Here is a 57,671-nt window from a genome sequence, read left to right as displayed (position 1 = left end):
GGCTCATCTGATCAGGGAAACAGCCAGAAGAGCGAATAACGCGCTCGAAGGCGGGCACGCTGATGAGAAGTAGCCAGCCCATTTTAACCGCTGCTGGCGCGAAGGAGCCGCTGACGAAGAGCAAGTCCTGACCCTCGCTGTTTGAAAATGCGCGAGTCAGCCATGATTCCCGCATCGTCTGATGCGGGATCTGACGGGACGTTTCGTTGAAGGTGCGGATCGGTCCCAGCTGGCGCTCTTGCCAGATGCCTGGAGGATTGGGTCGGCGGTAAACAAGCGAACGTCTTGACCAAGCAGCCTCGCCGGTGAGACAAAAATCCTCGGCCAGCGAGCCTCGCCACCCGGGTGGCATCATTCCGCTGCGGTGTGCGGCAGTGCCAGAGAATCTTGGCGAGATCACCGCGGCGACCTCGGAAAATATAAAGATCACCGACATGGGGATCGCGCTTCAAACTCTCTGAACCTGAAGCGCCAGACCCTGCATCCGCGCCGCATGTCATTATGCCCACTCAATCCAGACCCTGACGCCGTTCGGAATCGGAATCATCGCCGCGACAGCGCCTTCAAGACGCGCGACAATGCTGCTGTCTCGACATCAGCCCAGACGATGATCCGGTCGCTAAGCCCGCTTCCCACAGGGTGCCGAGTGCGGCTCAGGGAGGACGACATGGCAAACAGAAAAGCCGATGAGATAACGAGACTGAGCGATTTGAAGCGGCCGGCGGCAACATTTTCCTTGGAGAAAGCACACTGAAATCTATTGAGGGGTCAAAGGGCGGCGACAAGATTACCGTTGTGCTCAAGACAAAGAAACAGAAGAAAACGATAGCGGGGCCTTAATCCTGCGCCGCAACTATTTGGGGAGCGCCGGCGCCTTGATGCAGGATGCGTGCATCGGCCCGCGTCGGAATGGCTGCTTGAAAGGCCGCCCTTGCAATAGAAACATTCGCCGCCGCCAACACCTCTGCCTGGTCACCGCTATCGAAGGCCGATACCATGAACGGAAAAAGCCCCGCCTCGTGAGCAGGGCCTTTCGTTGAGGCGCGCCTCTCAGTTACGCGACACCCAAGCATCAACTTCTCTCTTTGCTTCCTCCGGCGTGTATCCATATTTCTGCTGAAGCATCCCTTCCAAACTTTCACGTTTGCCGTTGATCTCCGCAAGCTCGTCATCCGTGAGACGGCCCCACTGCTCCTTGACCTTACCGGAAAACTGTTTCCAGCCGCCGGAGATGACACTCCAACTGGTAATCGATTGGCGCACGGCCGGCACTCGGCCTTGGGGAGCGTGACCCGGCTCTTGGGCTTGGGGAGTGTAGCCCGGCATACCCACGACATTGGGCGGCGCCCATTTCTGCGTATCGGCGGCGAAACACGCCGTGCTGAGGGCAAAGGCGGCGACGATGGTGAAAAGCGCGCCGCGTGTAAGATAAATTAGCGACATAACGGATCTCCCTAGCTGACCGACGGTAGAACAACTGCAGTTTAAGATTGTTCCAAAGGGGTAGGGAACGTGCGGCGACACGCCTGTTCCCGAGCCGATCGTCTTCTCTAATCGACCGACGCGCAACCCCTCTTGCCTAGCTGCGTGTTCGCTGGGACCATGCGACGGCGGGACATGAGAACATTAAAGAGAATAATGTCGCGAGGTCGTCAAGTCGCAAATGCGGATTCTCCGCCCCCGGACCACGTTACGTTAAGCTTGCGCCATTTGTGGACGCTTCACGCAATGTCTGTCCTGGGATGAAATCCACAGGCTCGCCGATCTAATCGGCCAGCCGCGCAACCTGCGCCCGCGCTACAACATCGCCCCAACCACACAGATTGAGGTCGTCCGCCGCCACGATGGCGGACGCGAGCTTGTCCCCATGCGTTTGGGGCCTTGTGCCGATGGGTGGAAAAAGCCGCGAGCCGAGCTTCCCGCAACATCAATGCGCGCGCGGAGACGGTCGCCGAGAAGCCCATGTTCCGCTCAGCGTTCAAGTCGCGCCGCTGCATCATTCCCGCGTCAGGTTTCTATGAGGGGACAGGCGCCAAAAGTGCGAAGACGCCGCACTATTTCGTCGCCGAGCAGTGAGCCGTTGGCGTTGGCGGGGCTATGGGAGAGCAACGCCAATCAGGAAACAAAGGAAATGGAAAATTCGGCGACGATCATTGTTGGCCCGGCTAACGAATGGATGTCGCGCCACACGAAAAAGGGTTGACCTTGGAATACTGAGTTGCGTACGCGCGACGCTCACGACTTCGCCGGTCACTTTCCAATTGGATCGACGAAGCAGCTGACGGAGAAAGTTCTCTCGTGCTTCTGGGTCTTCCTGTCGCGCGTCATGTGGATCGATGCGGTCTGGATTCATCCCCCAACGCTGCGGTCGATCGACCGCATCCCATTTTGAGTGCCAAATATTCCGGCGGCAGTCTCAATTGAGATATCCCGTGGGGCAGTTCAGTCCCAGCCACCTCATTGAAATCATTCAATGGGCGAGTCTCACCTTGAAATGCAAATCGACAACAGTCGCTGAATCTAAGTGTGAATAGGCGTGCGGGCGTTGATACGTTACCTTTTGCGTCATTCATAACGCAACGCTTGAATCGGATCGAGGTGAGCCGCCTTCCGCGCTGGATAATAGCCGAAGAAAATCCCGACCGCAGCGGAAAAAAGAAAGCCGATTGCCACGGCGGAAAGAGAAATTGGCGAGGACCATTCCGAGAAGAGCGAGATTATTTCGGAGATGCTGACGCCGGCCACAATGCCCGCAATGCCGCCGGTCACGCTGATCAGCACCGCCTCCGCCAGAAACTGCATCAGCACATGTAGGCGCCGCGCCCCGACCGCCATGCGCAGGCCGATTTCGCGCGTGCGCTCGGTCACGGACACAAGCAGAATATTCATGATCCCGATGCCGCCGACGACAAGCGAGATGGAGGCGACGACGGCCAGAAGCACCGCCATGATCTTGCTGCTGCTCTCGGCGGTCTCGGCGATCTGGTTGAGATTGCGGATGCTGAAATCCTTCACGCCGGTGGGTTTGATGCGGTGGCGGCGCATGAGGATCTGGTTGATTTCGTCGATCGCGGCTTGAATTGTTTCCGGCGTCGGCGCCTGCACATAGATCTGATTGACGTAGCCGGTGAGGCGCGGTTGCAGGTTGAATGGATTGGGCGGCGGCGGATAGGCGGTCGTCAGATTCGTTTGCTGCGTGGGCAAGGCGACGCCGAGAACCTTCTGTTCTGCCGTCTTGAAGGGGATCATCACCAGATCGTCCTGGTCTTGTCCCCACATGCTCTGGCCCTTCGCGGCAAGCACGCCGATCACCCGCAGTGGCGCGCCTCTCACCAGAATCGTCGCGCCGAGCGGATTTTCATCGCGCGAGAAAAGCTCCCGGTAGACGGTACGTCCGAGCACAACGACAAGGGCGACGCTTCTGTCGTCGTCTTCGCTGACGCCGCGGCCGACTTCGATGCGCCAATTGGTGATGGGCGGATAGTTGGGCGAGACGCCCTGGACGTTCGTCGTCCAGTTCTTGTTGGCGTATTGCACTTGGCTCAACTGACGCGTCAGATAGGAGACAAAACGGACCGCGATCGCCTCGCGGCGAATTGCGTGCGCGTCGGCCACGGTCAACGTCGAGGCGCTGCCAAAGCCGGCCCTTGCGCCGCCCGAGGTGACGGCGCCGGGGACGACCACCACAAGATTTGTTCCCAGGCTCTGGATCTGCCTGCGCACCGCTTCATTGGCGCCCTTGCCGACCGCGACCATGGCGATGAGAGCCGCGACACCGATGAAGACGCCAAGCATGGTGAGCGCCGAGCGCAGCTTGTTGCGGCTGATCGCCTGGATTGCGGCGGAGAGGATCATCGAGCTGAAGGCGAAGGCGGAAACCCGCGTCGATTCCCATGGCGCCGCACGATCGCTTGGATGAATCGTCGGTCTCGACGAGCTCTTATCGACCGCGTTCGGAGCCAAAGGCATCGTCGGTTCGTGGGGTTTGGATGTCGTCCGCGGCTCGTCTGATACGATCTCGCCATCGCGCATCGTGACGACCCGGTCTGCATAAGCGGCGATATCTGATTCATGGGTGACGACAATGATCGTCACATTCTGGTCGCGATTGAGCGCGGTCAAAGTCCCCATGATTTCATGCGACGTCTTGCTGTCGAGATTGCCGGTCGGCTCATCAGCGAACAGGACGCTCGGCGCGTTGATTAGCGCGCGCGCGATCGCCACACGCTGCTGCTGGCCGCCAGAGAGCTGCGCTGGCGTGTTGTTTTCCTGATTGGCCAACCCCATCAGCCTAAGGGCCGTTCGCGCCTTTTCCCTCCTTTGGAGGGCGCTTGCCGCGGCGCCGGAATAGAACAGCGGCAGCGCGACATTCTCGATGGCGCTGGTGCGCGCTAAAAGATTGAAGCTTTGAAAGACAAAGCCCAGCCGTTCGCTACGAACCCGCGCCAGCTCCGGCTCGGTGAGCCGCGCGACGTCGACTCCCTCAAGAAAATATTGCCCGCTGCTCGACTGATCGAGGCAACCCAGAATCGCCATCAGAGTGGATTTGCCCGATCCCGACGCGCCCATGATCGCGACGAATTCGCCGCGAGCGATTGTCAGGGAAACTCCGCGTAACGCATGAACCTCCACATCGCCGAGCGTGAATGTCCGCGTGACATTTCTCACGTCGATGACGACGTCGCCCATGATGTCGATCAGTCCTTTCGCTCCCGCGAGCGGCGGGACGACGCGAAGCCGGGCTTCTGCGAAGCGGCTGCGCTCTCCGCCTCGCTGAGAATGACGTCATCTCCGACTTGAAGATCGCCTTTGACGATCTCAGTGTAAGTGTCGTCGTCGAGCCCCGGGAAAATGACGACTGGCTGCGGGCTACCATCCCGCAAGACCCACAGCCGCACACTCCCGTCAGGAACGGCGGGCGAATCGTCAGGCGATCCTGAAAGCGCCGCGAGGCCCCCCGGGGTATAGCGAAACGCCTGGTCAGGCGCGCGCAAGGCGTCGTCGCGTTCGTCGACGACGATGCGCACGGTCGCCGTCATTCCCGGCTTCAACAGCGCGTCCGCATTCGGCGCGCTGACGACGGCGTCGTAGGTGACGACGTTCTGGATCGTCTGTGGGGATTGCCGAACCTGCGTCACCTCGCCCCGGAACGGAAGATTGGGGAAGGATTCGACCGTAAAGGACGCCTTATTGTCTAGCTTGATTGCGCCGATGTCGCTCTCGGAGACATTCGTATCGACTTGCATGATCGTCAAATCCGTCGCGACCAAAAAGAGGGTTGGCGTCTGAAAGCTTGCGGCGACCGTCTGACCCATTTCCACGCTGCGCGACACGACCGTTCCATCGACCGGCGAAATAATATCGGTGTAGCCGAGGTTGATTTCGGCCGCACGCAGCTCCGCTGCGCGCAAGTCGATCGTGGCCTCGTCCAGTCCGATCTGCGCCTGCGCCTGATCATAGGCGTTTTTTGCATTATCCAGGGCGTCTCGAGAAATCACCTTGCTCGGGGCGAGTCTCTGGTGGCGCTCGTAACTCGCCTTCGCATAAGCGAGGTTAGCCTTGTCTTTGATGAGTTGGGCCCGCGCGACGGCAAGATTGGCTTTGTCTTGATCGACGACGATCTGGTAGGGACGCGGGTCGATCTTAGCGCAGAGCTGTCCCTGCTTCACTTGTGTATTGTAGTCGCAATAGCGCGATTGAATGACGCCCGAAACATATGAGCCAACTTGCACGGTGATGACAGGATTGATCGTGCCGCTCGCCGTCACAGTGCGCACGATCGGCCCGCGAGTGACCTTCTGGGTCACATAACGCAGCGAGCTCTCTCTGCTCATCGTCCAGAAAAGCGCCACGCTGCCAAACGCGACCGCGATGATGACAAGGGTTGCCGGAACGAACCATCCAAATCGACGTGGCGTCGCGTGCGCCGATGAGACAGGCGGTTGCCCCTTTGAGATCGTTTCTTGATCGAGCGCTCGGGTCTCAGTCATGACATCGAACTCTCGGGCGATTGGGGTTCGCGACATAGCTCAGCTCGCATACAGTATCCCGCTGCGATCGTCTTAGCGAGAAAATTATCTTTGTCGTGTGCACTTCGAAAAGCTGATGGGCGTGAAGAAGCTCGACGAAGCAATTCAGTTGCAGTCGGATTTCGCCAAAACCGCCTATGAAGATTTCGTTGCCGAAACCACCATGATCGGAGAAATGTATTCGAACCTCGCCAAGGAAGCCTTCAAGCCATTCAAAGCCGCATCGCCTGCACGGCAGCGGGCTTCCGCTCCCCCGTCGAATGCGCCGGTCGCGGCGAAGCAGATCTGAACTTGGGTAGGTTTCTTTATCTGTCTTGAAGAGAGTGAAATCGACAGCACCCGCGCTATCAGGTATTGCGGGCGGTGGTCGCCAAGGCTCGTGAGTTCCTCGCAGGGCCGCCAAAAAAGTCGAAAAGCTCGACGTATTGGAGTCAACCGCCATTCCCGCGATGAAAAGCAGAGCTGCCCGCGGTGCATTGGCGCTCGGGTCGCCGACAGGCCGCAACGAAGCCGAAGCAGCGAGCGCAGGATTAGTGGGGCTTCAAGGCCGCTGGCAGCATACGTCTCAGAGTGCGATCGCGAAAAACGAAGTGGTGGACCAACGCCGCTCCAGCATGGAGCGTGGCGAGGATGATAAGTCCGTTCGCTATAGTTTCATGGATTTCCTTCATGTCATGCGCAAACATTTTGTTCTTCGCCCACGGCGATGCGATATCGAAAATGCCAAGCACGGAAAGCGCGTCGCCATCAGCAAATTGCGTCGCGACGCCAACGGCGACAACCGCCGCAAGCAGCGCGTAGAGCGCAAGGTGGACGATTTTGGCGGCCAAATCGCCCAATCTCCCCAGCGGCGTCGGTTCTGGAGACGGCGGCGCGTTGATTAGACGCCAGCCGACGCGAACGATCAAAAGGATGGCGATCAGCTCTCCCGCGGAAACATGGATTAGCTCTCCGAGATTACGAGCGCTTCCATTTGGCAGGTCTTCGCCCACGGTCCCGAGCACCCATGCGACGCCAACAAGAAGCACGGAAAACCAATGAACGATTTGGACGGCTGCACCGTAGGCTCGTGGAGAATTGCGCCATTGCATTGAGGGCCTCACTGTATTTTCCGCAGACATTTGTCAAAACGACATAATTGTTCACTTCGGCGAATTTCCGTCGAACGCAGAGAAGCGATGCGGCAAATTGTATCGGTGGAACGTTATGAATCCACATTGGACGCTTCCCACGCCGCAGTTGGTGCGCGCAATGAGGCAGCCAGCTCCGCCACGCACAACAAGCCCACGACGATCAACATGACGGCCACACAATCGAAATCAGGTTGCGACAATCCACGGCTGTAATGCCGCGTAGGGTCACATGCTCAAGGCGCTGATTTTACTGTCGGGAATGTTTCGAAAGGGGTCACAATTGAAATCTGATTTACACCGAGGCGTTCCAAGCCCCGCGAAGTTGATCGTGATCGAGGAACCTCCTCGACAACTTCACATTTAGGCCTAGTTGATCCTCTTGCGACGCAGAAGCAGCGCGCGGCGCGCCCGCGTTGGGGCGGACTCGACTCTGTGTTTCTGAAAATCTGTGTTTCTGAAAGGGAGGTCGAAATGTGTAAGAGTGTGAAATCTGTCCTGGCCGCGTTATGCGGGATGACCGCGCTGGCGGCTCTACCGGCGGAAGTTTTGGCTGGCCCCATGAGCGCCGCGAGTCCAACGAGCGTTGGAGTAACGACGTCGTTCGAACAAGCTTACTATCGGGGTTATCGCCGCGGTTATTATCGCCGAGGCTACGGCATTCCCGGCGCCGCGGTTGGCGCAGCGGCTGGCGTCGCGGGCGCCGCGGCCGGCGTTTTGGGCGCGGGAATCGCGGGCGCATCAGGCTACGGCTATCCCGGCTACGGGTATGGCGGCGGGTATGGCGGCAGTTCGTGCTGGCAGTGGGACCCCGTCGCTGGTTGGGTGTGGGCCTGCTAATAAAGTGCGCGCCTTGTCCTGCGCCGCAATTGGACGCGAGGCCGCAACAGCTACCGGCCTCGCGGTAAACCGAGCGGGGGCGACTTCGGTGGGATAAGGACGCTGACTACTTCTTTCGATTGCGGTTGCCTAGACAAACTGAAACGTTCGCACAAGTTGGGGGATGTAGTCATGGATAAGATCGGATCGCGGGCGCGGCAAAAACACTTGACCATGCGAAGAGCCCTCATTGCGTGCGCAATAATGACGGTTTGCGCCGTAGTAATCCTTCCTTCCAGCTCCGTCGCGTACGATCGACGCGATCGAGACGAGATGTGCGGACGAACCGCCAATCAGATTATGGACGTTGCCGACGCGCGAATCGCTCGTTTCAAGGCGGTTCTTCGGTTGACGCCGGATCAGGGCAAGAATTGGGGCGCCGTTCAGACTGCATTGCACGACATGGCGCAACGCCGTGCCGATAGGATGCTCAAGCTGCGGGAGCAGAGAGCGGCTGCGATGCGGGAAGCGCAACGCCCCGATGCCAAGGAAGGCAAAGCCCAAGACGACAAGGTCCCCGACGATCAAGATTGGACAACCATCGACGATATGCGCATGCAAGCCGACACCTTGAGCGCGCGCGCCGACGATCTGCGCAAAATCGCCGACGCAACGGCGCCACTGTACGACAGTCTGAACTCTTCGCAGCGGCGCAGGTTCGGCGACTTCGTTAGTCACTATTTCGGCGATGAACGGGAAAATGGCTGCCATCGCTGATGGGCCTTGTTGAAAATGACTGGCGCACCTATTACCGCGTGACGCGCTTAAATGGGTCAGCCCATAGCGCCGCTACATTCGATCCTCGATGCTTTGAACTTTTTTCGAGCATTTCGGGCGGACGGCCGTTTACGATGAACCGATCGAATTCGCTCTTGGTATGGCCCCGCCGCCTTCATCAACGCTGGCCACATCCTTGGTTCGGCCAGTATTTATTCTGCAGCTCATAGAAGAGTTGCAAACGGCCAGGATGAAAAGCCGAAGCCCCTCGTCTGGAAGCTGACCTCGTCCGCGCCGCTATCGAACGTGGCAGGCAGCGCTAGAGTCGCTCCACTGGGTGTCGAGAGGTCATCCGTCATCAGTCACGAATCAAGTCGATTGCTTTGTAAGTCATGGATCAGATGACTGAGAGACGGCTCGTCGAGGTCGTGCAGAACATCTGCCAATCTTTCATCGCCAGACCGCCCCAGAGCGAATCCGGCCCCATAGGTCTGACGCAATGTGGATATGAGCGTATTGCCATGCTTCTTGCTGATTCTGCCGTTCTGGTCTCGATGGCGGCCGTCGAGTCCCGGTTGCTTTGTCATGACCGTTTCCTCGGGTCGATGGGAAAAAGCGCCACCATGATTCATCTGGGAATTGATTTTGGAGACTGCCGCTGCGGCCGTGGGCTCTGCGACGGCCGCCGCGCCCCCCGCGGCTTCGGTCTCGGCCTCCGCTTCCGCCTTTGCCTCGGCGTAGATATCCTCGGCGGCTTCGGCGATTTCGCCGCCCCTTGTCCGCGCCTCGTGCATGGCCGCCAGCGCTGCTTTCAGCGCGGCTTTCGCGGCCGGACGTGCGCGTCGCGCTATGTGCGGGCCAAATAGCGCGACGCCCGCCGCGCCTACTACAGCTCCGAGCGCCATGCGCGCCAACGGTGACGACATGATCGTTTCTCCTCTCGAACCCCCACGGATAATGCAGGTTTAGTGTATTTTGGCGCAACCGCACTAAAGTTTAACCCATCTTGGCTCGCTTGCGCGCGCGGGAAATGTCGGCGGCGGCGTGAAGTTCTTTCCGCTGGAAAGCGCGTCATCGACGCGATCCGCGTCCATGCTCAAGTCAATGACGTGGCAAGGGCGTTGATGACGAGACGATCCGGAAATGCGGCGCCCTGAAGAATCTCCTCATGCCTATCAGATGGTCGATTCGTCGCAGCGCCTTCCGGAGGGTGCGCCCTAACCCCTGGACCAGGCGGGTTGGGGAGACTTGTGAGCCTGCATCTCGAGCGGTTTTAGCTGCGCGGGTCCATGCAGTTTGAACAAATCGCTCAGGCGCGAATAATCGCGTGTATTGATTTCGCTTCGCCAAACTTCGGCCATGGCACTTTAATGCCGGCTGCCTCCAGGAACATCTGCGCCACATAAAGAACAATGAACGCCCCAACCAAAACGACGAGCACGTGAACAACTGTTCGAAATGGCTCCGCGAGAGGAATGACACGGAGCAAGGTCGTTGCGGCCCACCAAAACACCCCGATGATGATGACGAGAAAGATGAGTCCTATCAATGTTTCGATCATTGTCATGTCTCCACCAAGCCGACACTGCCCAAAATGGCGGCCGACCTTGAAAATATGGGCCTATCTGGCGTTTCAGACAAGGCCGAGCTTTGCAATGATCCGTTGGCGGGGGTTTGCGGTCAGCCGGTTTGTCATCGCCACCTCCGGACCGCTCTGCTCGATCAGGCGCGCTCTGAGCTGCTCCCACACATTCGTCCGCTTGGCTAGCGCAGGCGTCATCGTCGTTTTCTGGCGGCGACTTCTCGAACAGATGGCGAAATGCTCGAGGCGACCCGCGCCGATCCTATTCTGGATCGGCGCGGGCTATGTAGCCCGAGGGCTAAATGTCGCATGCGCGATCGACACAACGAGTCCGCGGGCACTGCTTGCCATTTCAATTTGCGCCTTGATCTGTTGCGCCAGCGCCTTCACAAGCGTGCTGCCCAAGCCGTCAGAAGGGGCGGCCGTATTGTATCCTTCCGGCCTGCCCACGCCATTATCGGACACCGTGAGCCGCCAGTTGGAGCCGGAGGTTTCGTATTTGACGAGGATTTCCGCGTCCGGCCGGCTTTGAGGAAATGCATATTTCACGGAGTTGATAACCAGCTCCGTCACGATCAGGCCTAGACTCACTGCTTCCGTCGAGGGAATGAGGGCGCTGTCGAAGGCGTATTTCAGGGATATTTGTTTCTCCTCACCGATCATCGAGGCCGCGAGGCCCTCGCATAGCGTGGTCAAATAGGGAGCGACTTCGACGAGTTCGGTACGGCCTGCCGTGTCGATGTGCCGCTGCAATGTCGCCACCGACATGACGCGGGAGTAAGTGTCCTACAGGTGTCGGCGCGCCTCTTCCGAGGTCGTCACCCGAGTCTTCATCATGATGATGTTCGCGATGATTTGCAAACTATTGAAAATGCGATGCTGCATTTCTAGGAGCAGTACTTCTTTCTCCCGAAGCAGTTTTCTCGTTTCACTGAGAAGAGAATCCTTCTCCTTTTCTATGGAACGTCGACGGGTCACATCTGTGAAGGAAAGCAAAATAGCTTTGTGAGCGTTGCTGGTGAAGAAGACTTCTCGCGCGGTCACAATCACGACGCGGCGTCCGATGCGAGGAAACTCGGCATCTATCTCAAAATCTTCCGCGACGGCGTGTTCGGGCAGGATTTTATCCAAGAGCGAAGCCAGGCGCGCTATGTTGAAGCGGCCGTCTAAAATCTCATAAACCGAACGTCCGATGACCTCTTCGGGGGTGACTGCAAAATTATGGAAAAAGGACCGGCTAGCTACGGCTACTCTGAGATGACAATTAAGCACGAGTAGAGGATCGCGGACCGTGTCGACGACCGCCTGGGCGAGCACCGGAGCGTATTGCGGATCTAAAGGTTCGACTGTGATTTCGAAATATCCTTCCTGCCCTTTTTTACTACGCGCCATTGATGCGATCAAACCCTGTCGCCGATTTGACTTAAGGCGCCTCGGTGTAAGGCCGGCGCGAGATTCCGACTACGGAGGTCGTGACCGTCATGGCCGCATGATTACAGGCGTGCCGACGCTTACGCGATCGAACAGATCAATCACATCCTCATTCAACATGCGGATGCAGCCGTAGGAGGCGGCGGAGCCGATCGACGCGCGCATCCTTTTGGTCGTCCCGTGAATCGCCACCTGGAAGCGGCTGAGGGTAAGAGCGCGAGCGCCCATGGGATTGTTCGGCGCACCGCCGCGAATAAGGTCCGGCAATTCCGGATGGTCTCGTTTTACAATCCATGGCGGAGCCCAGTCCGGATTGACGTATTTACCGATAATCGTGGCGGAGCCGGACCATTCCTCGCTGCTCTTTGGAACGGCGATCGGATAGCGAATTGCGACGCCTTCGTCCTCAACGAAAAAAAGTTTGCGGCGCCGCGCGTCGATGACAATCGTGCCCGGCTCGACGGACGATGAAAAGGCCACCATATCCCGAGCGGCGCTGATCGACGGCAAGGCGGCGGCGCCAATGACGAGCGCCACGCCGACAAGGAGAATGCGCAACAAGCGAGCGAGACGTTCCGTAAGAGCCGGAGCGCGTATTTGAGACGATAAGCTACTCATGGCGTCTTTTTCTGAAGGTTAAAGGCAGCCGGGCGATTGCGTCGCCGCAAATATGGCGATGGCGGCGGTCGCTTTCCGGTCGACTACGTTATTTGCTTGGCCAGAAGACCGACTTTAACGCTTCATGCGGCTGAAGGCTCAATTGGACAAGCGTTCCTATCAAGATGAGCGTTCCCGTTAAGACGAGGGCTCCCCCCACGACCAACGCCGTAGCGACGAGCGCGCTCATGAAAGGCCCAAGAGGATGCGGTCTGGGCCCAGACGCCTTGGTCTTTCGAGTTCTGATGGGATTCGAAAGACCTGCAGTGTTGATGGACCAGAAGAACCATATCTTGCCCACTTCCGTCGCCACAATATAGCCGAGGACGATAGCGACGACGGCGCTTATCTCAATCGCCGAGAGCGGCACGAAGCCGAACATCGAGCTCAGCGCCCCGAGGAAGGGGATGGCGAAGGTCGCGGCCGCGACCGCAAGCGTTGACCACAACAGCAACTGACTCGGGGTGCTTCGAAAAGCCGGCTTGTGGGTTCGCAGGACGAGGACGACCGCGAGTTCGGTCAGCAGCGAAATCATAAACCAGGCGGTCTGGAACGTCGCCTCGCCGGCGTGGAAAACCAGGAGCAGCACCGCGAAGGTCAACATATCGAAGGCCGAACTGATCAGGCCGAAGACAATCATAAACTTCTGGATCTCATTGATGCTCCATCGCTGCGGATGTGAGACCCGGTCCGCATCGACATTGTCGCTGGATATTGCGATCGACGGCACGTCGGAGAGAAAGTTGTTCAGTAGGATCTGCTTGGCGGCAAGCGGCAGGAACGGCAGCAGCGGCGCCGCCAGCGCCATGCTGACCATGTTCCCGAAATTAGCGCTGGTGGTGATCGAGATGTATTTCAGCGTGTTGGCGAAGGTCCGCCGACCATCCTCCACACCAGAGCGCAACACGTCCAGGTCGCGGTCGAGCAGGATGATGTCGGCGCTTTCGCGGGCGACGTCCACCGCCGTCTCGACCGAGATGCCAACATCGGCCGCATGCAGGGCCGGCGCATCATTGACGCCGTCGCCGAGATATCCGACCGAATGACCTGTCCGCTGCAGGGCGCGGACGATCCGCTCCTTCTGCTGGGGATCGATCTCGACAAAGAGGTCTGTCCGTGGCGCGAGATGCCACAAAGCCTCGTCTTTGAGTTTTACGAGCTTTTCGCCCGTGAGCATCGACGTTGCATCGAGTCCCACAGCCTTCGCCAGATGCGCCGTCACATAGCGGTTGTCGCCGCTGATCACCTTGATGCGGATGCCTAGCCGATTGAGATCGTCGATCGTGCGCCGCGCGTCCGCCTTGGGCGGGTCGTAGAAAACAAGAAAGCCACGAAAGGTCATCTCCCGTTCGTCGTCGCGGTCGTAGTCCGCCTTCACTGGAACCTTGCGAGTTGCAACGGCCAGAACACGGAAGCCTTCAGCGCTCTTGGCCTTGAAGACATTCTCGAGTTCCGCGCGCCGCTCGGCGTTCGCCGGAACCTCGACGCCATCGCGGTCCAACGATGTGCATATGTCGAGCACGTTCGAAAACGCCCCCTTGGTGATGAACAGGCGCTGTGACGGCGCTCCATCCTCCGCCACGACGATGGTGAGTCGGCGACGCATGAAGTCGTAGGGGATTTCGTCGATCTTGGCGGCGCCGCGGGTCGTTAGCCCAATGTCCTTGCCCGCAGTCACGATCGCTTCATCGAGCGGGTTTTCGATGCCGGTCTCGAAGGCGGCGTTGAGAAAGGCGAGCCGTCGCACCTCATCCGAAGGCTGGCTTCCGGCGTCGAGAACGTCGCGCAGAACTATGGCGCCTTCAGTCAATGTGCCCGTCTTGTCGGTGCATAGGATATCCATGCTGCCGAGGTTCTCGATGGCGTCGAGCCGGCGGACGATGACGCCGCGCTTGCTCATGGCCCGCGCGCCGGCCGAAAGGGTCACGCTGATGATCGCCGGCAAGAGCTCAGGCGACAGACCGACCGCGAGCGCCACGGCGAACAGCAGGGACTCGATCACCGGGCGGTGGAGCAACAAGTTCACAGTCAGCACGAAGAGAACGATGACAATCATCACGCGAACGAGGAGATAACCGAACTGCCGCACGCCGCGGGCGAAGTCGGTCTCGGGTTGGCGCGCCCCCAGCCGCGCCGCAATAGCGCCGAACTCGGTCCGGCGGCCGGTGCTCACGGCAAGGACCTTCGCCGTGCCGCTGCGCACCGAAGCGCCGAGAAAGACGGCATTGGTCCGTTCAGTGATAGGCGCGTCGGGACGAACTATCCCGGCCCGCTTTTCGACCGGAAACGACTCGCCGGTCATGCTCGCTTCGCTGACGAGGAAGTCCTGCGCCTCGATCACGAGCCCATCCGCCGGGATTAGATTGCCCGCGGAGAGGAGGATTTGGTCGCCGGGCACGATCGCGCTGACCGGCGCTGTCTGCTCCACCCCATCCCGCACCACACGGCACGTCAGCGCCAGGCGCTTCTTCAATTCTTCGACCGCCGTGGACGCCCGGTATTCCTGAAAAAAGCTGAGGAGCGAACTGCCCAGCACGATCGCCAGGATGATGGCGGCGTCCACCCATTGCTGGAGCACGAGCGAGATTGCGGCGGCGAACGCCAGGATGAGGACGAGCGGGCTTTGGAACTGGCGTAGAAGGAGGCGAAGCGCGCTCAGGCGCGGCGCATCCTCCACGCTGTTGGGACCGACGCTTAAGAGCCGCGCAGCGGCGCGATCGGACGACAGCCCGTCTGGACCCGACTCCAAAGCTGCGGCCAGCTCAGACGAATCCTGGCTCCAGTAGGGAATTTCGTTCGCGTCCGAGGTCACTCACGGTCCTATCTGCGATCGTGTGTCGGTGAACGTCGCTAGTCTGCTCCTCGGCCTCGCTTCACGCGAAGCCAGACGGCGTCCATCAAAATGACACGAGAAAAACGATCACATAAGAGTTCGCAGCCAGACAGCGATAGTCTCACATGAAGGCGCCGATCGCGCCAAGATGCAGGGCCATCTATGCCGCCTTGCCGGTCATCCCAAGTTGAGCTTAAGAACGAATATGACTAACGGCATTGTTCCAACCGCGGTCGATGCGCGGCTCCTGCGCCACTTTACGAACCTCTCCTTTGGCTTCTGGACCGGCCCGACGCGCCGCAAAGCGAAACTGTTCGTGGCAGGGCTCTTTGCCTGCCTGCTGCTCAATCTCGTCCCGGCCATCGCGGTCAACCGATGGAACAAATTTTTCTTCGACGCCCTGCAGAATAAGGACCAGCGGCTGATCTTTCTCAGCATCGGCCTGATGCTGGCGCTGGCCTTCGCCTCTGCGTTGACGAGCGTCGCGCTGCTGCAGATGCGCATGCGCTTTCAGTTGCGCTGGCGGGAATGGCTGACTCAGACGCTCGTGCGGCGCTGGATGGAGCGCCGCCGCTTTTATCAGCTCAGCGTCCTTCGGCTCGTCGACAATCCGGAAGCGCGCATTGCCGAGGACGGGCGGATCGCTATCGAGCTCTTCGTCGACTTTGCGACGGGCGTCACGAATGCTCTGCTCATGGCGGTCTCGTTCGTCAGCGTGCTGTGGTTCATCGGCGGCTCGCTGACGATTGGGGGCGTGACGATCCCCGGCTATCTTGTCATCGCGGTCGTCAGCTACTCCGCCGCGACGTCCTTCGGCATGCTTCTTTTGGGTCGCCCACTCGTCGCGCGCGTCGAGGCGAAGGCGGCCGCAGAGGCCGACTTTCGTTTTGAACTTTCGCACACTCGCGAAAACGCCGAAACAATCGCGCTTATCGGCGGCGACGACGCCGAGCGGGAGCGGCATTATGCGAGATTCAGTCAGGTTGCGCTGCGCTGGGTTGCGGTGATTGGACGACAGGCGCGCATGCTCTTCCTGTCGAGCGGCAATAACGTGCTCGCGCCCGCCATCCCGCTCATGCTGGGCGCACCGAAATATCTCGCCGGCGAAATGTCGCTCGGCGATCTCATGCAGGCGGCCGCCGCCTTCATACAGGTGCAATTGGCGCTCAACTGGCTCGCCGACAATTCGCTACGCCTCGCGGACTGGTTTGCCTCGGCGCGGCGTGTCGCCGCCCTTGATCTCTTCTTCGAGGACCTCGACGAACTCGCGATCGGAGCCGAGGAGAAGATGATCGATCTCGCCTTCAGCGACGACGACGCATTGCACCTTTGCGGGCTCTCCATCGCCCAGCATGACGGCGCGTTGATGCTCGCGGACACCGATGCGACGATCGGACGCGGCGAGAAGGTTCTCGTGAAGGGAGATCCTGGCGCCGGCAAGAGCACGCTGATCCGCGCCATGGCGGGGTTGTGGCCGTGGGGCAGCGGCCGCATTCTGCGTCCGAAGGATGCGCGCATCGCGTTCATGCCGCAGCAGCCGTATATGCCGCGGGGCACGCTGCGCGAGGCGCTCGACTATCCACGTGGCGACACGCCGCCCGACCCCGCGCGCGCGGCAAGAATCCTCGTCGCCTGCGGCTTGGCTCATCTCGTACCGCGCCTGGACGAGGAGCAGAGCTGGTCCGATGTGCTATCCGACGGTGAACAGCAACAACTCGGCTTCGCGCGCACGCTGCTGAGGCCCCCAGACATCATCATCATGGACGAGCCCACCTCAGCGCTCGACGACCTCAGTCAGATGCGGCTGATGGAACTGCTCTGCGAGGAAGCGCCGGGCTCGACCATCATCCACGCCGCACGCCGCAATGTTGATAAACGGTTCTACGACCGCGAGATCCAGCTCAGCGCGAGATCCCTATCGTGAACCCGACGATTGCTGACTTTCGAAGGGTATTCTTATTCGACGTGTTGCCGCCTTGCACGAAACGCCGGGCGGCTAAAAGGAAGGCGAAGAGGAATGATCGAAACCCTTCCGCTTGCCACCGCACGTCTCTACACATTCGAACAGCAGCGGATGCTGACCAATGCGAGTAGCTTTTTCTTCGAGCGTGATGAGCGCTTGTTTCTGGTGACGAGCCGGCATGTGATGTTCGACGAACCGAGCAAACACTTCCCGGACCGGATCGAGATCCAGTTGCACGTCGACCCCGAGAATATGGTCCAGTCCATGGGGTTCTCGATCCCGCTGTATCGCGACGGCAAGGCTGCCTGGCGCCAGGGGCTCGACTCTGCAGGAGAGGTCGACGTCGCGGTGATCGAGATTGAACGCTCCGCACTGCCAGAACCGACGGTTTACCGGGCCTTCACGCCCAAACACCTGCTCTCCGCGCAGCACCAGGTTGAAATAGGCTCCTCGCTGCTCATCGTTGGTTTTCCGCTTGGTTTCCACGATACGCTGCACCACATGCCGGTCGCGCGGCACGCGGTCATTGCGTCTTCGTTCGGTCTGCGTTTTCAAGGTCAGGGCTACTTCCTCACGGATGCGCGCACACACCGCGGAACCAGCGGCGCCCCCGTCGTGATGCGTACATCTGACTGGGCGCCGATCGAGGGCGATCTGCCGTGGATGCTGCTCGGCATCCATTCCGCGCGGCTTGATGTCGGGACCCGCGACCTGATACTCGACGAGGCGCTCGGGTTGAACTGCGCTTGGTATGCCGACATTTTGTTGACGCTGACTGAAAGCTGAGTGCGGGATACACGCCGGAGCTTCGTTCGTGGCGGATTGTTGACGCATCGACGACAGTGCCATTACAGGAACCGCGCGTGTGGGATCAAACCACGCCTTAAGTGAGGCATAAGGCCGCAGAAACGCCTATGAGTATTCTTGAATCTTGCACCGTGCCTTTGGTGTCTATTTAGTTCTCTTGTGGCAAGGCGGCGGCTGCTCTCTCCTTGTGAGATTGGAGCTTTCTGCTGATTTGCGATTCTTTCGGATGTGATCTCCGCACTTCACAGCGCAGGTGATAGCCAGAAAGGGATTATTATGCTTGGAACCGTCATTATCGTCATACTCATCCTGATGCTCATTGGCGTACTTCCGACGTGGTCGCATAGCGCGAGTTGGGGTTATGTCCCTTCCGGGATGTTGGGAACCATTCTCATAGTCCTGGTGATCCTCGTTCTTCTCGGTAAGTTCTAAAAGGGGGATACTCTCGCACGAACGGCGAATCTGCCAATATCGTCTCGGGGATCGGGGGTCCGGACTGGTCACATGAAACAGCTATGAAAAAAGCGACCTTTAAGGCCGCTTTTCCATGCTTAGGATGAGATCAAGTTAGGCCTTGTCGACGAGCTTCTTCACAGCATCCTTAGCCTTGCCGACGGCCTCCTGCGCTTCGCCCTTGAGCTCCTGCACCGCGCCTTTGAGCTCAAGGTTCGGGTTGCCTACTGCTTGGCCGACCCCCTGCTTGACTGCCCCCGCAGCCTGATTTGCCGCACCCTTGATCTTGTCGGTCGTGCTGCCCATGATTTTTCTCCTGAATGATTGAGGGACGCGCGATATTGCGCGCTACATTGGTAAACGCATAGATCTGGGTTCGGGTTCCATGGAGGACGTTATGAACGGCATCATCTATCTCGTTGGTCTCATTGTAATCATCTTGGCCATTCTTTCCTTCCTCGGTTTGCGCTGAACGGCCCAAAAAGGGAGACACGGCTATGACCGACACATCAATGTCATCCGCGCGAATTTCTGACGGTCCACCAGGATCCTCCTACGTCGAATGGCCGGCAATTTTCGCGGGAGCAATGCTTGCTTCCGCAATCATCGTGCTGATGACCGCTTTTGGCTCCGCCATCGGCCTCTCGCTCGTCTCGCCCTATCACGGCCCGTCGCCCATAATATTTTACGTCGTTCTCGCGCTCTGGTTCACCTGGATCACGGTCTCCAGCTTCGTCGCGGGAGGATATGTTACAGGCCGCCTGCGCCGCCCCATCGAAGGCACAGCGCCTCACGAGGTCCACGTCAGGGACGGCGCGCACGGGCTGGTCGTTTGGGCCGTCGCCGTGGTCATCGGCACGGCGCTCGCAACATTCTCACTTTCGTCCGCTGTCACGACATTGTCACTTTCGTCCGCGGTCAAGGGCGGCGCGGATCTCGCAAAATCTGGCGCCGCCGCCATGGCGTCGAGCGTTGGACTCAATGCCGATCCGATCGGATATCAGATCGACACGTTGTTACGATACAAAGAAGCCGAAGCGCAAAGAAGCGCATCAGGGGCCAATACCGCAACAATGCAATCGTCGCGTCCGGAGGCCTCACGCGTTTTGGCCCTGGGCGCGGCCAATGGCACTGTGAGCAGCGACGATCGCATCTATGTGGCGCGCGCTATTGCAGCGCGCGCTGGCCTCTCGCAGGCCGACGCCGAAAGGCGAGTCGACGCGATTCTCGCCCAGGCGAAGGCTGCAGCCGACAAGGCGCGGGAGGCGAGTGAAACCGCTCGCAAGGCCGGAATCATTCTTGCCTTGCGCGTCGCGCCCAATGCCGAGCCGATTAACTTTGGCGTCGATAACGCGGCGCGGGGCGATGGAAACACCTCAGCGGTCAATAGCGGGTCAATAGAAACGTCGCGTCAAGAAATTTCGCGCATTTTATTGATGGGAGCCGCCAATGGTTCTCTAAGCAGCGACGATCGCGCCTATCTGGTGCGCATCGTTGCCGCGCGCGCGAATCTTGCGCAGGCTGACGCCGAAAAACGTGTCGACGCGCTTTCCGAACAGCTGAAGACTTCCGCCGACAACGTGCGGGCGGCGACCGAAATTGCGCGCAAAGGCGGAATCCTTCTTGCCTTTTTGACAGCCGCCTCGATGGTTCTCGGCGCAGCGGCCGCTTGGTGGGGAGCCGGCGTCGGCGGCCGTCACCGAGACGAGCAGTTCGACGCCAGCCATCTGACGCGCTGGTGAAGCACATCCGAAGAGGAGCGTAAGTCATGGGACGTTCAATTCTGCTCTGGATGCTCGGCGTTCCAATTCCGATCATTATTCTTCTGGCGTTATTGCGCCATTAGCGGCGGGATCCGGATGCGGCCTTTGCGCCGCCTCCTGATCGGTCCTGGAGCATCGGCCACGCTTTCGATCTTCATACTGACCGGCTGCTCAACTCGATCGTTGTCGCCAGTGGCGGCGCATCACATTCGCGCTCCAGCGTTGTCGCCGCCGACTTGCCGTCGATCAGCGCCACTCGGGATATGGTGGTCTTTCCATCGTCCGTCGAGCCGGGCACGATTGTCATTGACGCGCGACAACGCAAACTTTTTTCCGTCACGGATGAAGGCGTCGCAATTCGCTATCCGATCGCCGTGCCCAAGAGCAGCGAGGAATGGTCTGGCTCCGTCACGATTATCGGGAAGTACGTCAATCCCGACTGGGCTCCGCCATGGAAAGTGAAACGCGACCATCCGGAATTGCCGGACCTTATTCGCGGCGGTTCGCCGAACAATCCCATGGGCGCTCGCGCTCTTACCCTCAGCCGCCTCCAGGTGGCGATTCACGGGACGACCAAAAGGATGCGCGATCGATCGGCGCTGCCGCCTCCTACGGCTGCATCCGCATGTTGAACGAGGACGTGATTGATCTGTTCGATCGCGTAAGCGTCGGTACGCCAGTAATGTCCGTCGTCGAATGATTTGAGACAGCGGGCGTCGTGATTTAATGGAGGACGCGGCTCACCTGACGGTTGAGCTTAAGCGGCGGTCATTTGGTGGTGCAAGCGTCGATTTTCGACGGTGATACGTTTGATCCTTTCTCGTTCGCGCAAGATTTTTGCGCCGCGCCCGCAGTAGACGTCGGCCGGCGTGAGATTGTTCAAGCTCTCGTGATAGCGACGACGATTGTAGTGATCGACGAAGGTGCCGATCTTCGCTTTCAGGTTTCCGGGCAGATAATAGTTTTCGAGCAGGATGCGGTTCTTGAGCGTCTGATGCCAGCGCTCGATCTTGCCTTGGGTCTGCGGATGACAGGGCGCGCCGCGGATGTGCTCAATTTTATGATCGTTGAGCCATGTCGCCAGATCGCCGGAGATATAGGACGAGCCATTGTCCGAGAGCAGGCGCGGCCGATGAACGACATGGACCTGATCGAGGCCGGAGGCTTGCAGCGCTAGGTTCAGCGTCTCGGTGACGTCGTCAGCCTTCATCGTCGTGCACAGCTTCCAGGCGACGATGTAGCGCGAGAAGTCGTCGAGGATGGTGCTGAGGTAAAACCAGCCCCAGCCGATCACCTTCAAATAGGTGAAGTCGGTCTGCCAGAGCTGGTTTGGCGCCGTGGTCTTGCCCTTGAACTCATCCGCCGGCTCAACGGACTCGTGCTTCCGCACAACGGCTTCCGAGGCCGCCCGCGACGACGCAGCGGTTTTGGTGCTTTCGTTTTTCTATAGGCCGTCCGCGCGGCCTTCCGGTCGGCTTTGTGGCCATCAGCGCGTGCCAACCAAAACTACCCGCTTCGCCGCTGCAGCCCGCGCGGGCTCTTCGGTCTCAAGATGGCTCTTTTGGTTACGCTTTCTAGAGCGGTTTCTTCTCAAAGAGGTTCGTAGCCAGCCGCGGCGAAGAAGTTTGCGCATTCGCTTGGGGTGAAGGCGTGGAGTAGCTCTCCGATCCTATTCCACAGGCCGTCGACGGTTCGTTCTGCTGCCTTGCGCAGCAGTGCTTTCAGTTTGGAGAAGGCCTTCTCGATCGGATTGAAGTCTGGGCTGTAGGGCGGGAGATAGATCAGTTTCGCGCCTGAGGCCTCGATCGCTTGGCGGACGCCCGCGCCCTTGTGGCTACCCAGATTGTCCATAATGACGATGTCGCCCCGCGAGAGCGTTGGGACGAGCACCTGATCGACATATGCCTGGAACCACAGGCCATTGATCGGGCCGTCGAGGACCATCGGCGCCATTAGTCCCGTGAGACGAAGGCCGGCAACGAAGGTCGTCGTTTTCCAATGACCGTGGGGAACGCTGGCGCGCAGCCTCTCACCTTTGGGCGCGCGCCCTTTCTTGCGCGCCATGTTCGTCGTCGCCCAGGTTTCGTCGATGAAGACGAGGCGTTCGGGATCAAGATCCAGCTGGTTTTCGAACCATGCCTCGCGCTGGTCTGGCGGCAGGACTGCCAGTCTCCTTCTCGCGGGCGCACCAGCGAACAGCGCTCGCCGCCGAAACGCCAAAACGCTCAGCCGCCTGTCGGCGCGACATGCCGGCTGCGACGGCGGAGACAACGCGTTCTCGAAGATCAAGCGAAAGGGTCTTCTTCGACATGCATGCCAGCCTCCTTCGCCAGCAGGCAGCTTGAATCAGAACTAGATGATTCGAGAATCCCCCCCACGATTCAATCAGAGAAGAAACCGCTCTAGTTTGGGGTGAAACGCAACAACGGACCAGCGTTCCGTTCCAATCCCACAGCATGAAATAGGAATGCGCCGTGCTCTTGGGCGGCAGGTCTTTGAGCAAAGCTTTCCACTGACAGCCTGTGGCGAGCACGTAAAAAATCGCGTTGAGGACCTCGCGCACGTCGACCGTTCGTTTGCGGCCGCCGCGCTTGGCCGGCGGGATTAAAGGCGCGACAAGAGCCTACTCCGCGTCGGTCAGATCGGAAGGGTAACGAAGGCCGCGACGATCGGCCACGATGCGATGCTCCGGCTTCCACATCAGCAACTCCCCTGCGAATCATTCTCTTCGCACGGGAATCACAACCGACTCTTTCGACTCAACTTCTTTCAGGACCGGCTCTGGGATCTATCCACTCTCTTCGCATCACCGCATGGCGCGAACGGGTCCGCCCGCTGCTTCGGCCTTTACCCAGTTGTGCAGCGTCTAAACCGAAATCTTCAAGGTCTTCGCCACCGAAGAGATTGCTTCGCCTCCTCGGACCAGCCGAACAGCCTCTTGCTTGAACCCAAGCGTGTATTGTCCCCCCAACGCGCCATTCATGCCAAAACCCTCCAAAGCCGATCCTACGCAATCAGCCTTGGGAGGCGTTCTTCGGGGGCAAGGTCAATTCTGCGCAACATCTCATTTCTGCCGCGGCAGGTCATTTCGTCTCGGCCACCAATTCTACCTGAAGCCCGAGCGCTTTCTGGATCGCATCCGTTAGCCGCCGCAGTTCGGTTGGATCGTTTGGAGATCCCCGCAACGTGATTGTCAGCAGCGCGCGGTCAATGGAGAGGTCTACTATGACTGGACTGCCTGACGCTGTCTTTAGCAGTTGTTCCGCTGTCTGATAGGCCTGCCGTGTTTCAATGACACGGAACCCGAGCCGTTTGTAATTGGCTGCGAGCGGACCGATTACTAGCATCGCCGCCGCCACCGTGATAACGGCGCCCCCAACGAACCAACCTCGCCTGCTTTCAGCGTGTGCAACGCCGGTTAAGAAAAAAACAAGAACAGCCGCAATGGCGATCCCAATGAAGTTGGTCAGGAAAAGCACGTACGCTCCGGTGGCCAGGATATAGCGCCCCTCCGCCAGCATAAGCCCGGCAGTGCAGAGGGGTGGGATGAGGGCGACGGCGATTGCCACTCCGGCAAGCACTGCGGAGGACTCAAAGCGATAATAACCATAAGCGCCGGCAATACCTGCGAACAGAGCCACGCATAGGTCTCGCAGGTCGGGAGCCGTCCGCGCCAATATCTCGTCATTTGGCGTCGCGGTGGGCAGCAGAAGGCCAATGCCGAAAGCGAGCGTCACCACCGATGCAGCGCCGATGACCGCGAGCATGAGCAACCGAATGAACTGACGCGGCCAACCTAGCGCTACCGCGGCCCCAAGTGCAATGATCGGTTGGCCCAGTGGTGCGATGATCATTGCTCCGATCACTATCGCGGCCGAATTCTCTGAAAGCCCAAGCGTCGCGAGGCCGGCACTCAGAGTCAGCATCAGCCAGAACGGTAGCTGCCATCCCTTCTTGAGATTGAAGAAAAGTATATCAAAAACACCCGTGCGGAGATCTGAAGGCACCGCGAGCGAAAACAAATGCGACACATGCGCAGGCACTTCAGGGGATGTCTCAAGGGGCCTATCGTGAAGTGATTTCTGGTCTTTCATCGGCATCACTCCACTTTCCTCAGGCTCTGCCTATTCGGGAATCGAGCATGAGGAAGTCTAGGGATTTGTGACCTGATCGCCCCCAGCGACCGGTCCAATTGTGATGTTAGTGCATCGTCGGCCTCTGGGCGAGCGCGGGCCGTGTGTGCATCGTTGGGATCAAACAACGCCGCCACGAGACAGATGGGGCCGCCGGCATAACCCAGCGACCAGCCCCAGCCGGAGACGCGCCCGAGATAATCCGGTGGGGCGATGCTGCGTAGCATCGCATCGTAGAAAATCAGTAAGCGGCGTTGGGACCGTAAAATTAACTGGGTTTCACGCGGCTTGAAGCAGTGGCGGGATGGGCTCGAACATCCAGGCGAAGTGATACCGATGCGTTGGCTCTGGCGGGCGCCAAGCCAAACGCTTGCTCAAGTCGCGGTTGAGCACGGCCGCGCGAACTTGCAACATGCGATGCGCCCCTTTGAGCGACCATTGTATCTGCTGCTTTTTGACCAAGCGTCGGGCGACAAGGGTATCCACGGCGGACTCAGCGAGCGACGAAGCGATCCGGCGCCCTGATCGATATCGAGCTCCGTAATCGACAATCGCCGCCTTGTTCTGACGGATGTAGGTCAGGAGAGCTTGACCCAATTGCCCTATGCGCCCGGCGCTCTCGTCGCCTTGTTCGCGTAACATCGCCATGTCGGCGATCAATTCTTCAAGTTGCTGCATCGCTCGATCGACCTGTCCGTGCCACAGCTTCCATTTCAGGGTGCGAATCTCTTCGTCCAAAACGACCGTTGCATTGGTCCATTCGTCGCGACAGCGCACAATATGATCGGCGATTTGCTGCATAGGCTGAATTTTCATCGCGATGTGGAACCAGTCGATGATGTGCGCCGTCGGCTTCGGCAGAGCCTTGGGCAGACGCTTCATGATCTCGGCGCCGTCGGAGATTACGGTTATTTCGCCACGTCCAACGTAACCCTCGTGTTGGAGCGCTTGAAGCGCTCGCGATCGTAATTCGCGTTTCGATGTGTCGGCTGTCGCAAAGTAGTGCGGGCGGCGAGCCGCGCCGGCCACGCCCACAGCGCGCGACAGCGATCTCAAATGTCCGTGCTTTTTCCAACCGACTGCAGCGCACATGGGCGGTGTCGATGCTCACGACAAATTCGCGCTCCGGATCGTTGGGTAGATCGAGCTCGACCTGCGTGTGTTCGGATGAGGACGGCGGTTCGAAATAAGCGCGCCGTCGCGCTTTCTCATCGAGTCGCTCGCCGAGTTTCATCGTCCGGTGACGCAAGGTCATGAACGATTCCGTTGATGGGATCGGGAGAAACTCCGCCAGCACATCAGCCGCCTTTCGGTACGGCATAAGGCTGCCCAAACGAGCCGACAATTCCATCAATTCCGGCGTCGCCTGATCGGGGCAGATGTCGCGCAAAACGGCAGAAGCGTCACAAAAATAGGGAACGCAGCGCCGACAATTCATAATCCGCGGGTTGCTGACTTCTACGCGTCCATAGACCGTTCGGATCTTGCGCTTGCCGTAGTCCTTGATGCGCCGGAACGTCTGACAATCGGTGCAATACCAGCTCGTCAGGACGTAGGCCTCACATTGCTGTTTGACTACAAGCTGGTGCAAACACGCCATGATCGACTTTCCATCCGCGATCGTGAGCCCGATCTCCCCCTTCGACAATCGGCCGACGTCTTTTTCGATCACCATCTCGGCGGTGTCGCGTCCACTGAATTCGTCCAGGCCTTCAATCGTAATCTTCCAACGCATCGCCGTCCTCCGCAAGGTCCACCATTTCCTGCGTCGGAAATCGTTAACGTTCGTCGTAACCCAGTTAATTTTACGGTGCCGTCTTCGTGAAGCCAATCTTGCCAGGCGACTCGCGGCTATAAATGAATTCGGTCGTGAGCTCTACATCGATGATCGCGTCATGCTGGCCGGGGTAGGCGGCGTCCTTATGGGTGATCTCGCCGCGATAGATGCGATTTTGCAGCAGCAGATAGAGCGCGCCGCGCGAGAATGGCTTGCCGTCCGCAAGACGTCCGCCGGTACCCACGATCTTCAGAACGTTCGTCATTCCAGGAGCAATGCGGAAGAGAACAACGACGATCAGTCGATCAAGGGCGCTGAATGTCGGCCGCTTTGGTGACTGTCTATGCAACACATTGAGCTGATGGCGTAGCGCAGCGATCTCGGCTTCCTGCGAGGCGCGCGAGCGGAACAGCCGGGAGAGGGCCGACCAGATGAGTTGGAGCAACTCCGCCATATGGAAGAACATCAACCGATTCGACGTGCGCGCCAACCGGACAAATTTTTTTACGGTAGGGACAGCCCACCGCTCGAAGGTCAGAAGCGGGCGTCACCGTTCTTTATGATCGTAGGCACGAACAGTTGCTCGCAAGCAATTTGCTGAATTTGGAAAGGGCGAATGGTTCGTTTTCCATATGATGGCTGCAGATATTCGAGGATTTGCGGACCTTGGCGCGCTCGGGCTTGCGGCAGACGCATTCATGGTTCTTCGGCTGTTCATCGAAGATCATCCGCGGCTCCGCGCTTATGCGCGACAAGAGCGTCTTGGGCGACTTACATGGGAGACGGATGAATTCTAGTTAACTCGCGCGGGAAAAAGCCCACGGCGGTGAAGCTACGGGCTAGGCGAGAAGACGCCGGTCGCTGACGATGGCTTACCCTGGCGACAAGCGTTTGTCAGATATGGAGAAGACAACGGGCTTATCCGCAAAGCCATCTGCCGACGGGCCCTAAATCCGCGACGCCAAAAAAAAGTGAGCCCCGCGCGAGGTTGCCAGGAGCATGGCGGCGGGGCCGCCGCTCTTCGCGCTGCGCGGCGATTTACGATCGAACGCGAAGCGATGCCAGTTCCACCTCTTCGACCCACTCGGTCCCGCGGCGGGGATCGGCGCCGGTCTCGAAATAGACCTTCGAGCCCGGCGTAATGTTCTCGATCCCCGCGCGCTGGAAAACGCTGAAGTGGACGAATATCGACGCTCCACCGCTCTCCGGCCGCACAAACCCGAAGCCGCGTTCTGGGCTATAGTATCTGACAGTTCCTAATTGCATTTCCGCTCCTTTTCGCTGGAGAGATTATCGATGGGACGAGTCCTCAAGAATAACCGCGCGAACTCACAAAGGGCCTCGACCGTGAATGGCGTCGACTTAGGCTTCACCGATTGCAGCCGCTTGAAAAAGGACAGAGCGAACGGCTAACCAGACCGCATAACATTAACCGGGAAGGCCTCGCGAGTGGGCCGGGAATCTCTAGCGCAGCCAATGAATACAAAATCGCCGACAAAGCTCGTCAAATGTCATTTTGAAGTACACGCCGATAGGCTCTCGATCGACAGATCCGACAAGGACAGGCTTTTGATTAAGCAACCGTCCGGCCTTTTTCCATGGAAAATGACATTATTATAATACTGCCAAGCGCATAAGATACGGCCACTTGGCTAGTCTCGAAGTTCTCTCTTCAGTCGCGACGATCACTCGATTTTTTCATCGCGTGGCGCCTGGCGAAAGAACTCCAGTATAACAATCACGCGGTCCCCTTGCGGCATAGCAAAGGAGCCACGTGGAAGTGGAAAGGCTTCAGTATTCCTTGCAGACGAAGCGCCGCATCTTGGGAAGATCAATGAAGGTATAAAGCGCGGGCGCAAAGTGTACCACTGAACCGGCTTTGATCTGCCGCTTTGATGGCGGGACAAAAGTGTACCGGTCCTGATAGGCCGACTCGATGTCTTTGAAAGGCATGGAGAGGCCGAAAGGATGTTCACAGTGGAACTCTATGCCGCGATACGACGCGCAGTGATGGCGGACGGGCTGAGCCGGCGGGAGGCGTCTAAGCGCTTTGGCGTTCATCGCAACACGATCACGAAGATGCTCCAATATTCGATTCCGCCGGGCTATCGGCGGCGCGAGCGGCCGGCATCGAAGAAGCTGGGGCCGTATATGGCCTGGATCGACAATATTCTGGAGGGCAACCGGAGCGTTCACAAAAAGCAGCGGCATACGGCGCAGCGGATTTTTGAACGGTTACGGGACGAAGAGGGGTTTTCCGGCGGCTACACGATCGTTCGCGAGTATGTGGCGCGGGCGCTGTTGCGGTCGCGCGAGATGTTTATTCCGTTGAGCCATTGCCCCGGACAGGCGCAGGCGGATTTTGGCGAGGCGGACGGCTACATCGCCGGCAAGAAGGTCCGCTTTCATTACTTTTGCGTGGACCTGCCGCACTCGGACGGTTGCTTCGTCAAGGCCTATCCCGCCGAGACAGCGGAAGCCTTTTGCGATGGTCATGTGGCGGCGTTCGATTTTTTCGGCGGCGTGCCGCAGTCGATTTTATACGACAACACTCGGCTCGCGGTTGCAAAGATCGTGAAGGGCGGCAGGCGCCTGCGTTCGCAAATGTTTGCCGAACTCCAAAGCCATTATCTGTTTGAGGATCGCTTCGGCAGACCGGGCAAAGGCAATGACAAGGGCAAGGTCGAGGGGCTGGTCGGCTATGTCCGGCGCAACTTCATGACGCCTCTGCCTGTCGCGGAGAGTTTCGACGCGCTCAACATAAGGCTCCTCGACGCCTGCACGAAGCGACGACAGGCAATATTGCGCGGCCAGTCGATGACAATCAGCGAACGCATGCAGTCGGACATATCCGCGTTCATGCCGTTGCCGCCGACCCCTTATGACGCCTGTCACAAGATTGCGACGCGCGTCTCGTCCATGTCGTTGGTGCGCACCGCAACAACGATTACTCGGTTCCAACCCGCTATGGTCATCAAGAGGTGTTGGCAAAGGGTTACGTCGACAGAGTCGAGATTGTCTGTCGCGGTGAGACGGTCGCCGTGCATGCGCGCAGCTACGACAAGGCCGAGTTCATTTATAATCCGCTGCATTATCTCGCCTTGCTCGAACACAAGAGCAAGGCGCTCGATCAGGCCGCGCCGCTCGACGACTGGCGCCTCGCCGATTGCGTCTATCGTCTGCGGCGGCTGATGGAGGCGCGCATGGGGAACAGCGGGCGCCGCGAGTTCATCCAGGTGCTGCGGCTGATGGAGGACTTCCATCAACATCTCGTCGAACAGGCCATCGCGGAGGCGCTGCGTCTTGGCGCAATCAGTTTTGACGCGGTGAAGATGCTCCTGCTCGCCAAATTGGAGAACCGGCCAGCCCGGCTCGATCTGACATTCTACCCCTATCTGCCAGTGGCGACGGTCGGCGCGACAGACCCGCGCGCCTATCTCGGGCTCGTCGCCAGCGCAGCCGCTATCGAGCCAAGTGCACGAGTTTCGGCATGAGCGCCTCGCAGGAGTCGACCTCCCAAACGATCGTCGCACCGCAGGTGCTGCTGGGCAATCACCTCAAGGCGTTGAAGCTTCCCACCTTCGCGCGCGAATATGAGAAAGTGGCGCTGGAATCGGCGCAAGATCGCGCCGATTATCCGCGCTATTTGCTGCGCCTGTGCGAACTGGAGCGTATCGATCGCGAGCGGCGCAATGTCGAGCGTCGCATTCGCCTGGCGCGCTTTACGCAGATCAAGAGCCTCGACACATTCGACTTCGCCGCGCAGCCGTCACTCAACAAGCCGCTGGTTCTGGAGCTGGCGCGGTGCGAATGGATAGAGAAGCGACAGAACTGCATCGCGCTGGGTCCATCCGGAACCGGCAAGACTCACGTCGCGCTCGCCCTTGGGCTCGCCGCTTGCCAAAAGGGCTTCAGCGTCGCCTTCACCTCGGCCGCCGCTCTCGTGCACGAACTCATGGAAGCGCGCGACGAGCGCCGCCTGCGGGCGCTGCAAAAGCATCTCAACACCGTCAAATTGCTGATCGTCGATGAGCTGGGCTACGTGCCGTTCACGGCGGTTGGTTCTGAACTGCTCTTCGAGGTCTTCAGCCAGCGCTATGAACGTGGCGCCACGCTGGTGACCAGCAATCTGCCATTCGATGAATGGACGTCGGTGTTCGGGTCGGAACGGCTCACCGGCGCGCTGCTCGATCGGCTCACCCATCATGTCCACATTCTGGAGATGAACGGCGACAGCTATCGTCTCGCGACAGCCAGGAAGGCGCAACGGCGCAATGCCGACGAGCCCAGCGTAAACCCAAGAACCAAAGGAGAAGCCGACGCAGACATTTAACCGCCGCCGCGCGCATTGAAGCGCGCTTCGCTACGCTCCGCGCGCCTCAATGCGCGCGACAACCCAACTCACAAGGGCTTCACGGCCCTTTTCTCTCAACCAGACCGGTACACTTTTACGCCGCCATCTGGCACAATTTGTCGCCGCCGTTGACATCTGGCACACAAAACTGATCGACCCACATTCCCTGTTCCGAGCATTTTCGCGTTCGCCATTCCCTGTTCGCTCGAAATAATTCCCTGGTCAGAATCTTAGGGAATTTTCGTCCAACTTACTGATTTTGCGTCTGTCTCACGGACGCTTCTTCACCGGAAAGGCCAATTTTTTCAAATTTCCCTGTTATTTTCCCTGTTAGCAGGGAATCGCCGCGGAGACGCGTTCGCAGCTGACTGCGTGCACAGCCATGTAACCCGTTCATTTCAGAGATTTCCCTTAGCTCTCCACGTCCGTTAAAAAACGCCGACAGTTCCGTGCCTAAGCACTTTTACGAACACGCCGCAGCGAGCCAGAGACGCGATATGCCCTCGTTAGGGGCGTGATGGGCCGCCGGGTCTCTAGAGGCCGTTTTCCGGTCGGGGGTTATAGAGCGGTTCGGTCGCCTGTAGGCGACGGACGGTCGACGAATCCGAGAAATCGCCGCTGTTCGCGCCAGTCATGCGGCAGGTCCTTGCTCAGCTTCAGGAGGCGTGTCGGCGTCAGTTGGATGGGCTGGCGGCCTTCGAGCAGCGCGCGCACGATATCGGGGGCGAGATAGGACAATCGGACCAGCGCTGTGAGATGGCCTTTGCCGGCGCCAAGGCGTTGCGTCATCGCCTCGATACTGTCGTCCGCGCCGCAGAACAGCTGCTTCCGGATCGAAAAGGCTTCGCCCATCATGGCGACCAGGAATATTCGCCATGGCGCGGAGAAGAACGCTTCCTATTGCTTATGCGAACGTCTCCGACTTGCCGGAGTCGCCGGCGAGCGTTTGCTCGCTGAGAGCGCCGCTATCCTCGCCGGAAACTTCACACGTCCGACCGACGACTGAGGACGCGAGGCGTTGGTTCAGCCGTTCCACGGCGATCTCAGCACCAAACCGCGCTACGCCGACGCCATTCGCGTCTTGAACAACGGCGCCAACGCCGCCGGACCGCCGGCGCTGACGCCGACTGAACTCCTCACGGTGACGGCGATCGCTTATCTGCACCCCGCCACCCGCACCGAACTCTCGCGACTCGCCGGCAAAGAAATCAGCCGCGACGTCATCGGCCAGTCAAAAAGCCTGGACCTCATTGCCGCGGGGCCGCGCGCGCCCATACCGGACGCGCGCCCTATGCCTATGTCACGACGAAGCGATTCCTTGAGGCGTTCGGGCTTAAAGCTTGCGCAATCTGCCCGATATCGAAAAGCTCGAAGATGCGGGACTGTTGCAGCGTTCCGCCAATGAAATCGAGCTCGACGGCATGTTGCGAATGCGCGATCGGGATGCGATCGAATTTGTTGAAGCCGTTGACGACGAGGAGGATTATAATTCCAGCGTCGCGCGAAAGCGGCGAGACAACGCAGCCGATGTTCTTACTTGGTCGTGATCATCGAGGGCAATTTCTACTGCTTCGAGCCTAATCCGGAGCTTCGACTTCTATCGCCGTCCTCCGCCAACCATCGGCGCCAAATTGCAAAAAGGACGGCAAGAATGAGCGGGCCGAGAAATAGTCCGACCAGTCCGAACACGAGCAACCCGCCCATTACGCCGAAGAGGACAATCACGAGTGGAACGTCCGTCGCGTTGCTGATCAATAGCGGCTTCAAAATATTGTCTGTCGGGTTCACGATGAAAGTCCCCCACGCCAGCAACGCGAAGCCAGTGGCAATCCTATCGGAGATAGGGAGCCATAAACCGATCGGTCCCCAGACCGCCACAGTGCCCAAGAATGGCACCAAGGCCGTTACAGCCGTGAGCGCGCCTAACAGAATTGGCGGTCCAACGCCGATAAACGCGTAGCCCATACCGGCAATGAGGCCCTGCGCCAAGGCGCTGACAATCAGTCCGAAAACCACGGCTTGCGTCGTATCTCCTACGGCTTTGAAATATTGATCCGCCGTCTCGCCTGCGACTTTGCGCAATCCTCCGCGAACCTGGTCCAACACCCGATCTCCGTCTCGATAGAAGAAGAACAGGGTAACCGTCATGATGGCAAGTTGCGCGAATGTGCGCCCCACTTGTCCGATTATCCCGGCAAGTTCCCGCACCCAGGGCTCCAACCACTCTTTCACCTGCTGTTTCCGAAGCTCTGGATCGTTCCACACTTGGGTCACCGCCTCATCGAGAGCAGGGCCAAGGATGAGGATGTTGGTGACTGCTTTAGGCAAGACAAGCGGTTGGCTGGCGAATTTCGTCGACATGTCCCTGTAGGCGTCGGCGAGTTCGCTTTGCAATCGGATCAAGAGAAACGAAACTGGCACGACCAGAACCACCATAAGGACGAGCGTCGCAATCGTTGCAGCGAGGGAAGGCCGACTTCCGCAGACGCGTCGGATTCTCGCGTGATATGGACCGGTGACGTACGCGAGAATGGCGGCCCACACCAGGGGCGTGAGGAAAGGCTTCACGACGACAAAGCCAAGCCAGACCATGACGCCAACACGCATCTAGGAAGCCTTATTCCCTCGGGCGCCTGCGGTCTGCTGAGGGCCTTCGGGGCAAAAAGCATTTAAATATGACAAGGAAGCATCAGCGGAGCTCGGAACGCGCAGAGTCGCGCGCGGCGGCGCCAGACTTTTTTTAACTTCGTGAGATGAAAGGCTTCGCGGTGAAAAAGCGCATCAGCTTGACGAGCGCGTCTTCGCTATCTCTCGCTACGAGACAAGTTAGGACGTGGGCGTGGTGATGGATGCAATGAGCGGATCTCGTGTTGCGACAGAAAGTGCGATCCGCGGAAGCCCCAGGGCCACGCGGAAGCGCTGAAGCATGCGAACCGTGTACGGCTCCATATCATCTACAGAGCCCGCTATGTATTCCACGACGTCTATCGCGTCCTGGCGCCGGCTTTCGGGTATGAGATCCGGCAGTGTCTCTATGGCGCGATCGGGTTCGAACTCGGCGATGATTGATTGCTCTCGGATGAGCGCGGCACGGCGCTCCGTCCCAAGCGAGGCGAAAGGCTCATCGTTGGTTAGAACGTGCGCCGATCGTTGGAGCCGATCGCGGCGGACGGAGCCACGCGCCTCGGCAAGAAGGATCAGCATGCGGATTACAGCCTCCTCGAAGCCCCCGCGATCAATGCCCACTAGAATGGCTTGCACCTCGGGCAGCCACCGAAGATCCTTCGGATCCTTGCGCGTCCGCTCGAAAGCATGGGGAGCGCCGATCCAAGTCATCAAGGGCGAGCCGTAGGTTGAAAGAAAGATCGCTTCGTAGGCCGCGTCGCGGAAGTCGCGCATAAAATCTATGGTCTGCAAGACGCTCGAGGCCCACCACCTCTCAAGTGCGAGGAACGGATGGCTCGGATCCAAAGGTTCGCAATCCTTCGAAATGCGCGCTGCGATTTCACAAACCGGCTGCATTAGGGGATTTTGATCGGTGAAAATGAGGCGCTGAGCCCGGGCGGGATGCGTCGACTTGATCATTTTAGCGGTAAGCGGCGTCACCATTGTTTGCACGAACGGACGCAAGACGAGATCATAAAGCTCGACGCTCAATTCGGATAGGCGCGCAACCGCAGCAAAGCCGATTTCGTCAGATCGGTCTTCATCGTCGAACGCGAGCACGTCGCTAATCGTGCGCTCCTCGAAGCTCACGAGGAAGCGCGCATCCAATCCTTCGCCAATCTGCTCGTCGATCTTCATTTCATAGAGCCCGGGCGACAGCGCCTCGATGGTTTTCATCGTCGAGGCGACTTCCGAGTGCTCCTTTTTGGCGATCGTGGAGGAGACGAAAATGCCGAGATGCCCCGTGGTCTCATGCACCATGTAGATGATGCGCTGACCGCGGATCTTGATCTCATGCTCGTCCGCATAGGTGTCGACGATCCAGTTGAGCGCCTGCTGGGGAGGGGTGATATTGTCGCCCCGGCTGGTGAAAACAATGATCGGCGATCGGATCGCCTTGACGTCGAGCTGGCGCCCTCGCTCGATTCGCGCCTCTCCGCGCGAGAGACGGTTCCCGATGAAGAGCTGTTCGACGATCCACCGGATTTCGGGCTCGTTCATAAAATGCAATCCGCCCCACCAGCGCTCGAATTCCAGAAATGTAGCGCGATCACGGTCGACATTTGCGAAGAGGTCGTAATATTTGCTGAAATAGTTACGGCCAGGATTGAGCATTTCGAAATTGGTGACAAGATGCGCGCCGTCGAATTCTCCATATCCTAGGTCTGCGAGAACTAAGGTAGGCAAGGTTCCTCCAGAAAGCCCGCCAAGGTAGCGCATCGGGTTCTCGCCGATCCTGCCCGACCAGAAGGCCAGCGGCGCGCCATTGATGACCAAAGGTCCGGTGATGTCCGGATTCGCGGCCGCAAGGATCATCGTCGCCCAACCGCCCTGACAGTTGCCAACGATAATCGGCTTGGGAGCTTCAGGGTGACGCCGACGTATTTCGCTCACAAACGCCGCCTCGGCCCGCATCACGTCAGCGAGCGTTTGGTTCGGTTCGGGATGCGGACGAAAAACCAGGAAATAGACCGGATGGCCGTCGCGCAGGGCGACGCCGACCTGGCTATCAGACTTGAAGCCGCCGATTCCAGCGCCGTGGCCGGCGCGCGGGTCGATGATCAAATAGGGGCGCTTCCAGTTCAAGCTTTCGACGCCCTGGGGTGGAACGATTCTCAAGAGAAGATAATTCACCGGCCGCGGCAGGTCGCGGCCGTCTACGACCACCTCGTTGTCATAGATGAGAGCAGGGGGCATGCCGGCGGCTTCGTGAGCAATGTCGTTGTTCCCTCTCTCGCGAAGCGTGTCTAGCGTCAGCACGGTCCGTCGCCCGGCGTCGACAGCGTAATCATATGCGGCTCTATAAAGATCGCCCGCCTCTTGGCGCTTACTCAATTCGGTCTGTATCGCCTTGGCCTCTTCCCAAAGCTGCTCTAGGCGCCCGCCGTGGTCGCTCGCCATCTTCTCCATTCGCCGAGCGTAGCCGGTCATGACGCGCTGCAGCGCTGTTGCGGCGACTTTCTGATCCTCGATTGAGCGTTTTGGAGCGTTCTGAAGACTGAAAAGCGGCGTCATCGCCCGAGTTCTCCTGTAAGCGGACGAAGGCGAGCGCAACTGTCGGGAGGCGGTTCGGCGTGGCTCCTTAGAGAGCCGTTCCGAGATTCGGGCGCTCGACGACAGGTGCAAGTCGCGTGCTTGATCCTAGCCCTGATGACAAGCGACTGCGCCCCTTCTCGGGAGGACAATCTTCCGACGGGAAGGCCTCAGATCCCGTGTCAGAAGTTATTGTTGCGGGGTCAAGTGACAAAGCGGTGACTCCCTCGCTCTCCGCGCAGAGCGCGGCGTCATTCAGAGCGCGGTTTCATCAAGTTGTCATCTGACGGCCTCAAGCGACCGGACAATAGACGCGCGAAGCGACTCCTTTACGCGTCGTCACGTCATTGCCGCGGATCTACGAACGGCGCCCGGCGCGAATTTGTTTTCGAAGAAACGATGATGTCCTCAGATGCGCGTCAAAACGGCGGCTCCGCTCCCTTCCTAATTTGCGGGCTTGGCGATGTCGGCCGGCAATGCATCCGTCTTCTACGTCAATTCGATGTGAAGGTCATCGGCGTGGACAGCGCCGCTTCGCTCTCCCAGGAGGACCCCGGCTCGGTTGATCTCCTGGAAAGACTGATCGTCGGCGACTGCTGTCGAGCCGAAATACTGGAGCAGGCGGGCATCGTTCATTGCCGCGCGGCGCTCATGGTTACGGAGAATGAGCGAGCCAACATCATGGCTGCATTTGCGGCCCGATCGCTCAATCCCAACGTGCGCCTGATCATCCGGTCGGCGCAGGGCGCGCTTGGCTCCCTTCTTCAACAAAATATTGGGAATCTATTCGCGTTCGAACCGACGCAGTTTCTGGCAAACGCTTTCGCCCTCGCTTCTCCTCAGGGGCTTTTTGAGGTGGCGGGGGAAAAGATGCGGCTGACGCGGATACAAATTAGAAGAGACGATAGATGGAAGGGCCGATTTCTTTACGAGCTGAGCACTTCATCCCGGCGGATTCTCAGTCATGCCAGGCAAGCGGAAGAAGCGGCGCCGATATTTGCTTCCTGGATCCCGGATGATGTGCTCCGCGAAGGCGACACATTGGTCTATTTAGAGGACATATCTGCAGTCTCCCAAGCCCCATGGCGTGGTCGCAGCAAGACCGCCCAGCATCCTGTGTCCACGCGGTTTGCGGACTTCTTTGCCAACTTGAGGCGGCTTCCGTTTAGCGCAGGCGTTCCCCGGGCGGCGCTGGCGTCGGCTGCCATCGTCGCCTTGCTCATCTTCGCCGGCACAGTCTTTTATCGTATCGAAAACCCGGGAATTGGCTGGTTCGATGCGTTCAACGTTTCGGTCGTCTTGGCGTTCGGCGGCTTTGACAACGTGTTTGGCGCTCTACGTGTGCCCTTTCCGATTTCTTCACGGCTTTACCTCTTCTCCGTGCTCGCGACAATCTCGAGCGCCGTGTTCCTGGGCATTCTGATCGCTACTTTGACGGAGCGGACTCTAAGCGCGCGACTTCAGATAGCGCGACGGCGGCCTCGCGTGCCTGACGCGGGGCATACGGTGATTGTCGGCATGAGCGCCACGGGACGACGTGTTGCGGCCATCCTTAAGGACTGGATGCATCCAGTGGTGGGACTTTCTGAGCAACCAATCGGCGAGGAGGTGCTGCCGGACGTCCCGATACTTGTCGGCTCGTTCCGCGACACCATGCAGCAGGCGAATGTCGCAACAGCCGAGAGCGTCATTGTCGTTACTGACGACGAAATCGCCAATCTGGAGGCCAGTCTTATCGTCAGGTCCCTCAATGCGAACTGCGTCCTGATCTTTCGGGCCTTCGACCACCGACTTGCACAAGACGTCGCTTCTCTGATTCCCGCTTCCGTGGGGATCGGGGATTATGCGATCGCCGCAGAAGCAATCACCGCCGCCGCTTTCGGAGAAAACATTCACTGCGCCTTTCATCTCGAGGGGCGCTCAGTCTTCGTCACGGAATATGCCATCGCAGCCGGCGACACGCTGATAGATCGTCTTTTAGCGGAAGTCGCCTACGGTTATGAGATCGTGCCGATCCTCCATCGGCGAGGAGAGCAAGTTCGTCTTATTCCAAGCGACGATATCCGTTTGGAGGCAAATGATCGCCTGGTGGCCCTCGCGACGATGGGCGGCTTAAAGCGCGTCGAAAATGGCGATCCAATCGCCGCCATGTGTTATCTGCAAGTCGACCGTTCGCACGTCGTTGACGTTGTCTTCGACGCCGCCAATACGATCGCACGAATATCAGGCTGCGATTTCCGCTTGGCGCGAGACATCATGAACCGCCTTCCTTCAAAATTAGCTGTCCCACTCTACCGACAACAGGGTCTGCGACTGGTGCGAGAATTGAAGACCCTCGGCGTCCTGAGTCGATTACAGGCGAATTAGATTCGTAATTGTCTCAATCACTTCACCGAAAGTCTTGGTTCAGCGACGCATCTTAGAATCCACATTTTGCTTAACTGTCACATTGCCTTTGCGAATTTGTCGGGAGGCGCGAATATCGATGATCGGTCAGCCGCTGCATTGACGGAGGCGGGCGGCGGAGGAAGATTATGCTCCAAGGCAAGACAGCGGTTGTGACCGGCTCCACGAGCGGCATCGGACTGGCGATTGTGCGCGCCTATGCCGAAAAAGGCGCGAACGTCGTGATCAACGGCTTCGGCAATGCCGACGAAATCGAATACAAGCGCAAGGGCATCGAGGAGGAGTTCGCCGTCAAGGCGCTCTTCTCGCCGGCGGACATGTCTGCGCCGGCGCAGATTGCGCAGATGATCGCCGAGGCTGAACGCGCCTTTGGTTCGGTCGACATTCTGGTCAATAACGCTGGCGTCCAGCATGTGGAGCCGATTGAGCATTTTCCGATTCAGAAGTGGGACGCGATCATCGCCATCAACCTGTCGTCGGCGTTTCATGCGATCCGCGCTGCTGCGCCTGGAATGAAAACCCGCCAGTGGGGGCGGATCATCAACACCGCTTCCGCTCATGCGACCATAGCGTCCCCTTTCAAATCCGCTTATGTCGCCGCGAAGCATGGCGTCGCCGGCTTGACCAAAACCGCCGCTCTCGAATTTGCTCGCGACCACATCACCGTCAACGCCATCGCGCCGGGCTATGTCTGGACGCCGCTCGTCGAGCATCAAATTCCAGAGACAATGGCGGCGCGGAACATGACTCGCGAACAAGTTATCCACGACGTTCTTCTTGAAGCTCAACCAACTAAGGAGTTTGTCACGTCGGAACAGGTCGCCGCACTCGCCGTATTTCTTGCTTCCGAGGACGCTCAGTCAATCACGGGAGCAATTCTGGCCATGGACGGCGGCTGGACGGCGCATTAGAAGGCCGGCGCGGTCGATAAAAAGAAAGCAAGCGAAGGCGACTGTCGAATTTGCAGCCGATATTCTTCTTCGCAGCAGTCTGTTGTTACAGGCTGATGCGCATGGCCACAATCGCTTGCCAGTTACGAAACAGTTGAGGGCCATTGAGATTTTGATAGATCGGCACGCCCGCCTCGATGGCGAAGGTGGCCCTGTTCAACCCTAACAGGCTTCCGGCGATCGTCGTGCCGCCATAAAGTTCGACGCGCTGCCCGCCGTAGAAGAAAGGGTTGGCTGACTGGGATTTGCCGTCGATTTTCGGATCGAACCCACGAATAGGGCCTCGGGTCGTGCCGGTCACGCGCAGCGTCGTCGTCAATTCCGGGATCCAGGAATATCCGATCCAGCCGTGGAAGTCGTGAAGATCGCCGTAACGGTAGCCCTCGGGATTTGGCGCCAAGGGCCAGCGTCCGCGATAAGCGATTCCCCATGAGTAGGGTCCGATCACGCCGCCATAGGTGAAGCCGGGAAGAAAATCATACGTCCCCGTGCCGGGCTGCATCGAATAGAAGGCGCGCACTGTCCCATAGGCGCCGTCGCTGAGGAGCAGCCTGAACTGGGATTCATTGCTCCCTGTCGGAAACGTCAATCCAAGCGAGATGAGAACGCGATGAACCTCGTCGCGATAGATGCGTAAGACCGCTGCGGCTTCCAGATCCGTTACGCCCGCGACCGTGGCGTAGCTTTGACCGAGAAAACGCGTTCCGCTCGGCGCGGCGTAGGTCAGCGCGGCGACTGTTTTTTCCACTGCCCCCGCCGCCAGGACGATCCCGAAATTTTCCGCCACGCCGTAATTGAAGGAGATTGACTGGATGGTCGCGAAGACGCTCGAGGGGACAAGCCGGACGGGCTTCCTGAGGTCGAAAAACCATGGCGTGGTCGAAACAATATATTCCGGCGATACGATTTTTGTCCCGATCCTCGAATTCGCGAGTCCCGTGAAGACGCCGGAAAACGCCACCGAAAATTTTCCGACAGCGCCGATATCCGAGCCAAACACGCCCAGCGGAGCCGGCGGCGCCTTCAGCTTGGTTGGGCTGTGCGAGACGTCCGGCGCGCCGCCGCTGCCGCCCGCCTCTTGAGCGTATGCGGTCGCGCTGAACAGCAACCCCATTACGGTCAACAATTTTCCGGGAAAGCACATCTCGTCTCCCGTCCGGAACTCGACAATTGCGGATCAGCGCAGCACGTGCCGACTTTCAGCGCTCATCCATAAAGCGCTTCTTGAACGTCAGAGTGACGTGACATGAAAAGCCTCGGCAAGAGTCGGCATTTCCCGAACCTGTTGCAGCACTGTCACGCAGAAATGGTGCTTTATGCGCAGCCGCCTCAGTCGAGGCTCAATTGTTGAGAGTTTCCAGAGTGTCTTCGAGAACCGCCCTCAGACGGCCAGGGGAAACGCGCCGCCGGCCGGGGCCCGCCGTCCCAGATGCGACGGCGTCGAATGATCCAGGGCGTTTTGTCAATCGCGAATTGTCCTGGCTTGCCTTCAATCGACGCGTTCTCGAAGAGGCGTCCAACGAATCTCACCCGCTGCTCGAGCGGCTGAGGTTTTTGGCGATCTCGGCGAGCAATCTCGACGAATTTTTCATGGTCCGAGTGTCGGGCGTCATCGAGCAAATTGAGCGCGGCCAGACGCCGGGAATGGATGGTTTGACGCCGTCCGAGCTGCTCGCCCGCATTTTCGAGTCGACCGATAAAATGAGCCGCGACCAGGAAGCGACCTGGCGATTGTTGCGCGAGCAACTCGAAGGCGTCGGCGTCAGTCTGCTGGAGCGCGCCGATTGGACGAGCGCCGATCTTGACCGACTCGACGCTCACTTCAATCGCCACATTTTTCCCGCGGTGACGCCCATCGCGATCGACCCGTCGCACCCCTTTCCCTTCATCCCCAATCTGGAATTGTCCCTAGCTGCGCAACTGGTTCGGGAGAACGATGGGCGCGACCTCACGGGTCTCGTTCGCATTCCGGGAAAGCTGACGCGCTTCGTGCGCCTCGACGACGGTCCGAATGACGCGCTGCGTTTCGCGCGCATTGAGGACGTCATCGCACAATTTCTCAACCGGCTGTTTCCCGGTTGCGTGACCGCCGCGCTCGGCCTGTTCCGAGTCGTTCGCGATCTCGACATCGAATTCGCGGAGGAAGCGGAGGATCTCATCCGCGAATTCGAGGCGGCCATCAAAGAACGCCGGCGAGGCTGCGTCATCCGTCTTGAAGTCAATTCCTCCATGCCCTTGGCGCTGCGCGATTTTGTCGCGTCGCAGGTTGATGTTTCGCCAAGGGGGATGATCGTTCAAAGCGAAAAACTAGGTTTGAGCAGTCTTTCGCAGATCGTCGGCGTCGACCGACCGGAGCTGAAGTTTCCAGCTTTTTCGCCGCGCCATCCCGAACGCGTCAGCGAATTCGACGGAGACTGTTTCGCAGCGATCCGCGCGAAGGATATCGTCGTTCATCATCCTTACGAGTCCTTCGACGTCGTCGTGACTTTCCTGCAGCAGGCGGCGCGCGACCCCAGGGTCGTGTCGATCAAGCAGACGCTCTATCGGACCTCGTCGGACAGCCCGATCGTTCATGCGCTCATCGAGGCGGCCGAGAACGGCAAATCGGTGACCGCGCTCGTCGAGCTCAAAGCGCGTTTTGACGAAGAAGCCAATATTCGCTGGGCGCGCACCTTGGAGCGAGCCGGCGTTCAGGTGGTCTTCGGTTTCCCCGAACTAAAGACTCACGCCAAGCTCTGCATGGTCGTTCGCGAAGAAGAGCACGGCGCCGTCGCGACTTATTGCCACGTCGGCACGGGCAATTATCATCCGATCACCGCGCGCATTTATACAGATCTGTCTACCTTTACCGCCGACGCGGCAGTCGGGCGCGATGTCGCGCGCATCTTCCACTACATCACCGGTTCGGGCGTTCTGGCCCCTCTGGAGCGGATGTTCGTGACGCCGGTCACGGCGAAGCAGCGGCTGATTGAGCACATAGGAATCGAGGCGGAGCATGCGGCCGCGGGTCGACCTGCCGGAATCTGGGTGAAGTGCAACTCGCTCGCCGATCCGGAGATCATCGACGCGCTTTATCGAGCCAGCGCCGCCGGGGTCGAAATCGACCTCGTTGTGCGGGGCATCTGCTGTCTGCGGCCCGGCGTGAAGGGGCTATCTGAAAACATTCGCGTGAAATCGATCGTTGGACGCTTTCTCGAGCATTCACGCATTTACGCTTTCGCCGACGGTCACGGTCTGCCGCACAACAAGGCGGCGGTCTATATCTCCTCGGCTGACCTGATGCCGCGCAATCTCGATCGGCGTGTTGAAACGCTGTTCCCGATCATGAACGAGACGCTGCACGAACAAATTCTGGAACAGGTGCTGCTCGCCAATCTGCTCGACAATGTTCAGAGTTGGCAAATTCTCGACGACGGTTCGAGCCGGCGCATAACGCCGCTGGAAGGCGAAAAGCGCTTCAGCGCGCAAGATTATTTCCTGGACAATCCAAGTCTTTCCGGCCGCGGCGGGGCGTTGCGCGCTTCGGCCCCGCGGCGCTTGACGAAGAACGAGGAGTCGGTCGACGACGCCGCGGAATAGCAAGCCTATCGCGTTCGAAATTCGCGCCAGTGATCTGAGCAGTTAAATTTCGTCTCTCGGGCAAAGTTCATGGCCGCGTCATTTACGCGGCCTAACCTCGAACCGTATCGACGAGGATCGTTGAAAAGATCAACAGCCGCGATCCAGCAGAGCCCGCGAGATCAAGAACGCGGTGCAGCGCCGTCGCGACACATTCACTCTCATGCGAGGCGCCATTATGAACGATGTCGCTCTACTCACTGACCCGCTGCCCAAGGTTTGGAATCCCGAAAGCCGCATCGGCGACATGTTGCGCGGCAAACGGGGTCTTGTCGTCGGCGTCGCGAACGAGAATAGCATCGCCTTTGGATGCGCGTCGAAGCTGCGCGCCTTTGGCGCCGAGCTGGCGGTGACTTACGCAAACGAGAAGTCCGAACGCTATGTTCGTCCGCTCGCCGAACAAATTCAGGCGAGCTTGATCATGCCTCTCAATGTCGAGCATCCCGGGGAGCTTAAGGCCGCTTTCGACCAGATTCGCACTGAATGGGGACGGCTGGACTTTGTTATTCACTCCATCGCCTTTGCGCCGCGCGACGATCTTCATGGACGGGTGATCGACTGCTCGCTCCAAGGCTTTCAGCAAGCGATGCAAATCTCCTGCTATTCATTCATCGAAATGGCGCGTCTCGCCGAGCCGCTGATGACGGAAGGCGGGGCGATACTGACGATGAGCTATTATGGCGCCGACAAGGTCGTCAATCACTACAACATCATGGGTCCCGTCAAAGCCGCGTTGCAGGCGACGGTGCGGTATTTGGCCGCCGAGCTCGGCGACAAGGACATCCGCGTCTACGCGGTTTCGCCCGGTCCGCTGAAGACGCGCGCCGCCAGCGGCATCGCGCAGTTCGACGAACTCGTCGACGCGGCGGTCGCGCGCAGCCCGGCGCATCGACTCGTCGACATCGCCGAAGTTGGACGCGTCGTCGCCTTCCTCGTTGGAGGCGGCGCGTCCGGAATGACTGGCGACACGATCTATGTGGACGCCGGCCTGCACAACGTTGCCTGAGGAACACATAATGCAAGACGGGATTTCGGCTGAAAGGGCGGCGGCGATGATCCCTGATGGCGCCAGCGTCATGTTCGGCGGCTTCTTGGGCGTCGGCTCTCCGGATCGTGTGATCGACGCTTTAGTGGCGCGCGGCGCGCGCGGGCTGACTCTGATCTGCAACGACACCGCCTCGCCAGGAAGAGGCGTCGGCAAGCTCATCGAGGCCGGATGCGTCGCCCACGTCAAGGCGTCGCACATCGGGACCAACCCGACTACGCAGAAAAAGATGATTTCGGGCGAAATTGAAGTCGAGCTCGTTCCGCAGGGAACCCTGGCCGAGCGAATTCGCGCCGGCGGCAGCGGGCTTGGCGGCGTGTTGACGCGAACAGGCGTCGGAACGGTCGTTTCAGAAGGCAAGCAGGTATTGGAAATCGACGGCGAGAGCTTTCTGCTCGAGATGCCGTTGCGCGCCGATTTCGCGCTGCTGCGTGCGCACGAGGCCGATCATTTCGGCAATCTTACCTACCGGCTGACGGCGGCGAACTTCAATCCGGTGATGGCCTTCGCCGCCGACTGCGTCATTGCCGAGCCCGAAGAGATCGTTCCGGTCGGCGTGATCCCGCCGGACGCCGTGCGCACGCCTGGCGTGCTCGTGCATCATCTCGTGAGGAGGCCGCAGTGATGGAGGCTAAAGAGGTCATTGCGCGTCGGGTCGCTCTCGAATTGCGTGACCGCACCCTGGTAAATTTGGGCATCGGTCTGCCCACGCTCGTTGCGTGCTACGTGCCCGCGGAAATCTCGGTGGCGTTTCAGAGCGAAAACGGCATCATCGGCTTTGGCGAGCCGCCGCCGGATGGTCTGGAAGATCCTTACCTCACCGACGCCGGCGGCGGATACATTTCGGCTCTGCCCGGAGCCGCCGCATTTGACAGCGCGACCAGTTTTGCGCTGATCCGGGGCGGACATCTCGACATGACCGTTCTCGGCGGCCTGCAAGTCGATTCAAGCGGCCGTCTCGCGAACTGGATGGTGCCCGGCAAACTCGTCCCAGGCATGGGAGGCGCAATGGACCTCGTCGCCGGCGCGAAGCGCGTCATCGTTGCGATGCAACACACGGCCAAGGGGCAACCGAAAATCGTCGAGGCTCTAACGCTTCCGCCCACGGCGGCGCGGCGCATCAGCCTCATCGTCACCGAACTGGCGGTGATCGAGCCTACGGACGAGGGGCTGGTATTGCGGGAGCGGGCGCCCGGCGTAAGCGTGGAAACCGTCGTCGCAAGCACCGGAGCCAAGCTGTTGCTCGACGGCGATACGCCGACGATGCCGATCGTTTCGCCTGAGCGCGTGGCCGCCTGAGGCGCACGCGTCCGCCCCGTGTCGACACCGCTGCCGCATCGCTGCCGAGCGATCCTTTTGGAGAGAGCCTGCCATGTTGAACGTCTCGCCTAGAAACTTGGCTTCCTTCGAAATGGATGGCAAATCGGGCGTTGCGCAAAAAGGAGCTCTCCTCAACGGCGACCTATCGAAGTTGGCGGAGCTGGCTCAATCTCTCGTCGAACTGAGCGGCAATCATTTCGAGAAGATCGCGTCCAGCTTTGGCGCCGACTTGCGTGCGCATCTCAGCGACTGGCAGATCATAAGCCGCGAACTATCGCAGTCAGGAGATCTGTCTGGAAAGTTCGCGGAATATGTGACCGACGCCGGCCAACGCTGGATCTTGTTTCTCGACATCATGCGCGAAGTCGGGAATTTCGCCGTTGAGCAGATGGAGGGCGGCGAGCGGCTCGTCCTGGTTTACGATTTTAACGTCGTGATCGACGGCCGCACGCTCGAGCGCCCGACGAATTACTTGCTTGTGCAAATCCAGCCGCCCGAAGGCGTCCAGACCGACCCGACGTTGCGGCCCTATATGATCATCGATCCGCGTGCGGGCCATGGAGCAGGGATCGGAGGCTTCAAGTCCGACAGTCAAGTCGGCGTCGCTCTTGCGCATGGCCATCCTGTCTATTTCGTGATCTTCCTTCCCAAGCCTCAGCCCGGTCAGACCTTGGCCGATGTTTGCATGGCCGAAGGCGCTTTCGTGCGCGAGATCGCCAAACGTCATCCCGTCGCGCCTCGGCCGGTGATCATCGGCAATTGCCAGGGCGGCTGGGCGGCAATGCTGCTGGCCGCGTCCAATCCCGATCTGACTGGCCCAGTGGTGGTGTCCGGCGCGCCTCTCAGTTACTGGGCGGGGGTGCGGGGAAAGAATCCGCTCCGCTATTCAGGAGGCCTTGCGTTCGGCGCGCTGCCGGCAGTGATCACGTCGGACATTGGCAATGGCGTTTTCGATGGCGCGCATCTGGTCCTCAACTTCGAGTTGATGAACCCGCACAACACCTGGTGGTCAAAATATTACGACGTGTTCGCAAAAGCGGACACCGAAGGGCCGCGTTTCAAGGGGTTCGAGCGGTGGTGGTCGACCTTCTATTTCATGAACGAGGCCGAGATCCGCTGGATTGTCGAAAATCTGTTTATCGGCAACAAGCTTCAAGGCAGTCAGGCATTCCTCGGCGGGCGCGCCCCAGTAGACTTAAGGAAAATCAAAGCTCCCATCATTGTGTTCGCCAGCCAAGGCGACGACATCACGCCGCCGCAGCAGGCCTTGAACTGGATTCCGGTGGTCTATGGCGACGAGCGCGAGATACGGGCGCGCGGCCAGCGGATTGTCTACATGGTCCACGAGGACGTCGGCCATCTGGGGATTTTTGTATCGGCCAAAGTCGCTCAAAAGCAGCACGACAGAATCGTCACGACGTTGGAGATGATCGAATCCCTGGCGCCCGGCCTTTATGAGATGCGCATCGAGAAAAAAATCGGTGAAGGCACGAGCGCCTACTACGTCATGTCCTGCGAGGAAAGGGGCGTCGCCGATATCCGCGCGCTGGATGATGGCGCGGGCGACGAGAAGTCTTTTGCGTTGGTCGCGCGTTTGTCGGAATTCTGGGTCAATGCATACGAGTTCGGCGCGCGTCCCTACGTCAAGGCGCTGGCTTCGCCGGCCCTCGCGGACGCATTGGTATGGTCGCATCCGCTCCGCGCTCGCCGCTATCTGCTATCGGACAAGAATCCGGCGGTGGCGCCGATCGGGACTTTCGCCGAGACGGTGCGCAAAGAGCGCAAGCCCGCGGATCCGTCCAACCCCTTCCTGAAGAGCGAGGCGTTGGCCGCCGGCTTGATCGAGCAAACATTGAAGTTCTGGAGCGACGTCGGCGCCGCCGCCAAGGAACTGATGTTTATCAGCCTCTATGCAAACCCGTTCCTGATGCGGATGAATGAAGGATACACGCCCGAGACGGACGCCAAGCTCGGCGAAACGCTGCGCGAATTGCCAGAGGTGGAGGCTGCGCTCGCGAAAATCGATCAGGGCGGCTTCGCCGAGGCGGTCGTCCGCATGCTGATCCTGATGGCCCGCTCGCGCGGCGCGGTGCGCCAAAGCAGGCTTGAGCGATCCAACCTCATCCTCCGATCGACGGAGCCGTTCAAGAGCCTCGGGGACGAACTCCGCTCAGTCATAATTCATGAGCAGACGCTCATCATCGACTTCCAGCCCGAGGCCGCGATTGCGGTGTTGCCCAAGATGTTGCCGACATTGGACGAACGCCTGCGCGCGATCGCGCTCGTTGAGGAAATCGCCGGCGATCCATTGGAGATGGCCGAAGCAACGGCAAGGCTACTCGCTGTTCTGCGCGAGACGCTGCAAACTCAAGCGCTTGTCGAACCGCGAGAGAAGTCCCTGCAAGCTTGAAACAAGAGTTAGAGATATGCGCTCGAACACGCTCTTCAATGAATTGGCGGTGGGGCAGGAAGCGTCGATCGCCCGAGTCGTCGCGCCAGAGGACTTCATCGTGTTTGCCCACGCCAGCGGCAACCTCAATCCCGCCCACCTTCCGGACGAGAAAAATGATCGAGGTTCGGAAGCGGTGGCTCCTGCAATGTGGGTCGGTTCGCTTTTTTCCGCAGTTCTCGGCAATTTACTGCCGGGCGCCGGAACGAGTTATCTGTCGCAGACCCTTCGGTTCAACCTCAGAGCCCATATCGGCGACTCGCTCCTCGTCTCGGTACGCGTGGAGGAATTGCGACCGCCCTCGACCGTCATGCTGCGCACCCAGGTCCATCGTGGTTCCGAACTCATTGTCGACGGTATGGCCGAGGTGCTCGCCCCGACCATCCGGCAGACAATCGATGAAGAAGCGCTCCCTGGACTGACGCTGCAGCGCCATGTCCATATGGATCGGCTACTTGCCGCTTGCGCTTCGATGGCGGCTCTGCCAACCGCCGTCGTCGCTCCGGAGGAGGAAAATGCCTTGCTCGGCGCGCTGGCCGGCGCCCGCGAAAAGCTGATCGTGCCAATCCTCATCGGCGACGAGAAGAAAATTCGCAGCGTCGCCGCGTCTTGCGGCGCGGATCTTACGGGCATCGCCATCGAGAACGCCTGCAGTCATGACGCTGCTGCGGCGCGAGCCGTCGAACTCGTGCATCAAGGCGCGGCAGCTGCAGTGATGAAAGGGCATCTTCACACCGACGAGCTGCTGAAACATGTGGTGAAATCGCAGGGCGGCTTGCGCGTTGGCCGCCGCATCAGCCACGTCTTCATCATGGATGCGCCGACGCTGAAACAGCTTGTGCTGGTGACCGACGCAGCGGTGAATATCGCACCGACGCTCGAAGAAAAGGTCGACATCATTCAGAATGCGATCGATCTTGGCATCGCCTTAGGGATCGATCGCCCCAAGGTCGGCGTTCTCTCCGCGGTCGAGACGGTAAATCCGAAAATTCAGTCGACTCTTGATGCGGCGGCTTTGTCGAAAATGGCTGAGCGTAATCAAATCCGGGGCGGCGACGTTGACGGGCCGTTGGCGATGGACAACGCCCTCAGCCTCACCGCCGCTCGCAGCAAAGGCATCCATTCGCTGGTTGCCGGTAGGGCGGATATTCTCGTCGTTCCCAACCTCGAGTCGGGCAACATATTGGCGAAAGAGCTGACCTACGCGGCTCAGGCCGAAGGCGCCGGCCTGATCATCGGCGCGAAGGTTCCGATCCTATTGACGAGTCGCGCAGATGACGAACAATCGCGTTTGTTCTCCTGCGCCGTTGCGGTCCTGTACGCCCATTGGCTGTCGACCGGGCAAAGCGCAGTCGAGACGGAAGAAGCCCTGCGGGAAGCCGCACAGTGAGACGCCATGTCGTCACTTTGAACGCCGGCTCCTCGTCGATCAAATTCGCTTTGTTTGCGGCTGAGGATGACGAGGCGTCGCCGCTCGCCCTGGGCCTCGCGGAGATGACGGGAGAAGAGCGGCGAATAAAAGTGCGAGATAACTCTGGCGCGACGCTTTATGACGACGTCTGGTCGCAGACGGATGGCGAGGTTTTCCATGAGGAAGCTTTGAGGCGAATCCTCTCCTGGCAGGGCGAAGCATTTCCCAGCGCGCGCATAGACGCGGTCGGCCACCGTGTCGTTCATGGGGGCGTCCATTACGACGCGCCGGTGATCATCACCGGCGAGGTGATCGATCGGCTCGAGAAGCTCGTCCCGCTTGCTCCCCTGCATGAGCCCCACAACATCGCCGGGATCAAAGCAGCGCGTGAGGCTTGGCCCGAATCTATTCAAGTGGCGTGTTTCGATACGGCGTTTCACCGCAGTTACCCCTTCGTCAATGACGTTTTCGCGCTACCGCGGCAATATTATGCTGAAGGGGTTCGACGCTACGGCTTTCATGGATTGTCTTACGAGTATGTGTCGACAAGGCTCAGGGAGGTCTCGCCGTCTCACGCCAAAGGACGGGTTGTGGTCGCACATCTGGGGAACGGCGCGTCGATGTGCGCGATCCAGAACGGCCGATCGGTGGCGAGTTCGATGGGGTTCACGGCGCTTGACGGGCTCCCCATGGGCACGCGTTGTGGCCAACTCGATCCAGGCGTCGTTCTCTATTTGATGCAGGAGAAAAAGCTCGGAGCCGAGGAGATATCGAACCTCCTCTATAAGGAGTCGGGTCTGAAAGGCTTATCCGGCATCTCTCACGACATGCGTGAACTCGAAGCTTCGGGCGCCTCCGAAGCGCGCGAAGCGATAGATTATTTTGTGTTTCGCATTCGGCGCGAACTCGGCGGGCTGGCGGCTGTTCTGCAGGGAATTGACGCCATCGTCTTTTGCGGCGGCATCGGTGAAAACGCGTGGCGGGTGCGCGAGCGGGTGCTTGAGGGCATGGAATGGCTCGGCGTCGAACTCGATCGCCCTGCAAACGAGCGGCAGAGAGAAGTCATTTCATCCGCGAAGTCTCCGGTACGGGTGTTTGTCATTCCGACCAACGAGGAACAAATCATCGCGCGTCATGCGCTACAGCTGGCGGATGCAAGAGCGGACGCGCTGGCCTGATTGGTCAGCGCCTTCGGAGCTCCGCAGGTCGGCTGAGTTCAATGCCGCGTCTCGCCGCTCGATCGCGGAACCTTCCCCGGCGCGAGCTTGGAGGACGGCGTCGCCGTCTCCGCGAGGGCTTCGTCATTTCCAGAACGGGCGGGTTTGCTCTAGCTCTCTCCAGAGCGCCTTGGCGCCGGTCCAGCCCAATTCGGCGCGCGCCTGGCTCGCCCCGATCATCCAGCCGATGGCGCGCTGTAAGGGCGGATCGTCGGCGCCGGAAATATCCGTTCCCGCAAACATGGCTCTCATCGTCGCCGCGTCGTTGAGCCGCAGAACACCATATTTTCTGCCGTCTTTCGACGCTCTTCGACGCCCTGATTCACTGTGTCGCAGCTTATCTCGGCAACGCGGGCGCCGACGTCTCTTTCGCCGCGCGCACGCGCCGCCAGTCGAGCCCCTCAAGCAGCGCCGAAAACTGCGCCGCCGACAATCGCATGACGCCGTCATCGATCTTGGGCCAGCGGAACTTGCCGCCCTCCAGTCGCTTGGCGAAGAGGCATACGCCCGTGCCGTCCCAGAACACGAGTTTAACCCGATCCGCGCGCTTGGCGCGGAAAACGTAAATCGCGCCGTCGAAGGGATCGGCCTGCATCGTCTCGCGCACCAGCGCCGTGAGACCCTCCGCGCCCTTACGGAAGTCGACGGGCTTCGTCGCCACCATGACGCGGATCGCGCCTGTCGGGCCGATCACTTTGCGCCTGGCGAGGTTCGCAAGGCGCGCAGGATCGCCGTTGCCATGCCGATGTCCGCATCACGCCAGATCCACACATGCGCCTCGCCGATCTCGATCTCCACGACGGGAGCGGCGGGCTCCGCCTTCGGCGCCGTTCTCCGCAATTGCCGGAACAAATGGCGGGGCGCCCGCCGCCTCCGCCCTTCGGCGCGCCTCCCTTCGCCAGGTGAACAGTTGCTCTGGCGTAGCGCCATGTCGACGCCCGACCTGCGAGACGACCGCGTCAGGAGCCAGCGACTCTTCGACTGCCAGCGCCTTCTCCCCTTCGGACCACCGGCGCCGACCACCAGCTCTAGTGATCACCTCGATGCGCCGTAACCCGGAGCCGTTCGGCTCAAGCGAAGGATCAAATCTAGACACAAGTCTTATCTCCAAATCAGGAGATCAGACTCGCCGCTTTCATCATTCGTTTGAAGGTGGGGCCGTAACAGCGCTTACCCTTCCTCGATGCCGTGCGCAAATCGATGCGTCAAATCCGCTCCGCATGCGCGGCGACCGTCGATCCCGATCTGCTACCGCCGCTGAGCGTACTCAATACGAGGGATGTCTGCGGCGGGAGGATACGAAGGCCGTCGTCCTTGTGCGCGCCAAGAATGGAGCCTCGATCAAACAGATCGTACGGGAGACCGGACATAGCCGGGACTCGTGCGCAGGATTCTGCGCGGCCAGCGTTCAGACGTATTCCGAACGCGCGAAAGGAGCCGTATCTGCCCTGGCTCGACCGCAATGGACCGCGGGCCTTTACAGCGGCTCCGAGCTTTGGTGGCGTCTGAAGAGCCAGGGAGGTCCAGGGATATTTGCGGGTGGTTTCCAAATGGGCTAGACGGCGGTCGGGCCGAGAAAGCTGATATTTCAAGCTTGCGCCGCGTCCCTTCCGCTAGAACCATTGCGCGGCTGATGACGACCGGTCGCGACACGCTCTCCAAGTCAGAATCCGTAGCGATTGCGGCGATAGAAAGCGGCGTCCCGCTGCTCGTCGAAGCGCGAAGCGTCATCGCAGCTTGCCACGCCATGATCCGAAAGAAGCATGGTGCGGAGCTCGACGCCCTGGAATGAGCACGCAAATTGAGTCTCGTCGCGCCCTTGGCGGCGTCATAAAAGACAGGTCTGCCGTGCGCGCTGCAATCATATCCGCTTGGTCGAACGGATAGACCGAAGGTCAGATTACAAAGCTCAAACTCGTGAAGCGACAAATGTATGGGCGCGCAAAAAGCCGATCTATTCGAAGCTCGCCTCATCGGCGCAACCTAATCAGCGCGGCACCAATTGTGCGTCAGAGCCAAAATTGCACACCTAAACACACTCGGACTCGGCGACACCAATGGCAGAGACGAGGAGCAATGCGCCCGGGCGGCGGTCGGCGGAAATTCTCATTAGGATAATCAGCATGGGCGCCGCGCAACCAGTAGCAATCCGGAACCTTCGTCATCGGTCGACGGAATGCCACGAATCCAGTGCACAATGGCGCCGCTGGCTAGCCCTACTGCAGCTGAAGCATGCCAGGACCACGCTTCACTGTAATGCTGGCCGGCGCTTTTGATAGGCGTACAATGTTCTATCCAATAGATCAGGGCATCGTGTTTACCCCAGGGAACATTCTCTATGCTGTCGATGACGACGTTGACGTCTTTCACCAAGTGGATCAGCGCAGACTTCGTCCACCACGTTAGATGGTGGGGTGGCGCGTTCATTAAGAAATTTGGTATGCGGGTCATTGCGGAAGGGACATGCGGCACGCCGACCATAATTAGCCCCCCCGGTTTGACTGCCTGCACCATCTCAGCGAAGAGGTTGACGGGCGCCTTGACATGCTCAAGGACCTGAAAGGCGCACACGGCGTCATAAGTTCCCGTGTGATTTACGAGGTGCTGAGCTAGCGTCTCGCTGCACACCGAGCCGTCGGCGTCGCCCTCGGCGACATGCGGGTCAAGCCCAGTGTAAGTCGCCTGTGGCACGCACGTTCGGAAGTTCCCAAGTCCGCACCCGATATCGAGCACGCGAGCGCCGGGCTTGACGTGTCGGGCAGCCATCTCAAATTCCGGGCGGGCGGTTTGTTTTGAATAGAGACCTAAAGCGCGAAGTCTTGAATAGAACGCCGCGTAAAATGCGTCGTCGCCTTCAACAAGTGGGTCGAAGAAATAGAGACCTGTGGGCGACTCCCACAAGCCGAATTGATCGACCCCGTCGAAGCTCGGCCGGGGATCCGTCTTGAACTCGATTCGCCATAAGCGAATGAGGAGAAGTGCTGGCACCCACTGAATATGGCGGACTGCGGGAAGGCCGGTGATCGGGCAAGCCGGAACGCGTCCCTGATCCAAGGTCATTGAGGTCTGCCTCCAATTTCGTGCTTGGGACCGGTTGGTGATTTTGGGGCCGGCATTGAGGCGCATGCAAGCAAAATCGCCATGGACACTCGGGTCAAGTCAAGTGTCAGAGGCATGACCGTGGAACGCGAGGGGAGCCGTTGAGCGATTACGGCCACCGCAGCGGAGATCGGCTCTTGTCCGGGATGCAAGCCCCAAATCTCGCCATCACAGCAGGCAGAGAAGTGTTTGAAAAAATTTTGACTCGCTGATCGTCGGCGCAGCGCTTTGCATGTCCCCCAGACTTCGTCGCGTTGCGCGCGCTATGCGGATTCGAAGGATTCTTCGCAGCAAAGACATGAAGCGACTCGACTGCCAGGAATTTACGAGATTCGTCGCGTGGCCGGCTGAGCAACCTCAATCAGCTCCGCCGTCCACGCTCGCATTGCAGGAGCGGCCGGTCATGGACTAACATGCTCTAGCCCGGCCCACGAGCAGTCTCGCGATGGGATAAGTAGCGTGCGCAAAAGGACAACCCCATGATGAATGCGGTCATTCATGCGTCGGTGCCGATGAAGCAATTCCGCTGCCCAAACGGACTCCGTGTTTGGAATGCTCCGAAGTCTCGCCATGATACGCGCTTTCTCTTCAAGGAGATTTTCGAACGGCATTGTTACGAGCAGCATGGAATTTCGGTCAATAACGGCGATGTTGTTCTCGATATAGGCGCAAATGTCGGGATGTTTGCGCTTTCACTGATGGAGCGCTTTCGTGATCTCAAAATCGTATGCGCGGAGCCGGTGCCCAACACATATGCCTGCCTCGAACGGAACCTGAGAGGATCACCACGTCGGAGTTTGCACGACATAACGCTTCTTGATTACGCGATTGGATCAACGAACGCAGACGCGACGATCGCGTTTTTTCCGCAAATGCCAAGTAACTCGACACTGCATTTGCAAGAAAAGCGGCGCCACTGGGAGAGATTTTCTGCAGAAGTAACCTCGTCTGAGCTCTCGAATCTGCATCGCGCTTTTGCGTTCCTTCCTCGCCGCGTGTTTGCTCTATTCGTGAAGCCGATGCTCAAAGACACGCAGACTATAAAGTGCAAGATACAGACCTTGAGCGACACAATTCGTCAACAGGCGCTACGAGGCGTTGATCTGTTGAAGATCGACATAGAAGGCGCCGAGATCGAAGCTCTGCATGGTTTGGAAGAACAACACTGGCCTCTAATCCGGCAACTCGTGCTCGAGATAGAACCTTCAAACAAGCACGTATTGTCGTCACTTGTCGCGAAACTCGGGGCCTTGGGATTCAGCAAAGTGACGGTCGAGAGTTTCGCGGGCGGAACGGTCGCCATCGAAGACTCAAAGCCTTGCACAGTCTACGCTTTGCGCATGACAGGATAGCAATAGGCAAAAGCGGCGCAATCGCGCCTTTATTGAAGGAGGCTGACGAAAATGCGGATCTCGGATTCATGAAGTCCCCATCGAAAGGCCGCCGACCTTTTTTGACAGGTCGAGCTAGAGTTTGATCGCCTTGACGTCGACCTCTCGAAAGATTGACTCGGCGCGCACACCTGCCGGACGGCGTGGCGCGCCGCTTTGCCAACGACAAACTAGGCGGCGCGCCATGCTTAAAATGCCAGTCGGCCTCGCCGATAAAGCGCGTGGCATTTGAGCCGACCGGTTCTTGCCACGTCGCCCTCGAACGCACTTAATACGGCAGGTCTGCCGGTCGCCAAAGTCAATCCACGGCGGGCGCGTCGCTTCGCCGAGGCCGTTGAGAGACTAATCAAAACCGATCGTGTTGATGCCGCCGCTCTCGCATGCATGGGCGAGCTTCTCGATTTGCCGGAGCGGCCGGCGCCAGCCAAAATCATCGTCTCCGTCACGCTCGCGGCAAGAGAGGGCTGTGGAGTCCGTGTCCGGAAATTTAGGGGCGACAACAAAAACTCAGCCAAGACCGCAATCACCCGATTGCTTTCAATCTGCCAATTTCTTTAGGCAATCACCGGCAGCCTCGGCGGTCTTCTTTGCGGTTAAAGGGCTTAATCTGCCGGAGCTTACCTTGCTTAGGGTGATTGCTGTTACGACCGCTTCGTTGTCTGCTCCTCGACGCATTTTTCCGACTGCTGCCGCATAGATGACTTTAGAGTCAGGTGAAAGACCCGCTGCACATGCGTCCGCCTTTTTTCGGTCGGCGTAAGCTGGCGAAGCGAGAAGGGCGGCAACTATCCCGACTTTTAGCGCCCTCATGTGTAAGTCCTTTGGCGACTTGTGGTGCTTGCTATTCGAAATATCTCGACACCGAGTTAAGCTCACATTCGGCTGCGCTAGGCGGTCGAGCCAGCGAGAAAGGCGCGTCAGCGGATGCGGCAGTGTCGCGTTCTGATGCACGAGGAGCGCGCACAGCTTTTGCGTCCAGGTCGTGCCGCAGTTGGGCGGTGAGCAGAAGATGATGTCACCCGCGCGTAGCATGAGGCTGTTCCAGCGCGCGCTATCGTAGACAACTCCGGAGAAGGTGCAGATGCGCTCCGGCGCGCTCATCTGAGATCCCCCCGCGCGGCGATGACATAGGAGAAGACTTCTCCGGTCAAACAAGCAAAAAATGTTCCTGGCGTCATTTGCGATTGGGAGTCAGCCAGAGAGATGATCGGCGGCAGTTGCACTTTCTCTTGAAACACGCTTCAGGAACGGATCGTCATGAAGTCGCGTTACTAGTAACGAGACGCCGACCGATTGGATCGCCGGCGCGATTTCGCTTTGTCAAAAATTTTTACATCAGGGAAGTCGCTGACAACTCGAAATAAATTAACGCATTTGCTCGGTGTGCCACAAAAAAAATTCAAGAAAATTGCGCGCGCGATGCAACGATTTTCGGAGCGGAACGTTGACAGTCAGCGGTTGCTGCAGTGCACTCAACTATTAGGCGCATGCACAAACAACTCTTAGGCGCATGCACAAAATTTGGCCAGCGCGCGGTGGCGACTTCTCTTGGAGGGACATTGATGGAAGCCATCAATGCAGTCACGCTCAATACATGCTTTGAATCGGATAAATCCATTCGTGGACGCCGTTCGGAAGAGGTCGGCGTAATTATTTTAAATCGGCAGTTCGCGGCCGCCGAAAATCAATCTCTCGATCGCGAAGTGAATGTGTTGTGCGCTAAAGCGCGTGCGGCGCTGCAACTGGCGCAGCGTGAGCGGGATATAATCAAGTCGACGAGAGACCGCATCCAGGAAGCCGTCGACCGCGCTAACAATTTTTCTGCTGCGATCCAGAGAAGGCTTTCCAGATTCGCCAATCTTGACAAGCGGATCGCTGAAGAGTGCGCGGCATCGATACTGCGTTCGACAGGACAAGAGGCGGGCCGCGCGCTCGAGCTATCGCCGAAAACGAAGAGGCTCGCTGAAAGGATTTTCTCTCTTGAAAATCAATCGGCCTCGTTTCGACGCGCTTCAGATTGCCTTCGTCAAGAACTCGCGAACGCCGAAAGCAGTCTGAAGGTAGCCGAGGGCGAAGTTAAAAAGGCGGCTGTCGCCGTCGCCGCTGCTGAAATGGAGCCGATCGCGGCTGAATTGGCGCGCGTTGAAAGTCTGGCGGCGACGCTGCGGCGTCTTCTTCTGGGATACGGCGCTCTCCGCCATGACGGTGGATTTCTGCCGATGAGTTGCGCGACGGCGCAGCTCCTTCGGGCGCCGCCGAAGAACGCCATGGTGGGCGGAAACGCGCATTGCTTCGAGGCCACCGCGCAATGGGCATCCTATTTGCAACAACTCAGCATAGACAGCGAAGCAACATTCGATCCGGAATCGCGTTCGTGAGTTTGTTGCAACGACGATTTTTATTGAGCTGGCGTGGCGTGGCTCGCGTGAGGGCGAAATAACAGCTTACTAAAAAATATTGTAAAAACACACCTTTAGCCGCCTCTATTTGGGCGCCAATTGGAACTCGAGGAGATAGAGATGGAAACGGTGATCGCGATCACTCCGAGCCATTGCCTCGACCCGCAAATCGCCATTGCAGCCTGCAAGGCGGGCGAGACAGGCGTTCTTGATTTGGGTTGGAGCGCCGACGGCGCCGCGGTCATCAATGCGATCGATGTGCTGCGGAAGTCGGCGGGCGCGCGCGGAACCTGGGGCGTCAGATGGGACGCGGTCACAAGCCCGCACCGTAGTTTCGACGATCTGTCGAAACTCGCGCAAACCGGACTTCCGCTGCTTGTTCTTGCAGGCGTCAAGGCGCGAGAGGCGGCGGATTTACTCAAGTCTGCGAAAGAGTTGGCGCAAAGGGTCATTCTGGAAGTCCATGATCTCGACTCGGCGCTGTTCGCGGAAGCGGAAGGGTTCGACGGACTCATCGTGAAAGGCCATGAGGCGGGCGGATGGATCGGCTCCGCCACCTCGTTCATCCTTTTGCAGGAACTGAGCGGGAAACTGCAGGTTCCCTACTGGATACAGGGCGGCGTCCAAATGCGCAGCGCGGCGGCCGCCGTGCTTTCCGG

47 protein-coding genes and 8 pseudogenes (2 of these 55 running past the window's edge) are annotated in these 57,671 nt (G+C 59.1%); 27 read left to right on the top strand and 28 right to left on the bottom strand.

Annotated features, from left to right (window positions below; genetic code table 11):
* Positions 1–73: the end of a TetR/AcrR family transcriptional regulator gene (locus IYX23_RS19840; RefSeq protein WP_196394648.1), read on the top strand. The gene continues 542 nt to the left of window position 1, outside the view; the window shows 73 of its 615 coding nt (coding positions 543–615); its start codon lies off the left edge, out of view; the stop codon is at positions 71–73.
* Positions 74–1,050: 977 nt separating this feature from the next.
* Here the strand turns inward: IYX23_RS19840 and IYX23_RS20675 are convergent.
* Positions 1,051–1,443, bottom strand: coding sequence for a CsbD family protein (locus IYX23_RS20675; protein WP_196394647.1), 393 nt, complete (start codon positions 1,441–1,443; stop codon positions 1,051–1,053).
* Positions 1,444–1,893: 450 nt separating this feature from the next.
* Between IYX23_RS20675 and IYX23_RS20385 the strand changes: the two genes are divergently transcribed.
* Positions 1,894–2,076, top strand: a complete 183-nt coding sequence (locus IYX23_RS20385; RefSeq protein WP_348643694.1) for an SOS response-associated peptidase family protein — start codon at positions 1,894–1,896, stop codon at positions 2,074–2,076.
* Positions 2,077–2,565: 489 nt separating this feature from the next.
* Here IYX23_RS20385 and IYX23_RS19825 read toward each other — a convergent pair whose 3' ends face one another.
* Entirely contained in the window at positions 2,566–4,689 is a 2,124-nt protein-coding gene (locus IYX23_RS19825) for an ABC transporter permease (RefSeq protein WP_196394646.1), read from the bottom strand.
* 8 nt (positions 4,690–4,697) lie between these two features.
* Positions 4,698–5,834, bottom strand: a complete 1,137-nt coding sequence (locus tag IYX23_RS19820; protein WP_246716980.1) for an efflux RND transporter periplasmic adaptor subunit — start codon at positions 5,832–5,834, stop codon at positions 4,698–4,700.
* A gap of 154 nt (positions 5,835–5,988) precedes the next feature.
* Here IYX23_RS19820 and IYX23_RS19815 point away from each other — a divergent pair.
* Positions 5,989–6,318, top strand: a pseudogene (locus IYX23_RS19815) (phasin family protein).
* 241 nt (positions 6,319–6,559) lie between these two features.
* On the opposite strand, the gene IYX23_RS19810 reads toward IYX23_RS19815, so the two are convergent.
* Entirely contained in the window at positions 6,560–7,120 is a 561-nt protein-coding gene (locus IYX23_RS19810) for a cytochrome b (protein WP_196394643.1), read from the bottom strand.
* 513 nt (positions 7,121–7,633) lie between these two features.
* Between IYX23_RS19810 and IYX23_RS19805 the strand changes: the two genes are divergently transcribed.
* Both IYX23_RS19805 and IYX23_RS19800 read left to right on the top strand, forming a co-directional pair.
* The gene (locus tag IYX23_RS19805; protein WP_196394642.1) at positions 7,634–7,999 is read left to right on the top strand and encodes a hypothetical protein; all 366 of its coding nucleotides are present in this window, start codon (positions 7,634–7,636) and stop codon (positions 7,997–7,999) included.
* 171 nt (positions 8,000–8,170) lie between these two features.
* Entirely contained in the window at positions 8,171–8,755 is a 585-nt protein-coding gene (locus IYX23_RS19800) for a Spy/CpxP family protein refolding chaperone (RefSeq protein ID WP_348643693.1), read from the top strand.
* 362 nt (positions 8,756–9,117) lie between these two features.
* On the opposite strand, the gene IYX23_RS19795 is transcribed toward IYX23_RS19800, so the two are convergent.
* The 7 genes from IYX23_RS19795 to mgtA all read right to left on the bottom strand — a co-directional run bounded on the left by IYX23_RS19795 (position 9,118) and on the right by mgtA (position 15,237).
* A complete protein-coding gene (locus tag IYX23_RS19795; RefSeq protein WP_196394774.1) occupies positions 9,118–9,342 on the bottom strand; it encodes a hypothetical protein in 225 nt (74 codons plus the stop codon).
* 722 nt (positions 9,343–10,064) lie between these two features.
* Positions 10,065–10,316, bottom strand: a complete 252-nt coding sequence (locus tag IYX23_RS19790; RefSeq protein ID WP_245257188.1) for a hypothetical protein — start codon at positions 10,314–10,316, stop codon at positions 10,065–10,067.
* Positions 10,317–10,388: 72 nt separating this feature from the next.
* The gene (locus tag IYX23_RS19785; protein WP_196394640.1) at positions 10,389–10,535 is read right to left on the bottom strand and encodes a hypothetical protein; all 147 of its coding nucleotides are present in this window, start codon (positions 10,533–10,535) and stop codon (positions 10,389–10,391) included.
* Between the two features lie 84 nt (positions 10,536–10,619).
* On the bottom strand, positions 10,620–11,105 hold the full coding sequence (locus IYX23_RS20380) for a sensor histidine kinase (RefSeq protein WP_246716978.1): 486 nt from the start codon (positions 11,103–11,105) through the stop codon (positions 10,620–10,622).
* 18 nt (positions 11,106–11,123) lie between these two features.
* Positions 11,124–11,729 carry a PAS domain-containing protein gene (locus IYX23_RS20375; RefSeq protein WP_246716975.1) on the bottom strand — a complete coding sequence of 202 codons (606 nt, stop codon included), beginning with the start codon at positions 11,727–11,729 and terminating at the stop codon, positions 11,124–11,126.
* 87 nt (positions 11,730–11,816) lie between these two features.
* A complete protein-coding gene (locus tag IYX23_RS19775; RefSeq protein WP_196394639.1) occupies positions 11,817–12,329 on the bottom strand; it encodes a L,D-transpeptidase in 513 nt (170 codons plus the stop codon).
* A 145-nt stretch (positions 12,330–12,474) separates the two neighbouring features.
* A complete protein-coding gene (gene mgtA, locus IYX23_RS19770; RefSeq protein WP_196394638.1) occupies positions 12,475–15,237 on the bottom strand; it encodes a magnesium-translocating P-type ATPase in 2,763 nt (920 codons plus the stop codon).
* 226 nt (positions 15,238–15,463) lie between these two features.
* Here mgtA and IYX23_RS19765 point away from each other — a divergent pair, with 226 nt between their 5' ends.
* From IYX23_RS19765 to IYX23_RS19755, 3 genes are all read left to right on the top strand, one after another.
* On the top strand, positions 15,464–17,182 hold the full coding sequence (locus IYX23_RS19765; RefSeq protein WP_196394637.1) for an ABC transporter ATP-binding protein/permease: 1,719 nt from the start codon (positions 15,464–15,466) through the stop codon (positions 17,180–17,182).
* Between the two features lie 93 nt (positions 17,183–17,275).
* The gene (locus IYX23_RS19760) at positions 17,276–18,007 is read left to right on the top strand and encodes a trypsin-like peptidase domain-containing protein (protein WP_196394636.1); all 732 of its coding nucleotides are present in this window, start codon (positions 17,276–17,278) and stop codon (positions 18,005–18,007) included.
* 297 nt (positions 18,008–18,304) lie between these two features.
* Positions 18,305–18,460: a DUF3309 family protein gene (locus IYX23_RS19755; RefSeq protein ID WP_018409243.1), complete on the top strand. Its 156-nt coding sequence runs from the start codon at positions 18,305–18,307 to the stop codon at positions 18,458–18,460.
* Positions 18,461–18,595: 135 nt separating this feature from the next.
* Here the strand turns inward: IYX23_RS19755 and IYX23_RS19750 are convergent, their stop codons facing one another.
* The gene (locus IYX23_RS19750) at positions 18,596–18,787 is read right to left on the bottom strand and encodes a CsbD family protein (protein WP_175093359.1); all 192 of its coding nucleotides are present in this window, start codon (positions 18,785–18,787) and stop codon (positions 18,596–18,598) included.
* 281 nt (positions 18,788–19,068) lie between these two features.
* On the opposite strand from IYX23_RS19750, the gene IYX23_RS19745 reads away from it, so the two are divergent.
* Positions 19,069–20,223 carry a hypothetical protein gene (locus IYX23_RS19745; RefSeq protein ID WP_196394635.1) on the top strand — a complete coding sequence of 385 codons (1,155 nt, stop codon included), beginning with the start codon at positions 19,069–19,071 and terminating at the stop codon, positions 20,221–20,223.
* A 175-nt stretch (positions 20,224–20,398) separates the two neighbouring features.
* Here IYX23_RS19745 and IYX23_RS19740 read toward each other — a convergent pair whose 3' ends face one another.
* Positions 20,399–20,551: a hypothetical protein gene (locus IYX23_RS19740; RefSeq protein WP_196394787.1), complete on the bottom strand. Its 153-nt coding sequence runs from the start codon at positions 20,549–20,551 to the stop codon at positions 20,399–20,401.
* Here IYX23_RS19740 and IYX23_RS19735 point away from each other — a divergent pair.
* Positions 20,508–20,944 (top strand): annotated as a pseudogene (locus IYX23_RS19735) (L,D-transpeptidase). The gene IYX23_RS19740 and the pseudogene IYX23_RS19735 sit on opposite strands and share 44 nt — an antisense overlap.
* Positions 20,945–21,001: 57 nt before the next feature.
* On the opposite strand, the pseudogene IYX23_RS19730 reads toward IYX23_RS19735, so the two are convergent.
* The 7 genes and pseudogenes from IYX23_RS19730 to IYX23_RS19700 form a co-directional block, all read right to left on the bottom strand.
* Positions 21,002–21,616: pseudogene (locus IYX23_RS19730) on the bottom strand (DDE-type integrase/transposase/recombinase); the annotation flags it as partial.
* Between the two features lie 218 nt (positions 21,617–21,834).
* A pseudogene (locus tag IYX23_RS19725) lies at positions 21,835–22,555 on the bottom strand (IS630 family transposase).
* Positions 22,556–22,675: 120 nt separating this feature from the next.
* Positions 22,676–22,945: pseudogene (locus IYX23_RS19720) on the bottom strand (transposase); the annotation flags it as partial.
* A 382-nt stretch (positions 22,946–23,327) separates the two neighbouring features.
* Positions 23,328–24,338 carry a DUF389 domain-containing protein gene (locus IYX23_RS19715; RefSeq protein WP_196394634.1) on the bottom strand — a complete coding sequence of 337 codons (1,011 nt, stop codon included), beginning with the start codon at positions 24,336–24,338 and terminating at the stop codon, positions 23,328–23,330.
* 318 nt (positions 24,339–24,656) lie between these two features.
* Positions 24,657–26,112, bottom strand: a pseudogene (locus tag IYX23_RS19710) (ISKra4 family transposase).
* A 70-nt stretch (positions 26,113–26,182) separates the two neighbouring features.
* Positions 26,183–26,620, bottom strand: a complete 438-nt coding sequence (locus tag IYX23_RS20565; protein ID WP_196394633.1) for a hypothetical protein — start codon at positions 26,618–26,620, stop codon at positions 26,183–26,185.
* 572 nt (positions 26,621–27,192) lie between these two features.
* A complete protein-coding gene (locus IYX23_RS19700) occupies positions 27,193–27,420 on the bottom strand; it encodes a cold shock domain-containing protein (protein WP_196394632.1) in 228 nt (75 codons plus the stop codon).
* Between the two features lie 702 nt (positions 27,421–28,122).
* Here IYX23_RS19700 and istA point away from each other — a divergent pair.
* Together istA and istB are read left to right on the top strand one after the other, a co-directional pair.
* A pseudogene (gene istA, locus IYX23_RS19695) lies at positions 28,123–29,648 on the top strand (IS21 family transposase).
* Positions 29,645–30,487 (top strand): IS21-like element helper ATPase IstB, encoded by an 843-nt coding sequence (gene istB / locus IYX23_RS19690; protein WP_124740458.1) that lies wholly within the window; start codon positions 29,645–29,647, stop codon positions 30,485–30,487. The pseudogene istA and the gene istB overlap by 4 nt, the downstream one beginning before the upstream one ends.
* Before the next feature lie 579 nt (positions 30,488–31,066).
* Here the strand turns inward: istB and IYX23_RS19685 are convergent.
* A complete protein-coding gene (locus tag IYX23_RS19685; protein WP_210330789.1) occupies positions 31,067–31,363 on the bottom strand; it encodes a hypothetical protein in 297 nt (98 codons plus the stop codon).
* A gap of 485 nt (positions 31,364–31,848) precedes the next feature.
* Here IYX23_RS19685 and IYX23_RS19680 point away from each other — a divergent pair, with 485 nt between their 5' ends.
* Complete coding sequence (locus IYX23_RS19680) at positions 31,849–32,055, top strand: hypothetical protein (RefSeq protein WP_196394630.1); 207 nt, start codon at positions 31,849–31,851, stop codon at positions 32,053–32,055.
* Positions 32,056–32,071: 16 nt separating this feature from the next.
* Here the strand turns inward: IYX23_RS19680 and IYX23_RS19675 are convergent, their stop codons facing one another.
* Together IYX23_RS19675 and IYX23_RS19670 are read right to left on the bottom strand one after the other, a co-directional pair.
* Positions 32,072–33,115: an AI-2E family transporter gene (locus IYX23_RS19675; RefSeq protein ID WP_196394629.1), complete on the bottom strand. Its 1,044-nt coding sequence runs from the start codon at positions 33,113–33,115 to the stop codon at positions 32,072–32,074.
* Positions 33,116–33,334: 219 nt separating this feature from the next.
* Positions 33,335–35,689, bottom strand: a complete 2,355-nt coding sequence (locus tag IYX23_RS19670; RefSeq protein ID WP_196394628.1) for a DUF3141 domain-containing protein — start codon at positions 35,687–35,689, stop codon at positions 33,335–33,337.
* A gap of 417 nt (positions 35,690–36,106) precedes the next feature.
* Here IYX23_RS19670 and IYX23_RS19665 point away from each other — a divergent pair, with 417 nt between their 5' ends.
* Entirely contained in the window at positions 36,107–38,074 is a 1,968-nt protein-coding gene (locus IYX23_RS19665; RefSeq protein WP_210330788.1) for an NAD-binding protein, read from the top strand.
* A 167-nt stretch (positions 38,075–38,241) separates the two neighbouring features.
* Positions 38,242–39,024 (top strand): 3-hydroxybutyrate dehydrogenase, encoded by a 783-nt coding sequence (locus IYX23_RS19660; protein ID WP_210330786.1) that lies wholly within the window; start codon positions 38,242–38,244, stop codon positions 39,022–39,024.
* 85 nt (positions 39,025–39,109) lie between these two features.
* Here the strand turns inward: IYX23_RS19660 and IYX23_RS19655 are convergent, their stop codons facing one another.
* Entirely contained in the window at positions 39,110–40,207 is a 1,098-nt protein-coding gene (locus IYX23_RS19655; protein ID WP_196394626.1) for an alpha-amylase, read from the bottom strand.
* 218 nt (positions 40,208–40,425) lie between these two features.
* Between IYX23_RS19655 and IYX23_RS19650 the strand changes: the two genes are divergently transcribed.
* From IYX23_RS19650 to IYX23_RS19620, 7 genes are all read left to right on the top strand, one after another.
* The gene (locus IYX23_RS19650; protein ID WP_196394625.1) at positions 40,426–42,642 is read left to right on the top strand and encodes an RNA degradosome polyphosphate kinase; all 2,217 of its coding nucleotides are present in this window, start codon (positions 40,426–40,428) and stop codon (positions 42,640–42,642) included.
* Between the two features lie 217 nt (positions 42,643–42,859).
* Positions 42,860–43,687, top strand: a complete 828-nt coding sequence (fabI, locus tag IYX23_RS19645; protein ID WP_196394624.1) for an enoyl-ACP reductase FabI — start codon at positions 42,860–42,862, stop codon at positions 43,685–43,687.
* A 10-nt stretch (positions 43,688–43,697) separates the two neighbouring features.
* Entirely contained in the window at positions 43,698–44,351 is a 654-nt protein-coding gene (locus IYX23_RS19640) for a 3-oxoacid CoA-transferase subunit A (RefSeq protein ID WP_196394623.1), read from the top strand.
* Complete coding sequence (locus tag IYX23_RS19635) at positions 44,351–45,025, top strand: 3-oxoacid CoA-transferase subunit B (RefSeq protein ID WP_196394772.1); 675 nt, start codon at positions 44,351–44,353, stop codon at positions 45,023–45,025. Before IYX23_RS19640 ends, IYX23_RS19635 begins: the two co-directional genes overlap by 1 nt.
* 112 nt (positions 45,026–45,137) lie before the next feature.
* A complete protein-coding gene (locus IYX23_RS19630; protein WP_246716974.1) occupies positions 45,138–47,456 on the top strand; it encodes a DUF3141 domain-containing protein in 2,319 nt (772 codons plus the stop codon).
* Between the two features lie 16 nt (positions 47,457–47,472).
* Positions 47,473–48,885: a bifunctional enoyl-CoA hydratase/phosphate acetyltransferase gene (locus tag IYX23_RS19625; RefSeq protein WP_196394621.1), complete on the top strand. Its 1,413-nt coding sequence runs from the start codon at positions 47,473–47,475 to the stop codon at positions 48,883–48,885.
* Positions 48,882–50,084, top strand: a complete 1,203-nt coding sequence (locus IYX23_RS19620) for an acetate/propionate family kinase (protein WP_196394620.1) — start codon at positions 48,882–48,884, stop codon at positions 50,082–50,084. Before IYX23_RS19625 ends, IYX23_RS19620 begins: the two co-directional genes overlap by 4 nt.
* A 123-nt stretch (positions 50,085–50,207) precedes the next feature.
* Here the strand turns inward: IYX23_RS19620 and IYX23_RS19615 are convergent, their stop codons facing one another.
* On the bottom strand, positions 50,208–50,375 hold the full coding sequence (locus IYX23_RS19615) for a hypothetical protein (protein WP_246716973.1): 168 nt from the start codon (positions 50,373–50,375) through the stop codon (positions 50,208–50,210).
* An 85-nt stretch (positions 50,376–50,460) separates the two neighbouring features.
* Entirely contained in the window at positions 50,461–50,817 is a 357-nt protein-coding gene (gene tnpB, locus IYX23_RS19610) for an IS66 family insertion sequence element accessory protein TnpB (protein ID WP_196394619.1), read from the bottom strand.
* A gap of 939 nt (positions 50,818–51,756) precedes the next feature.
* Between tnpB and IYX23_RS19600 the strand changes: the two genes are divergently transcribed.
* Positions 51,757–51,915 carry a hypothetical protein gene (locus IYX23_RS19600; protein WP_196394617.1) on the top strand — a complete coding sequence of 53 codons (159 nt, stop codon included), beginning with the start codon at positions 51,757–51,759 and terminating at the stop codon, positions 51,913–51,915.
* A 326-nt stretch (positions 51,916–52,241) separates the two neighbouring features.
* Here the strand turns inward: IYX23_RS19600 and IYX23_RS19595 are convergent, their stop codons facing one another.
* Positions 52,242–53,183 (bottom strand): class I SAM-dependent methyltransferase, encoded by a 942-nt coding sequence (locus IYX23_RS19595; protein WP_196394616.1) that lies wholly within the window; start codon positions 53,181–53,183, stop codon positions 52,242–52,244.
* Between the two features lie 518 nt (positions 53,184–53,701).
* On the opposite strand from IYX23_RS19595, the gene IYX23_RS19590 reads away from it, so the two are divergent.
* Both IYX23_RS19590 and IYX23_RS20365 read left to right on the top strand, forming a co-directional pair.
* Positions 53,702–54,574 carry an FkbM family methyltransferase gene (locus tag IYX23_RS19590; protein ID WP_196394615.1) on the top strand — a complete coding sequence of 291 codons (873 nt, stop codon included), beginning with the start codon at positions 53,702–53,704 and terminating at the stop codon, positions 54,572–54,574.
* A gap of 303 nt (positions 54,575–54,877) precedes the next feature.
* Positions 54,878–54,994 (top strand): annotated as a pseudogene (locus IYX23_RS20365) (IS110 family transposase); the annotation flags it as partial.
* A 156-nt stretch (positions 54,995–55,150) separates the two neighbouring features.
* On the opposite strand, the gene IYX23_RS20360 reads toward IYX23_RS20365, so the two are convergent.
* The gene (locus IYX23_RS20360) at positions 55,151–55,714 is read right to left on the bottom strand and encodes a hypothetical protein (RefSeq protein ID WP_246716972.1); all 564 of its coding nucleotides are present in this window, start codon (positions 55,712–55,714) and stop codon (positions 55,151–55,153) included.
* A 461-nt stretch (positions 55,715–56,175) separates the two neighbouring features.
* Between IYX23_RS20360 and IYX23_RS19580 the strand changes: the two genes are divergently transcribed.
* Both IYX23_RS19580 and IYX23_RS19575 read left to right on the top strand, forming a co-directional pair.
* Positions 56,176–56,991, top strand: a complete 816-nt coding sequence (locus IYX23_RS19580) for a hypothetical protein (protein ID WP_196394614.1) — start codon at positions 56,176–56,178, stop codon at positions 56,989–56,991.
* A gap of 141 nt (positions 56,992–57,132) precedes the next feature.
* Positions 57,133–57,671, top strand: the start of a protein-coding gene (locus tag IYX23_RS19575; RefSeq protein WP_196394613.1) for a type I polyketide synthase. It continues 6,919 nt past the right edge of the window; the window shows 539 of its 7,458 coding nt (coding positions 1–539); it begins with the start codon at positions 57,133–57,135; its stop codon lies off the right edge, out of view.

Source organism: Methylocystis sp. L43, from assembly GCF_015709525.1.
Taxonomy (GTDB): domain Bacteria; phylum Pseudomonadota; class Alphaproteobacteria; order Rhizobiales; family Beijerinckiaceae; genus Methylocystis.
The sequence above is the reverse complement of the archived record's forward strand: the minus strand, read 5'-3'. Positions and strand labels throughout refer to the sequence as shown.

Coding starts and splice junctions, on each gene's coding strand:
- IYX23_RS20675 (WP_196394647.1), bottom strand. CDS start 1,443: ATGTCGCTAATTTATCTTACACGCGGCGCGCTTTTCACCATCGTCGCC.
- IYX23_RS19825 (WP_196394646.1), bottom strand. CDS start 4,689: ATGGGCGACGTCGTCATCGACGTGAGAAATGTCACGCGGACATTCACG.
- IYX23_RS19820 (WP_246716980.1), bottom strand. CDS start 5,834: ATGAGCAGAGAGAGCTCGCTGCGTTATGTGACCCAGAAGGTCACTCGC.
- IYX23_RS19810 (WP_196394643.1), bottom strand. CDS start 7,120: ATGCAATGGCGCAATTCTCCACGAGCCTACGGTGCAGCCGTCCAAATC.
- IYX23_RS19805 (WP_196394642.1), top strand. CDS start 7,634: ATGTGTAAGAGTGTGAAATCTGTCCTGGCCGCGTTATGCGGGATGACC.
- IYX23_RS19800 (WP_348643693.1), top strand. CDS start 8,171: ATGGATAAGATCGGATCGCGGGCGCGGCAAAAACACTTGACCATGCGA.
- IYX23_RS19795 (WP_196394774.1), bottom strand. CDS start 9,342: ATGACAAAGCAACCGGGACTCGACGGCCGCCATCGAGACCAGAACGGC.
- IYX23_RS19790 (WP_245257188.1), bottom strand. CDS start 10,316: ATGATCGAAACATTGATAGGACTCATCTTTCTCGTCATCATCATCGGG.
- IYX23_RS19785 (WP_196394640.1), bottom strand. CDS start 10,535: ATGACGCCTGCGCTAGCCAAGCGGACGAATGTGTGGGAGCAGCTCAGA.
- IYX23_RS20380 (WP_246716978.1), bottom strand. CDS start 11,105: ATGTCGGTGGCGACATTGCAGCGGCACATCGACACGGCAGGCCGTACC.
- IYX23_RS20375 (WP_246716975.1), bottom strand. CDS start 11,729: ATGGCGCGTAGTAAAAAAGGGCAGGAAGGATATTTCGAAATCACAGTC.
- IYX23_RS19765 (WP_196394637.1), top strand. CDS start 15,464: ATGACTAACGGCATTGTTCCAACCGCGGTCGATGCGCGGCTCCTGCGC.
- IYX23_RS19760 (WP_196394636.1), top strand. CDS start 17,276: ATGATCGAAACCCTTCCGCTTGCCACCGCACGTCTCTACACATTCGAA.
- IYX23_RS19755 (WP_018409243.1), top strand. CDS start 18,305: ATGCTTGGAACCGTCATTATCGTCATACTCATCCTGATGCTCATTGGC.
- IYX23_RS19750 (WP_175093359.1), bottom strand. CDS start 18,787: ATGGGCAGCACGACCGACAAGATCAAGGGTGCGGCAAATCAGGCTGCG.
- IYX23_RS19745 (WP_196394635.1), top strand. CDS start 19,069: ATGCTTGCTTCCGCAATCATCGTGCTGATGACCGCTTTTGGCTCCGCC.
- IYX23_RS19740 (WP_196394787.1), bottom strand. CDS start 20,551: ATGACAATCGTGCCCGGCTCGACGGACGATGGAAAGACCACCATATCC.
- IYX23_RS19715 (WP_196394634.1), bottom strand. CDS start 24,338: ATGAAAGACCAGAAATCACTTCACGATAGGCCCCTTGAGACATCCCCT.
- IYX23_RS20565 (WP_196394633.1), bottom strand. CDS start 26,620: ATGTTCTTCCATATGGCGGAGTTGCTCCAACTCATCTGGTCGGCCCTC.
- IYX23_RS19700 (WP_196394632.1), bottom strand. CDS start 27,420: ATGCAATTAGGAACTGTCAGATACTATAGCCCAGAACGCGGCTTCGGG.
- istB (WP_124740458.1), top strand. CDS start 29,645: ATGAGCGCCTCGCAGGAGTCGACCTCCCAAACGATCGTCGCACCGCAG.
- IYX23_RS19685 (WP_210330789.1), bottom strand. CDS start 31,363: ATGATGGGCGAAGCCTTTTCGATCCGGAAGCAGCTGTTCTGCGGCGCG.
- IYX23_RS19675 (WP_196394629.1), bottom strand. CDS start 33,115: ATGCGTGTTGGCGTCATGGTCTGGCTTGGCTTTGTCGTCGTGAAGCCT.
- IYX23_RS19670 (WP_196394628.1), bottom strand. CDS start 35,689: ATGACGCCGCTTTTCAGTCTTCAGAACGCTCCAAAACGCTCAATCGAG.
- IYX23_RS19665 (WP_210330788.1), top strand. CDS start 36,107: ATGATGTCCTCAGATGCGCGTCAAAACGGCGGCTCCGCTCCCTTCCTA.
- IYX23_RS19660 (WP_210330786.1), top strand. CDS start 38,242: ATGCTCCAAGGCAAGACAGCGGTTGTGACCGGCTCCACGAGCGGCATC.
- IYX23_RS19655 (WP_196394626.1), bottom strand. CDS start 40,207: ATGTGCTTTCCCGGAAAATTGTTGACCGTAATGGGGTTGCTGTTCAGC.
- fabI (WP_196394624.1), top strand. CDS start 42,860: ATGAACGATGTCGCTCTACTCACTGACCCGCTGCCCAAGGTTTGGAAT.
- IYX23_RS19640 (WP_196394623.1), top strand. CDS start 43,698: ATGCAAGACGGGATTTCGGCTGAAAGGGCGGCGGCGATGATCCCTGAT.
- IYX23_RS19635 (WP_196394772.1), top strand. CDS start 44,351: ATGGAGGCTAAAGAGGTCATTGCGCGTCGGGTCGCTCTCGAATTGCGT.
- IYX23_RS19630 (WP_246716974.1), top strand. CDS start 45,138: ATGGATGGCAAATCGGGCGTTGCGCAAAAAGGAGCTCTCCTCAACGGC.
- IYX23_RS19625 (WP_196394621.1), top strand. CDS start 47,473: ATGCGCTCGAACACGCTCTTCAATGAATTGGCGGTGGGGCAGGAAGCG.
- IYX23_RS19615 (WP_246716973.1), bottom strand. CDS start 50,375: ATGAGAGCCATGTTTGCGGGAACGGATATTTCCGGCGCCGACGATCCG.
- IYX23_RS19600 (WP_196394617.1), top strand. CDS start 51,757: ATGACGACCGGTCGCGACACGCTCTCCAAGTCAGAATCCGTAGCGATT.
- IYX23_RS19595 (WP_196394616.1), bottom strand. CDS start 53,183: ATGACCTTGGATCAGGGACGCGTTCCGGCTTGCCCGATCACCGGCCTT.
- IYX23_RS19590 (WP_196394615.1), top strand. CDS start 53,702: ATGATGAATGCGGTCATTCATGCGTCGGTGCCGATGAAGCAATTCCGC.
- IYX23_RS20360 (WP_246716972.1), bottom strand. CDS start 55,714: ATGAGCGCGCCGGAGCGCATCTGCACCTTCTCCGGAGTTGTCTACGAT.
- IYX23_RS19580 (WP_196394614.1), top strand. CDS start 56,176: ATGGAAGCCATCAATGCAGTCACGCTCAATACATGCTTTGAATCGGAT.